Origin of the sequence: Cohnella silvisoli (assembly GCF_021190915.1) — a bacterium.
GTDB classification, from domain to species: domain Bacteria; phylum Bacillota; class Bacilli; order Paenibacillales; family Paenibacillaceae; genus Cohnella; species Cohnella silvisoli.
In genome coordinates this window covers 1-57,671 of the sequence record NZ_JAIOAP010000022.1, presented here as the reverse complement: position 1 = coordinate 57,671, position 57,671 = coordinate 1, and the positions used below count along the sequence as shown (strand labels likewise).

The 57,671-nt window shown below is 49.8% G+C and carries 49 protein-coding genes (1 of these 49 running past the window's edge); 42 read left to right on the top strand and 7 right to left on the bottom strand.

Going from position 1 to position 57,671, the window contains the following annotated elements; translation table 11 throughout:
• The 13 genes from K7P76_RS29580 to ppk1 all read left to right on the top strand — a co-directional run.
• A protein-coding gene (locus K7P76_RS29580) for an ABC transporter permease (protein WP_232189697.1) crosses the window boundary here: on the top strand, positions 1-119 show its 3' portion. 781 nt of this gene lie to the left of the window's left edge; the window shows 119 of its 900 coding nt (coding positions 782-900); its start codon lies beyond the left edge, outside the window; its stop codon occupies positions 117-119.
• A gap of 25 nt (positions 120-144) precedes the next feature.
• Entirely contained in the window at positions 145-1,032 is an 888-nt protein-coding gene (locus K7P76_RS29575) for a carbohydrate ABC transporter permease (RefSeq protein WP_373692544.1), read from the top strand.
• Between the two features lie 50 nt (positions 1,033-1,082).
• Positions 1,083-2,963, top strand: a complete 1,881-nt coding sequence (locus K7P76_RS29570) for a heparinase II/III domain-containing protein (RefSeq protein WP_232189696.1) — start codon at positions 1,083-1,085, stop codon at positions 2,961-2,963.
• Between the two features lie 57 nt (positions 2,964-3,020).
• Entirely contained in the window at positions 3,021-5,078 is a 2,058-nt protein-coding gene (locus K7P76_RS29565) for a glycoside hydrolase family protein (protein WP_232189695.1), read from the top strand.
• 32 nt (positions 5,079-5,110) lie between these two features.
• Complete coding sequence (locus K7P76_RS29560) at positions 5,111-6,256, top strand: glycoside hydrolase family 172 protein (protein WP_232189694.1); 1,146 nt, start codon at positions 5,111-5,113, stop codon at positions 6,254-6,256.
• Positions 6,257-6,353: 97 nt separating this feature from the next.
• Positions 6,354-7,094 carry an alpha/beta hydrolase gene (locus K7P76_RS29555; protein WP_232189693.1) on the top strand — a complete coding sequence of 247 codons (741 nt, stop codon included), beginning with the start codon at positions 6,354-6,356 and terminating at the stop codon, positions 7,092-7,094.
• Between the two features lie 142 nt (positions 7,095-7,236).
• A complete protein-coding gene (locus tag K7P76_RS29550; protein ID WP_232189692.1) occupies positions 7,237-7,425 on the top strand; it encodes a glutamate decarboxylase in 189 nt (62 codons plus the stop codon).
• A gap of 85 nt (positions 7,426-7,510) precedes the next feature.
• Positions 7,511-8,377 (top strand): acetyl-CoA carboxylase, carboxyltransferase subunit beta, encoded by an 867-nt coding sequence (gene accD, locus K7P76_RS29545; protein WP_232189691.1) that lies wholly within the window; start codon positions 7,511-7,513, stop codon positions 8,375-8,377.
• Complete coding sequence (locus tag K7P76_RS29540; RefSeq protein ID WP_232189690.1) at positions 8,367-9,332, top strand: acetyl-CoA carboxylase carboxyltransferase subunit alpha; 966 nt, start codon at positions 8,367-8,369, stop codon at positions 9,330-9,332. Before accD ends, K7P76_RS29540 begins: the two co-directional genes overlap by 11 nt.
• 48 nt (positions 9,333-9,380) lie before the next feature.
• Positions 9,381-11,135 carry a pyruvate kinase gene (gene pyk / locus K7P76_RS29535; RefSeq protein WP_232189689.1) on the top strand — a complete coding sequence of 585 codons (1,755 nt, stop codon included), beginning with the start codon at positions 9,381-9,383 and terminating at the stop codon, positions 11,133-11,135.
• Positions 11,136-11,233: 98 nt separating this feature from the next.
• The gene (locus K7P76_RS29530) at positions 11,234-11,710 is read left to right on the top strand and encodes an acyl-CoA thioesterase (RefSeq protein ID WP_232189688.1); all 477 of its coding nucleotides are present in this window, start codon (positions 11,234-11,236) and stop codon (positions 11,708-11,710) included.
• 23 nt (positions 11,711-11,733) lie between these two features.
• Entirely contained in the window at positions 11,734-12,135 is a 402-nt protein-coding gene (locus K7P76_RS29525) for an FxsA family protein (RefSeq protein WP_232189687.1), read from the top strand.
• Positions 12,136-12,277: 142 nt separating this feature from the next.
• Positions 12,278-14,365 carry a polyphosphate kinase 1 gene (gene ppk1 / locus K7P76_RS29520; RefSeq protein ID WP_232189686.1) on the top strand — a complete coding sequence of 696 codons (2,088 nt, stop codon included), beginning with the start codon at positions 12,278-12,280 and terminating at the stop codon, positions 14,363-14,365.
• A gap of 16 nt (positions 14,366-14,381) precedes the next feature.
• On the opposite strand, the gene K7P76_RS29515 is transcribed toward ppk1, so the two are convergent.
• Positions 14,382-15,917, bottom strand: a complete 1,536-nt coding sequence (locus tag K7P76_RS29515; RefSeq protein WP_232189685.1) for a Ppx/GppA phosphatase family protein — start codon at positions 15,915-15,917, stop codon at positions 14,382-14,384.
• Between the two features lie 367 nt (positions 15,918-16,284).
• On the opposite strand from K7P76_RS29515, the gene citZ reads away from it, so the two are divergent.
• From citZ to K7P76_RS29480, 7 genes are all read left to right on the top strand, one after another.
• Positions 16,285-17,400, top strand: a complete 1,116-nt coding sequence (citZ, locus tag K7P76_RS29510) for a citrate synthase (RefSeq protein ID WP_232189684.1) — start codon at positions 16,285-16,287, stop codon at positions 17,398-17,400.
• A gap of 107 nt (positions 17,401-17,507) precedes the next feature.
• Entirely contained in the window at positions 17,508-18,800 is a 1,293-nt protein-coding gene (gene icd, locus K7P76_RS29505) for an NADP-dependent isocitrate dehydrogenase (RefSeq protein WP_232189683.1), read from the top strand.
• 467 nt (positions 18,801-19,267) lie between these two features.
• On the top strand, positions 19,268-20,212 hold the full coding sequence (mdh, locus tag K7P76_RS29500; protein ID WP_232189682.1) for a malate dehydrogenase: 945 nt from the start codon (positions 19,268-19,270) through the stop codon (positions 20,210-20,212).
• A gap of 217 nt (positions 20,213-20,429) precedes the next feature.
• Positions 20,430-20,870 (top strand): hypothetical protein, encoded by a 441-nt coding sequence (locus K7P76_RS29495; protein WP_232189681.1) that lies wholly within the window; start codon positions 20,430-20,432, stop codon positions 20,868-20,870.
• Positions 20,871-21,009: 139 nt separating this feature from the next.
• On the top strand, positions 21,010-21,654 hold the full coding sequence (locus K7P76_RS29490) for a LysE family translocator (protein WP_232189680.1): 645 nt from the start codon (positions 21,010-21,012) through the stop codon (positions 21,652-21,654).
• Between the two features lie 53 nt (positions 21,655-21,707).
• Complete coding sequence (locus K7P76_RS29485) at positions 21,708-22,913, top strand: MDR family MFS transporter (protein ID WP_232189679.1); 1,206 nt, start codon at positions 21,708-21,710, stop codon at positions 22,911-22,913.
• A 126-nt stretch (positions 22,914-23,039) separates the two neighbouring features.
• The gene (locus K7P76_RS29480) at positions 23,040-23,993 is read left to right on the top strand and encodes a YobA family protein (protein WP_232189678.1); all 954 of its coding nucleotides are present in this window, start codon (positions 23,040-23,042) and stop codon (positions 23,991-23,993) included.
• A gap of 68 nt (positions 23,994-24,061) precedes the next feature.
• Here K7P76_RS29480 and K7P76_RS29475 read toward each other — a convergent pair whose 3' ends face one another.
• Together K7P76_RS29475 and yfbR are read right to left on the bottom strand one after the other, a co-directional pair.
• Positions 24,062-24,868 (bottom strand): sugar phosphate isomerase/epimerase family protein, encoded by an 807-nt coding sequence (locus tag K7P76_RS29475; protein ID WP_232189677.1) that lies wholly within the window; start codon positions 24,866-24,868, stop codon positions 24,062-24,064.
• Positions 24,865-25,473 carry a 5'-deoxynucleotidase gene (yfbR, locus tag K7P76_RS29470; protein ID WP_232189676.1) on the bottom strand — a complete coding sequence of 203 codons (609 nt, stop codon included), beginning with the start codon at positions 25,471-25,473 and terminating at the stop codon, positions 24,865-24,867. Before yfbR ends, K7P76_RS29475 begins: the two co-directional genes overlap by 4 nt.
• Positions 25,474-25,563: 90 nt before the next feature.
• On the opposite strand from yfbR, the gene K7P76_RS29465 reads away from it, so the two are divergent.
• The 3 genes from K7P76_RS29465 (at position 25,564) to K7P76_RS29455 (ending at position 29,826) form a co-directional block, all read left to right on the top strand.
• Entirely contained in the window at positions 25,564-27,117 is a 1,554-nt protein-coding gene (locus tag K7P76_RS29465; RefSeq protein WP_232189675.1) for a fumarate hydratase, read from the top strand.
• A gap of 18 nt (positions 27,118-27,135) precedes the next feature.
• Entirely contained in the window at positions 27,136-28,938 is a 1,803-nt protein-coding gene (gene pnpS, locus K7P76_RS29460) for a two-component system histidine kinase PnpS (RefSeq protein WP_232189674.1), read from the top strand.
• Positions 28,939-29,097: 159 nt separating this feature from the next.
• The gene (locus K7P76_RS29455; protein ID WP_232189673.1) at positions 29,098-29,826 is read left to right on the top strand and encodes a response regulator transcription factor; all 729 of its coding nucleotides are present in this window, start codon (positions 29,098-29,100) and stop codon (positions 29,824-29,826) included.
• 422 nt (positions 29,827-30,248) lie between these two features.
• On the opposite strand, the gene K7P76_RS29450 is transcribed toward K7P76_RS29455, so the two are convergent.
• Both K7P76_RS29450 and K7P76_RS29445 read right to left on the bottom strand, forming a co-directional pair.
• Entirely contained in the window at positions 30,249-30,947 is a 699-nt protein-coding gene (locus K7P76_RS29450) for a DNA-binding response regulator (protein ID WP_232189672.1), read from the bottom strand.
• 459 nt (positions 30,948-31,406) lie between these two features.
• The gene (locus K7P76_RS29445) at positions 31,407-32,276 is read right to left on the bottom strand and encodes a helix-turn-helix domain-containing protein (protein ID WP_232189671.1); all 870 of its coding nucleotides are present in this window, start codon (positions 32,274-32,276) and stop codon (positions 31,407-31,409) included.
• Between the two features lie 125 nt (positions 32,277-32,401).
• On the opposite strand from K7P76_RS29445, the gene K7P76_RS29440 reads away from it, so the two are divergent.
• The 9 genes from K7P76_RS29440 to pstA (K7P76_RS29400) all read left to right on the top strand — a co-directional run bounded on the left by K7P76_RS29440 (position 32,402) and on the right by pstA (K7P76_RS29400) (position 43,597).
• Positions 32,402-33,475 carry a Gfo/Idh/MocA family protein gene (locus tag K7P76_RS29440; RefSeq protein ID WP_232189670.1) on the top strand — a complete coding sequence of 358 codons (1,074 nt, stop codon included), beginning with the start codon at positions 32,402-32,404 and terminating at the stop codon, positions 33,473-33,475.
• 184 nt (positions 33,476-33,659) lie between these two features.
• Entirely contained in the window at positions 33,660-34,622 is a 963-nt protein-coding gene (locus tag K7P76_RS29435) for a sugar phosphate isomerase/epimerase family protein (protein WP_232189669.1), read from the top strand.
• Positions 34,623-34,642: 20 nt separating this feature from the next.
• Positions 34,643-35,779: a Gfo/Idh/MocA family protein gene (locus K7P76_RS29430; RefSeq protein WP_232189727.1), complete on the top strand. Its 1,137-nt coding sequence runs from the start codon at positions 34,643-34,645 to the stop codon at positions 35,777-35,779.
• 183 nt (positions 35,780-35,962) lie between these two features.
• Positions 35,963-37,879, top strand: coding sequence for a PhoX family protein (locus K7P76_RS29425; RefSeq protein WP_232189668.1), 1,917 nt, complete (start codon positions 35,963-35,965; stop codon positions 37,877-37,879).
• Positions 37,880-38,088: 209 nt separating this feature from the next.
• Positions 38,089-39,213, top strand: a complete 1,125-nt coding sequence (locus K7P76_RS29420; RefSeq protein WP_232189667.1) for a methyl-accepting chemotaxis protein — start codon at positions 38,089-38,091, stop codon at positions 39,211-39,213.
• 104 nt (positions 39,214-39,317) lie between these two features.
• Positions 39,318-40,754 (top strand): stalk domain-containing protein, encoded by a 1,437-nt coding sequence (locus K7P76_RS29415; RefSeq protein WP_232189666.1) that lies wholly within the window; start codon positions 39,318-39,320, stop codon positions 40,752-40,754.
• A gap of 24 nt (positions 40,755-40,778) precedes the next feature.
• Positions 40,779-41,630, top strand: coding sequence for a phosphate ABC transporter substrate-binding protein (locus K7P76_RS29410; RefSeq protein ID WP_232189665.1), 852 nt, complete (start codon positions 40,779-40,781; stop codon positions 41,628-41,630).
• Positions 41,631-41,729: 99 nt separating this feature from the next.
• Entirely contained in the window at positions 41,730-42,704 is a 975-nt protein-coding gene (gene pstC / locus K7P76_RS29405) for a phosphate ABC transporter permease subunit PstC (protein WP_232189664.1), read from the top strand.
• The gene (pstA, locus tag K7P76_RS29400; protein WP_232189663.1) at positions 42,701-43,597 is read left to right on the top strand and encodes a phosphate ABC transporter permease PstA; all 897 of its coding nucleotides are present in this window, start codon (positions 42,701-42,703) and stop codon (positions 43,595-43,597) included. The genes pstC (K7P76_RS29405) and pstA (K7P76_RS29400) overlap by 4 nt, the downstream gene beginning before the upstream one ends.
• Before the next feature lie 16 nt (positions 43,598-43,613).
• Here the strand turns inward: pstA (K7P76_RS29400) and K7P76_RS29395 are convergent, their stop codons facing one another.
• Positions 43,614-44,474, bottom strand: coding sequence for a LysR family transcriptional regulator (locus K7P76_RS29395; RefSeq protein ID WP_232189662.1), 861 nt, complete (start codon positions 44,472-44,474; stop codon positions 43,614-43,616).
• Positions 44,475-44,672: 198 nt separating this feature from the next.
• On the opposite strand from K7P76_RS29395, the gene K7P76_RS29390 reads away from it, so the two are divergent.
• The 6 genes from K7P76_RS29390 to phoU all read left to right on the top strand — a co-directional run bounded on the left by K7P76_RS29390 (position 44,673) and on the right by phoU (position 49,707).
• Entirely contained in the window at positions 44,673-45,596 is a 924-nt protein-coding gene (locus tag K7P76_RS29390; protein ID WP_232189661.1) for a phosphate ABC transporter substrate-binding protein, read from the top strand.
• Between the two features lie 77 nt (positions 45,597-45,673).
• On the top strand, positions 45,674-46,576 hold the full coding sequence (pstC, locus tag K7P76_RS29385) for a phosphate ABC transporter permease subunit PstC (RefSeq protein ID WP_232189660.1): 903 nt from the start codon (positions 45,674-45,676) through the stop codon (positions 46,574-46,576).
• Positions 46,573-47,460, top strand: a complete 888-nt coding sequence (gene pstA, locus K7P76_RS29380) for a phosphate ABC transporter permease PstA (protein WP_232189659.1) — start codon at positions 46,573-46,575, stop codon at positions 47,458-47,460. The genes pstC (K7P76_RS29385) and pstA (K7P76_RS29380) overlap by 4 nt, the downstream gene beginning before the upstream one ends.
• A 13-nt stretch (positions 47,461-47,473) precedes the next feature.
• Positions 47,474-48,232 (top strand): phosphate ABC transporter ATP-binding protein PstB, encoded by a 759-nt coding sequence (gene pstB / locus K7P76_RS29375; protein ID WP_232189658.1) that lies wholly within the window; start codon positions 47,474-47,476, stop codon positions 48,230-48,232.
• 34 nt (positions 48,233-48,266) lie between these two features.
• Positions 48,267-49,022, top strand: a complete 756-nt coding sequence (gene pstB, locus K7P76_RS29370) for a phosphate ABC transporter ATP-binding protein PstB (RefSeq protein WP_232189657.1) — start codon at positions 48,267-48,269, stop codon at positions 49,020-49,022.
• A gap of 25 nt (positions 49,023-49,047) precedes the next feature.
• Complete coding sequence (gene phoU, locus K7P76_RS29365) at positions 49,048-49,707, top strand: phosphate signaling complex protein PhoU (protein WP_232189656.1); 660 nt, start codon at positions 49,048-49,050, stop codon at positions 49,705-49,707.
• 337 nt (positions 49,708-50,044) lie between these two features.
• On the opposite strand, the gene K7P76_RS29360 is transcribed toward phoU, so the two are convergent.
• Positions 50,045-50,389: a putative endonuclease domain-containing protein gene (locus tag K7P76_RS29360; protein WP_232189655.1), complete on the bottom strand. Its 345-nt coding sequence runs from the start codon at positions 50,387-50,389 to the stop codon at positions 50,045-50,047.
• A 417-nt stretch (positions 50,390-50,806) separates the two neighbouring features.
• Between K7P76_RS29360 and K7P76_RS29355 the strand changes: the two genes are divergently transcribed.
• The 4 genes from K7P76_RS29355 to K7P76_RS29340 form a co-directional block, all read left to right on the top strand.
• Positions 50,807-51,412, top strand: a complete 606-nt coding sequence (locus K7P76_RS29355; RefSeq protein ID WP_232189654.1) for a manganese efflux pump — start codon at positions 50,807-50,809, stop codon at positions 51,410-51,412.
• Between the two features lie 129 nt (positions 51,413-51,541).
• Positions 51,542-53,839, top strand: coding sequence for a GGDEF domain-containing protein (locus tag K7P76_RS29350; protein ID WP_232189653.1), 2,298 nt, complete (start codon positions 51,542-51,544; stop codon positions 53,837-53,839).
• Positions 53,840-53,919: 80 nt separating this feature from the next.
• On the top strand, positions 53,920-55,143 hold the full coding sequence (locus tag K7P76_RS29345) for an EAL domain-containing protein (protein WP_232189652.1): 1,224 nt from the start codon (positions 53,920-53,922) through the stop codon (positions 55,141-55,143).
• 228 nt (positions 55,144-55,371) lie between these two features.
• Positions 55,372-57,671, top strand: a 2,300-nt coding sequence (locus K7P76_RS29340; RefSeq protein WP_232189651.1) for an S-layer homology domain-containing protein, incomplete at its 3' end; no start/stop codon positions are given.

Sequence of the window (57,671 nt, the reverse complement as noted above, 5' to 3'; positions counted from 1 at the left end):
GCAACGGGCAGTATGGGGTAGCTACGGCGGTAGGCTTATTCAAATCGGTCATCTCTTTCGCCCTTATCTCAATCTCGTATTTCCTTGCTTACCGATTGGCCAATTACCGCATCTTTTGAGGCGCCATGAGAGGAGAATATCATATTGGTACAACATAACGCATGGGGCCGGAAGCTTTTTATAGCGCTGAATTATTCGTTGCTAGCCGCAATGTCATTAGTATGCCTATTGCCGCTCATCAACGTGCTGGCCGTTTCGTTCAGCTCGGCGGCGGCGATCGAAGGCGGCAAAGTAACGCTATGGCCGGTCGAATTCACGACCCGCGCCTATACTTTCGTCGCGTCCAAGAAAGAGTTTCTCACCTCCATGGGCATTTCCGTTCAACGGGTGCTGCTCGGGGTTGTCGTGAATATGCTGCTGACGATTTTGACGGCTTACCCGCTTTCCAAAGAAATAACGCAGCTTCGGTTCCGCACCGGATATGCCTGGATATTCGTCTTTACGATGCTTTTTTCGGGGGGATTAATCCCTACTTACATGGTTGTAAGAGAATTCGGATTGATTGATTCGTTATGGTCGCTCGTGCTGCCGGGAGCGGTGCCGATATTTAACGTCATCCTAATGCTCAACTTTTTCCGCAATCTGCCGAAAGAGCTGTCGGAGTCGGCCTTCATCGATGGAGCCGGACATTGGCAAACCCTATGGCGCATCATAGTTCCGCTGTCAATGCCGTCGATTGCCACGGTTACGCTTTTTACAATCGTCGGACATTGGAACGAATGGTTTCAGGGTCTCATCTATATGAACGATCCGATTCATTACCCGCTCGCCAGTTACCTACAGACCATCGTCGTGAAGCTGGATATGACGCAGCTAAACGATCCGACGGCGCTGCGATTTCTATCCGAGCTGAACGACCGGGCTCTGCGGGCGGCGCAAATCTTTCTCGGCATGGTGCCGGTGTTATGCGTCTATCCGTTCCTGCAGCGCTATTTCATGAGCGGCATCGTGCTTGGCAGCGTTAAGGAATAAATAATAGAGTTGGCGCACCGGCAGGTGTGTGTTCTGTAAAGGAGGAGCGGATGATGCTTTACGAACGTTACGGAAAAGAACGTTTGGAGAACGTGATACTTGATTCGGAGCGATTTGTGCCGATTCCGAAAGCGGATAACCGCGAAGCATGGGGGGCTTTGCTGCCCGAATCAAAGCAAATGTGGGTAACGCTTGCGGAACAGTACGCCGACTACGAATGGCCGGCCATCCGCACGTCCGATTATATGGAATATTGGCGGACAGGTGAAATTGGACGGCACAGCAACGCTATTTTTGAACGGCGAAGCGTGCTCGGCATTATGGTTATCGCCGAATGTTTCAAGGATGAAGGCCGATTTCTCGATCAGATCATCAACGGTATTTTCGTCATTTGCGAGGAAACGTCATGGGTAACTCCCTCTCATAGGCTGCATTGGAAAGTGAACATGGATGAGTGTTTGCCGGACGCATCCGATCATAGGGTAGAACTATTCACGGCGGAAACGTCCAAGTTGCTCATCTGGGCCCGTTACTTATTGCAAAGCCGTTTTGACGGAATTAGCGTACGAATAGGGGAACGCATCGTTCGCGAAGTGCAAGACAGATTGTTGAAGCCGTATATGGAGCGCGACGATTACTGGTGGCTGGGTTTTATGGAGGGCGTGCGAGTAAACAATTGGAATCCTTGGTGCAACGGCGCCGTGTTGACCGGGTTCCTGCTGCTGGAAAACGATCCGGCGGCGCGAGCCGAAGGCATCGCCAAAGCGATGCGCAGCTTGGACGCTTTCATCCGCACGTATCCGCCCGATGGCTGCTGCGACGAAGGTCCGTCTTATTGGAGCCCCTCCGGCGGCGGGCTGTATGAATGCTTGGAACTTCTCCAACTCGCATCGCAAGGAAAAATAGATCTGTTTGGCGAGACAATCGTCCGGGACATCGGTTCCTATTTGTACAAGGTGCATATTCACGACTCTTATTTCGCCGCTTTCGCCGATTGCGACGCGAAGGCGGATCCCGGCGGAGATGTCGTATATCGATATGGACGGAGCACTAAAGACAACCCCATGATCCAACTGGGTGCAAGCCGACCGAAAAGCGGAAAACCTCGCATCCATATTTGGTTCGGGATGTACGGTCACTTGAGGGATTTATTTCTTGAGAAAGAACGTTTGGCCAGCCGGATGAAGGCACCTTATATCCAAGACGCTTGGCTTGCTCATACGCAGGTGATGACGGCCCGGGAGCGAGAGGGCAGCGAGCTCGGACTATACGTCGCGGCCAAAGGCGGCAACAATCAAGAATCGCACAATCATAACGATATCGGCAATTTCCTTGTTTTCGCGGACGGTTATCCGTTGCTCGTCGACCTCGGCACGGAAGAGTACAGCGCGAAAACGTTCGGCGATCGGCGTTACGAGCTGTGGTACCTGCAATCGCAATATCACAATTTGCCGACGGTACGGGGCGTGCTTCAACAGAACGGCAGTCATTTTCGAGCGGCTTCCGAACAGTATAGGCAAAGCGACGTTGTCTCCGAGCTCTCTCTCGATATCGCATCGGCTTATCCGCTGGAGGCTGGAATCGCCAGCTGGCGGCGAGCGATCAGGCTTACCCGGGGAAGGAATGCTTCGGTGGAGATAATCGATAACTTCTCCATGAAAGGGACACCAGCTGACATCTTCTACAGTCTGATGACGCCCTGCACGCCGGTAATCGCCGAGCCGGGTATCATTCGCCTGGAATATGCCTCGGGCAAGGAAGCCGTAATCCATTTCGATGCCGAGCATCTGGACGTTCGGTGCGAAACGATCGATTTTATGGAAAGCCGCCTGAAGAGGAATTGGGGAGAGCTTATGTACCGTATAGTTCTCTTTGAAAAAACGCCGGTATTACGAGGAATTCGGACATTATCAATCACGATTGCACAATAGCACGATAACCGATCTTAACTTAGGCTTCTCATCACGATACGAAGTGGAGGTACGAGCATGTCCAACCTGAAACCTGACAAGTCGCCTATTCAGCTATCTGCTCATTTCCAACCTTTTATCGCTTCGATCGATTGCGGTTCATTAGGCTCGGTGAACCCTCAAGTCGCGATAACTTACCTTCACGGTACGATGGCGAAGGTGAATCTGACTTTCCAGCTTGACTCGGATATCCCGCAGGACGATTGGCGGATCACGATTCGCCCAGCCTTCGCCCCAACCTTTCACTGGTCTCCTCATTTGACCCCGACGGACGAGCACGTAATCGATCAACATTCTTTCCGTTCACCGGCCATTATCGTCCACGACGGCGATCGAATGCTGACGATTATTCCGGATCCAGATGCCATGGCAGCGATGCCGCACCAATCGGTTTCGGGAGATGACGATGCACCGCGATGGTACATGGATCTCGATGCGCCGCGGAACGACCTGACGCTGGGCATGTCGGCTACGGCCGTTAAGGAGCATGTGCTGTACATTCGCAAACCCGGAGCCGTGTTTCCGCGCGGAACGTTGGAGTTCGGCTTCTATATCGCTATCACGACCGATCAGGAAGAGATCGCCAACCCTTGGCGGCACGTGCTCGAATTTCTGTGGGACGGCTGGGGTCGCACGTTGTTTGCCGCAGGCGAGCCGTTAAGAGGTTCGCTCGAATCCTATGTGCAACATGCCTACGAGTGGGCATTTCATCGCTGGGACAAAGCAGTTTGGCAGGAGTTCGAGCTGGACGGCCGCATAGTCGGAGCACCCGTATTTATCGTCAATGTGACGCAAAGCCCGAACTATCCCGGGGTCGCGAACGAACGGGAATTCCGCTCGATCTGGAACCAGGCGTGGTTCAGCTCGCTTCGTTCGGCGCAGGGCTTATATCGGTATGGTCAGCGGACAGGGAATAACGAGTACGTACGGCGCGCTTTACTCGCGAAGGAGCTTGCGCTTGCAGCGCCGCAACGCGAAGGATTTTTCCCAAGCGTTATCGCTGCCGAGATGGAGGAAGTAGAAATCGAAGGCAAGAAAGTTAATCGATCGAAGGGCTGGGAAACGAAATATTGGGGCAACTCCAACCGCAATCCGTTTACCGCTAATGTTAAAGAAGCGCCGCTGCATCTCTTGGACATGAGTTGGACTGCTTTGCTGATGCTTAGATGGTACGAAGAACTGGAGCCTGACGAGCGGCTTCTCCAATATGCGGTGTCTTATGCCGATGCTTTGCTCGGTTTGCAAGATGAGCGCGGCTTTTTCCCGGGCTGGATCGATGCCGATACTTTAGTCCCTTGCGGCGTTCTGGACGATGGCCCGGAATCGTCGATGTCGGTCACTTTTCTGCTCAAGCTGCATGAGCTTACGGAAAATGAGAGCTATCGGACAGCGGCATTAAGGGCAATGGAAGCAGTCTCCAAATACGTTGTATCGGAAGGCCGATGGGAAGATTTCGAAACGTATTATTCGTGCAGCCGATACGGTCATGATAGCTTGGTCGGACAAAAAGTGAAAAAAAACAACATGTATAAACAGTGCAACCTCTCGATGTTCTGGACAGCGGAAGCGCTGTTCGAGTGTTATATGGCGACGCAGGAGACGTCCTATTTGCAACTCGGCCGCCGCTGTTTGGACGAATTGCTGATGACCCAGGCATCGTGGCAACCGCCGTATATTTTCGTGCCGGCGCTTGGTGGTTTTGGGGTCATGAACGTCGACGGCGAATGGAATGACGCACGTCAAAGCTTGTTCGCCGAAATCATCATCCGCTACGGAATTGAGCTTGGCGTAGAAGAATACGTCCAACGCGGGATAGCGGCGCTATATGCCTCGTTCGTGCTGATGTATTGTCCCGAGAATCCCGAGGTGAAGTCGCGTTGGGAGCAGGCTTGGCCATTTCTAGGGGAAAGCGATTACGGCTTCATGATGGAAAATTACGGTCATGGGGGAAGAACGCACGACAAGGACGACGATATGGGCGAATTTACGATATTCGATTGGGGCAACGGCGCCGCGGCGGAAAGCTATATGCGAATTACGGATCACCTCGGCAAAACCTTTGTCGATAAACGATAAACTGGGGCCATGAAAGAAAGGAGTAGGTGCGCATGATGAGCCATCCGTATCCGATGTATGAAATGCCGGAAGGCGTGGAGACGCGTTGGGCAAGTCCCGAGAATAGAACCGCAGCCAAAGGAAACGCAGCCCGAACGAATGGCGGGAGGAAAGGGATGCCGTTTATTTCCGTCCGGGCCAAAGAACAAGTTATTCTCGCTTTGGAAGAGGGAACAAGCGGCGTCATTCTCCGAATATGGGTGACGTTGAACGATCGCAGTCCCAGCATGCTGCGGTCGTTGAAGCTAGACTTCTATTGGGATGGAGCGGACAAGGCGGCGGTCAGTGCCCCTCTGGGCGATTTTTTCGGAACGGGCCTGGGAAGAACGGCAGCCTTCCAATCCTCTTTGTTCAGCAGTCCCGAAGGCAGGAGCTTTAATTGCATCGTTCCGATGCCTTTCCGTACCGGCATGAAAGTGACTTTGACCAATGAAGGCGACACGGATTTACCCATGTTTTTCTACGATATCGATTATACGGCAGGGGATCGGCATCCGGAACGGCTTCTCTATTTCCATGCTCATTTTCGCCGGGAGCGACAGACTTCCTTGCGGCAGGACTACGAGATTGTACCAAAGCTGTCGGGCAAGGGCCGTTTTCTTGGAGCCAATGTCGGCGTGAAACCCGATACGGAAAAATACTGCTTGTCGTGGTGGGGAGAGGGTGAATGCAAAATTTATTTGGACGGCGACAACGCTTTTCCCAGCTTATGCAGTACCGGCACCGAGGACTATATCGGTACCGGTTGGGAGCAAGGGCAGTTTAGCCATTTGTATCAAGGCTGCCATGTCGCGGACAAGGAAACGATGGAATTTTGCTTCTACCGTTACCACGTGCCGGATCCGGTTTACTTCTATCAGGATATCCGCGTAACGATGCAGCAGATCGGCTATTGGGACCCGCAAACGAAATCCGTATTTCGCCAGGCCGGAATTGTGGTCGCGAAGGCGGGAGAAGAGCAGCGGGAGATTGATTTCGCAACGGAAGAGGATATCCCCGATTACGGCAATTTCGAACGGCAGGACGACTGGTCCAGTTGCGCTTACTTTTACTTGGATCATCCTTTCTCCATGCTTCCGGAATTGGATGCGGTGGAGGCTAGGGTACATGGATTAGGTGGACCCGGTTCAGGTTTATAGAAGAAGCAACGAAGCATGCTGGCACTTCCCAGTATGCTTCGTTTCCTTTACACTTATATATGTTCAACCCCTACATGAAGAAGAGGATGTGCGACTGATGGCGTTATTCCAATGCCAGTTTTTTTCCGAGACATTAGAGATTTCAGCTTCTATGAACGTAATCTTGCCTCAGCAAAAAGGAAAGTTATTCCCGACGCTGTATCTCCTGCACGGGTTATCCGACGATCATACGTCCTGGTGCCGGCAAACTTCCATCGAGCGATATGCCAGTGCCAAAGGTATCGCGGTCGTAATGCCTGCGGTCAATCGGAGCTTCTACACGGATATGAGCCATGGCGCGAAGTATTGGACTTTCGTAAGCGAAGAGCTGCCGGAGCTCGCACGTTCTTTCTTTCCGTTATCCGCTTCAAGAGAACATAATTTCGCAGCGGGTTTGTCCATGGGCGGTTATGGGGCAATGAAATTAGGATTGTCATTCCCGGATCGGTTCGCTGCCGTTGCCAGCTTGTCCGGTGCGCTTGACGTGAACCGCTTGGCGGTCGAAACTTTCAGCAATGATATCCAGCATATTTTTAGCGATCCTTCTACGATCCCGGGCTCATCCGCCGATTTATTCGCGCTTGCCGAGCGGGTCGCAGGCAGCAATTCATCTCCGCTGCTCTACCAATGCTGCGGAACGGAAGATTTCCTGTACGAGGATAATATCCGTTTTCGCGAGCACTGCCTTAAGTTAGAGTTGCCCTTGGTCTATGAAGAAGAGCCGGGGGATCATGAATGGGGCTATTGGGATCGTAAAATACAGCGAGTTCTGGATTGGCTCCCGATCGAAGGCATTTAGCCGTACGCGGCCTCGTATACCCAGCGCCATAAGGAATGTGACGTTGTTTGGTTGCTAGTCTTGCGGCATCTGTGCTATGATTTCTTTACTGCGTCAATCTATCTTTACCAAAGAATCGCTAAGATATTGGGGGTACCGCTTCATGTGGACGGTCATCTACATTGCACCGACCTCGAAGATTGCCGAACGAATTAACAAGCGTCTGACCGACGAAGGATTCCTCGTTCAGGTGCGCCCCATCAACCTTACTAAACCTCAATACGAAATATTAGTCCCGTCCGGTGAAGTGCGGGAAGTGCAAGAAGTGCTAGGCAGCATTTTGCACCTTTAATTCATTACGATACCCCGTCTTTTTACTTAAGTCGGCGAATCTGAAAGGCTTGACGTTCGCCATTTATCGCTTGTGAGGTGTCGCTGTGTTCAAGGATTTATTTCAGAAGAAAAAATACGCGGTCGTTCCTTCGGAACGTACGAAAAGAGATATACCCGAAGGTCTGATGAACCGTTGCCCGAAATGCGGCACGATTCAGTTCAGCAAAGAGCTGGAGAAAAACCTGAAGATTTGTTCCACTTGCGGACACCATTTCCGATTGAACGCCTGGGAGCGCATCGCGATGACGCTCGATGAGGGGCGTCTTTTTGAGATTGATGCAAATCTGATCTCGGAGGATCCTCTTACTTTCCCTGGTTATGAAGCGAAGCTGAAGCAGCAAATGGAAAGCTCCGGCCTCAAGGATGCCGTTATTACGGGTGAAGGCGAAATCGGCGGATTTCCTGTCGTGATCGGAGTCATGAGCTTCGATTTCTTCAGTGGCAGCATGGGCTCCGTCGTCGGCGAGAAAATAACCCGGGCCATCGAAAGGGCGATGGAGAAGCAGCTGCCGCTGCTTGTGTTCTCTACGTCTGGCGGCGCACGTATGCAAGAAAGCATATTAAGCTTGATGCAAATGGCCAAAACAAGTGCGGCGCTTGCCAAGTACCAGGATCAAGGCGGCTTGTTCATATCCGTTTTCACCGATCCGACGCTCGGCGGCGTTTCGGCGAGTTTCGCGAGCTTAGGCGATTACAATTTGGCGGAACCCGGGACAATCGTCGGGTTCGCGGGTCGGATCGTCATCGAACAGACGATACGCCAGAAGCTGCCGGATAATTTCCAGACGGCCGAATTCAACCTGAAGCACGGCCATCTTGATAAAGTCGTCCACCGCAAGGAAATGAAGGCGCTGCTGACGAAACTGCTCGACATGCATGTGGGGAAAGGAGAGCCGGCCGATGTCCAGTGAACTGCCCTTTGAGAGGCCGCTCGCCGAATTACGCAAGAAGATTGATGAGCTCATGCACTTCGGTGCCGAGAAGGATATTGATTTTACCGATGAAATCGGACGGTTAGAAGAACGTTATAAGCAGTTGGAAACCGAGATCTACGACAATATGAGCGCGGCGCAGATTATGCACATGGCTCGCCATCACCAGCGTCCGACATCTCTTGATTACATAAACTTGGTGTTTACGGACTTCATTGAACTGCATGGCGACCGTTTATTTGCGGACGACTTGGCGATTGTCGGCGGGCTTGCGAGGCTAAACGGCGTTCCGGTCACCGTCGTCGGTCATCAACGCGGCAAAGATACGAAAGACAACATCCAGCGTTTCTTCGGCAGTCCCCATCCGGAAGGTTTCCGGAAGGCTCTGCGTTTCATGCAGCAAGCGAACAAATTCGGACGTCCGATCATTACGTTTATCGATACTAAGGGAGCTTACCCTGGCGATACGGCGGAAGAACGCGGCCAGTCGGAAGCAATCGCGCGCAATTTGCGCGAGATGGCGATGTTCGGCGTGCCGATTATTTGCGTCGTCATCGGCGAGGGCGGCAGCGGCGGCGCATTGGCGCTTGGCGTAGGCAACCGCGTGCTCATGCTCGAAAATGCGATCTATTCCGTTATTTCGCCGAACGGTGCCGCATCAATCTTGTGGAAAGACGCGTCCAAAGCCGATCAAGCGGCGGAAGCGATGAAAATAACCGCTAAGGATTTACTCGAATTCGGGGTTATTGAAGATATTATACCCGAGCCCCAAGGCGGCGCTCATCGCGATAAGCCGATGCAGGCCGAAGCGATCAGAGAAGCTTTGTGGCGTCATTTGCAGCAATTGCAGCTGATGACACCCGATGAACTGAGGGAAGACCGGTATCAGAAGTTCCGCAAAGTCGGACGTTTCGGTACCGCAGAGCTGGAATAGCTCTTTATAAATGCAACCATGGATAGATAAACGGAGGAAAAAGAAATCATGCGTAAAACAAAAATCGTCTGTACGATCGGCCCTTCCAGCGAGTCGCTGGACAATATTAAAAAGCTGATCGTAGCCGGCATGAACGTCGCCCGTCTTAACTTCTCCCACGGGGACTTCGAAGAGCACGGCAATCGGATCAAAACCATTCGCCAAGCTTGCCAGGAACTGAACAAAACGGTAGCGATTCTCCTCGATACCAAAGGACCGGAAATTCGTCTGGGCAAGCTGAAGGAAGAGCCGATCGAGCTTGTTCAAGGGGAGTACCTCACCTTGACGACCGAGGAAATCTTGGGCGATATCAACCGCGTTCCGGTAACTTACAAGGAATTGCCTAGCGACGTGCACGTAGGTTCAACGATTCTCATTGACGACGGATTGATCGGCATGACCGTCGTTGACATTCAAGGTGCGGACATTAAGTGCCAGATCGTCAACAGCGGCCAAATCAAGAGCAAAAAAGGCGTAAACGTTCCAGGAGTTGCGATTTCGATGCCCGGGCTTACGGAGAAAGACATCGGCGACATCAAATTCGGAATCGAAATGGGCGTAGACTTTATCGCCGCTTCCTTTGTGCGCCGTGCCAGCGACGTCCTCGAAATCCGCGAATTGCTTGAGCGCCACGATGCTCGCCATATTCATATTATTTCTAAGATCGAGAACCAACAGGGCGTTGATAACCTCGATGAAATCCTTGAAGTTTCCGACGGGTTAATGGTTGCCCGCGGCGACTTGGGCGTTGAAATCCCGGCCGAAGAAGTTCCCCTCGTTCAGAAGAAAATGATCGAGAAATGCAACCGCGCGGGCAAACCGGTTATTACAGCAACGCAAATGCTCGATTCCATGCAGCGTAACCCGCGTCCTACCCGCGCGGAAGCTTCCGACGTCGCGAACGCGATCTTCGACGGCACCGACGCGATTATGCTGTCCGGCGAGACGGCTGCGGGCAAATACCCGGTCGACTCGGTTCTGACGATGTCCCGTATCGCCGAACGCGCCGAGTCCGCGCTGCACTACCGCGAAATTTTCACAAAACAGGCAAAAGCCCAACAAACGTCCGTTACGGAGGCGATCAGCCAAGCCGTTACGAATTCCGCTCTCGATCTGGATGCGAAAGCGATCGTTACTTCCACGGAAAGCGGATATACCGCGCGGATGATCTCCAAATACAAACCGAAGTCCCAAATCATCGCGGTTACGCCCGTAGAACAAGTTTTGCGCCGTTTGCAACTCGTCTGGGGTGTCATTCCCGTTAAAGGGGTATCGGCAACGACGACTGACGAAATGTTCGAGATCGCCGTTAAAGGCGCGTTAGATACCGGTCTTGTACGTCTAGGCGATACGATCATTATTACGGCCGGCGTGCCTGTAGGCCGTTCGGGCACGACGAACCTGATCAAGATCCACAACGTCGGCGAATTGATCGCCAAGGGTCAAGGTATCGGTTCGCAAAGCGCTACCGGTAAAGTCGTCATCGCGAATACGCCGGAAGAAGCCGTTCGGAAAATGACGAAGGGTGCTGTTCTGGTCGCGCCATCGACCGACAAAGAATATATGCCTGCTTTCGAGAAAGCGGCGGCAGTGATTACGGAATGCGGCGGCATCACCTGCCATGCGGCAGTTGTCGGCCTTAACCTGGGCATTCCGGTTATCGTCGGCGTCGACGATGCGCTCAAGCAGCTTAGCGACGGCATGGAAGTGACGATTTACGCCGAACATGGCGTCATCTACTCCGGACAAGCTAAAGTTATGTAATCGAATCATGCATAGTTAAACAACAAGTGTATTCCCCGCAGCATTGCTGTGGGGGATTTTTATATACTGAACTGTATGGATATGGAGGTCGGTTCGCGATGGCTGCGTGGTTTTTGCACCCTTTACGGGTAAGGTATCAGGAGACGGATCAGATGGGCGTCGTCTATCATGCCAATTATTTGAATTGGTTCGAGATCGGAAGAACGGAATGGGTGCGTCATGCCGGAATAACCTATAAGGAACTGGAAGCACGCGGATTAATGCTGCCGGTGACTGACGTTGAAGCTTCTTTTAAGCAGCCGGCGCAGTATGATGAATGGGTAACGATCTGTACGCAGGTGGCGGAAATGACGAGTGTTCGCGTCCGTTTCGAATCGAGAGTGCTCAGCGGTGACCTTACGGAATCGTTGGGGGACCGTTTTCAAGGGGACGAACCGCCGGGGTTGCTGCTCGTACGGGGAGGAACCCGTCACGTGTGGGTCAACAAGGAGTGGAAACCGGTTCGTTTCGCACGCGAGGCGCCGGAATGGTATGATCGAATGGTTCGGCTAGCGGGCCGTACCTCAACGAGCTGACCTAAGCGGAGGAGAGAATGAGGATGCAAAGAGGGTTACTAGCGATATTGCTCATTGTTCTTGCCATGGAAATATGGGGCATTATAATGATGGCTCATTGGATAGGAGGCTGGGCAACCTTCGTTCTGCTCATAGCGACAGGATTTTTGGGGGTATGGGTTATTCGCGTAGAAGGCGGAAAAGTGTGGCAGCAAGCTCAGCGCCAAATGCAAGCCGGCCAAGTGCCGGGGCATACTTTGCTCGAAGGTCTTTGCGTGCTCGCCGGCGGAATTATGCTCATGGCTCCAGGGTTCTTTTCCGATATCATCGGTATTAGCTTGCTTCTTCCCGTTACGCGTCCGTTGTACCGATTATGGTTATACCGCTGGCTCGAACGCAAAATTCGCAGCGGTAATTTCTCGATTTATCGGGGTCCGCGCCGCTGACAGATTTTAGCTAGGATTGCCAGTCATTTAACCTGCCGATAACGAAACGTTAACGTAGGCTTTACATTCGACCAACATAATGAAAGAGACAAGTCGGGTTATTAGGGTTCAGTCGCTTGCATAATGAACAGGGGGAAGTAAAGTGTCTAGCGCCAAAAAATACATTAACCGGGATTTGAGTTGGCTCGAGTTCAATCGACGCGTTCTAGAGGAAGCAGAAGATGCGGGAACGCCGTTGCTTGAGCGTTTTCAATTTCTGTCCATCGTACAAAGCAATCTCGATGAATTCATGAGCGTTCGGGTCGCGGGGCTGCAAGCGCAAAGTAAAGCGGGGTACACGAAAACCGATTTTACGGGATATACGCCTCAAGGTTTAATCAAGCGGCTTATGAAACGAACGACCAGAATGGTCCGCGAGCAATATCGGACGTATCGTGAGCTTATGCGTTTGCTTGCGAAAGAAGGGGTTGCCCTGACGACGTTCCGCGAGTTGAGCGAGGATCAGAGAGCGCTGATGACCGCTTACTTCAAACAAATCATCTATCCCGTGCTTACGCCTATGGCAGTAGACCAAAGCCGGCCTTTTCCGCTTTTACATAGCAAAGAGCTGTATTTAGCCGTTGTTCTGCAGCAAGAAGACCAAGGGAGCAAAGCGGATGAGGAAAGCAAATCGTTCTGTGCCCTTGTTCAGGTGCCATCGATTTTGACCCGCACGGTGCTGGTGCCCGGTCGCAAAGGCAGCCGGAAGGTATCCTACCTATTGCTCGAGGATTTGATTAAGGAGCATATCGGTCTGTTGTTCAGCGGATACACGACGGAAGCGGTTCACGCTTTCCGCGTCACCCGCAATTCGGATTTAACCCTTAACGAGGAAGGCGCGGAAGATCTGCTGCAGGAAATCGAGAAGGAGCTCCGTCGCAGGAGACGAGGCTTGCCCGTAAGGCTCGAAGTGGAAAAAGGGATGCATCCCCATGCGGTAGAGCTGCTGAGGGACGAACTTGAGATGGAAGACGACGTATTCGATGAGATCGACGGTCCGCTGGATCTCGGATTTCTCTCGAAGTTCGTCGGAATGCTGCCCAATTACGATCACCTTAGATATCCGAAGCTCGAGCCCGTATATCCTGAAGAATTCGAAGAAGCCGACGATATGTTATCTGTCCTGCGCGAGAAGGATGTCATGGTGTATCATCCCTACGAATCGTTCGAAGTCGTTAACGATTTCATTCTCGAAGCTGCCGTAGATCCTGACGTACTTGCCATTAAGATGACTTTGTATCGCGTAAGCGTAAACTCCGTGCTAGTCCAGGCGTTAGCGAGTGCAGCGGAATCGGGTAAGCAAGTAACCGTTGTCGTGGAAATCAAAGCTAGGTTCGACGAGGCAAGAAACATCGCATGGGCGCGTCAGCTGGAGAAGGCCGGATGCCACGTCGTGTATGGCTTGGTCGGATTAAAGACGCATGCCAAGATCACTTTGGTCGTCCGGAGAGAAGCGAATACTTTGCGGAGATACGTTCATGTGGGTACAGGAAATTACAATGAAAATACCGCTCGCCTGTACACGGACGCTGGACTTTTCACCAGTCATCCGGATATCGGTGCGGACGCTACCGCATTGTTTAACGAAATGACGGGATATTCGACGCCCCATCAATGGTCTTCCTTTGCCGTTGCTCCGATCGGCTTGAAGCCTAAGCTGTTCGAGTTGATCGATAGTGAGATCGAGCATGCGGCAGCAGGACGTCCGGCTCGTATCGTGGCCAAGATGAATTCCTTATCGAATCAATCGATGATCGATAAGCTTTACGAAGCTTCGCAAGCGGGAGTGAAGATCGAATTGATCGTACGGGGAGTATGCTGCTTGCGCCCGGGAGTGCCAGGTCTTAGCGACAACATCCGGGTCATCAGCATTGTGGATAGGTACTTGGAGCACGCGAGAATGCTCGCGGTCGCCGGCGGGGGAGAAGAGCAATTATTTATTTCCAGCGCGGACTGGATGACCCGGAATTTAAGTCGCAGGGTCGAGCTGATGTGCCCGGTTTACGATCCGGGGCTTCGTCAAATGCTGATGAATTTGCTGCAAATGAACTTGCGCGATAACGTCAAAGCGCGCGAACTGCAATCGACGGGGAGCTATGACCGGGTGGTGAGCCCGGATCTCCCGCTGCGAAGCCAATTCGAAGCGGAGGATATTCCGCTCTGGAAGTCCATTGCTGCGGCTTTTCAGTAAGGCAATGGCAGGGGGATTATCTGATCCGGACTTTAAGTTCGGGGGTAATTCCCCAATTTTTTTTGATTTCTTTGGCGGTGGATTCGACTTCCATATGTTCAACGGGTAAAGGATGATTGGCGTGGGCCGTTAGCTGCAGCTTATTTCCCTTAACGGAAAGCTCAAGCGACGTAATGGCTTGGGATTCGCTGCGATCGAGCGCGGCGGCAAGCTGAAGCAAGGAGCCGAGCTTGGCGATCGCTTCGATATCCCCTTCCTCGAGCATCGAACGGTAGGGCGCCAGCTTTCGCCTGAGCGGGTTTGCGCCGCGGTAAGAGGCGATGGCAGCCGTCAATATCATTTCCCGATGGGAGAGGCCATTCCAATGAGTGTGCAACAGCATATAGAAAGTATGGTCCGCGCTGTCGTTGAAGTCGATAACGGCTCCGATTCGAAATAATCGCGCTGCCGTTTCCAGCAATCGACGGGAATAAGCCGGCATTACCGTTCCGGAGGACAATTGATCATACAGGGACAACGCTAATTTGCGAACTTGATTGAGATGTCCTTCCGGGGCAACCGGATACAATGCGTTCAGATTGCGAATGCTCTCCTCTAGCACAAAGTCCGCCGCGTTTGACTCGTAATGGGGAAGGCAAGTTTCGATGAACAGACCGTCCCTTAAGCCGGCTCCGCATATGACAAGTCGGGAGGTTTGCGCTTGCTGTATGACTCCCAGAAGGATCGCTAAGCCGGGTACGATGACATCTCCGCGGTCTTTGGACAAACCGGGAAGCTTGCGTCTTTGCTCGATGGAAATCATGGCTAGACTGTCCAATGTCATGGACACTTCGGCGTTGCGCATTTCATAACCGTGCAGATGGTGGAAAGGGTAACTGATTTCCCGCTGATGCAGCTTGGCAAGAGCGCGAACGGTACCTCCTAATCCGATGAGAGGGAGATCGGGATGCCGCGAAATCCATTTTTCCTTGCCGAGCAAACGTCGAACCTCCTCTTGGACATCCGATAGAAGAGTCGTCGAAACGGGGCCATCTCCAATGGCGTATCGTGTGGAAATATTCACGCAACCGATGGGGAAGGACACCGCCGAGACGACTTTGCGATTATGTATGAGGGTGATTTCGGTGCTTCCGCCTCCGATGTCTACGACAAAGCAATCGGCTAGGTTTAAGCTGTTCAGCATAGCTTGGCTGCCGATCCTGGCTTCATCCTCGCCGGACAAGATTTCAATGGAAATGCCGGTAGAGGAGCGGAGCCGCTGTATGATTGAATCCCGGTTAACGGCTTGACGGATCGCGGCAGTCGCGACAGCCCTAATGCTTTCCGCTCCGTGTTTATGGCAAATAAGGCAGAAATGGCGAAGCACCTCGGCAAGCTCGTCCACAGCTTCGTCCGACAAAGCGCCTGCCGCGTCCATTCGTTGACTCAGGCGTGCCGGCCATCGACCTTGATCCAATACCCGATAAGCGCCATTGTCCGTCAATTGATAGACCGCAAGGCGCACGGTATTAGAGCCGATATCTATAATTCCTGTTACTTTGTTTGTCTGCATGTCATTAACCTCCACCGTACGATTGCTCCGTCTCATTGTAACATAATTTCAAAGTTCATTTTTCTACGGAGCGTTTCGATAAGTCGAATATTTAAAGGGTTTAAGCAAATGACTAATGTTGCCATGAATCCAAGAACGAATGCTTATGGTCCCGATAAAACATTTTGATGCCTCAATCGGTTCCATTCCCTGTAAAAATCGATTATCATTAAAAAAGGTCAAAAAATGTTAGGTTATTCGCGGTTTGCGTTAATTATTGAGACGGGAGAGCTTCTTGCTCTTGCGCAGGCTAATCTTAGCGTCATTCGGTCGGGCATTTAGACAAGCCGATTGACCTGAATTTTCCGGATAAAGGAGAGAGAAAAATATGACAGCGACTAAAGGTCTTGAAGGCATCGTAGCGGCTAAATCGTCTATCAGCTCCATCATTGACGGCATCTTGACATACCAAGGGATTAACATCGACGAATTAGCGGAACAAGCGACGTTCGAAGAAGTTGCTTATTTGCTCTGGCATGGCAAGCTGCCAACTCAAGCAGAGCTGGACGGGCTTGTCGCCCAGCTAGGCGAATACGCTGCAGTTCCAGCCGATGTCATTGCAGGATTGCGGTTGTATCCTAAAGCCAGCAACTCTATGGCTGCTTTGCGCACCGCCATATCCAGCCTGGCATTGTACGATGGCGAAGCTAACGATATGAGCCGCGAGGCGAATTACCGTAAAGCGGTTAAACTGCAGGCGCAGCTGCCGACGGTTGTCGCTGCTTACGCTCGTATTCGCGAGGGCAAAGAACCGATCGCGCCGAAGCAAGGCGTGGGAATCGCTCACAATTTCCTGTATATGTTAACCGGAGAAGAGCCGGCACAGGTCGCGATCGAAGCAATGGACAAGGCTCTTGTTCTGCACGCGGATCATGAGCTGAACGCTTCGACGTTCGCGGCTCGCGTAACCGTTGCGACTTTGTCGGATATTTATTCCGGCGTAACGTCCGCGATCGGTGCGTTAAAGGGTCCGTTGCACGGCGGCGCTAACGAAGCGGTTATGGTTATGCTGGATGAGATCGGCTCCGTTGCCAACGTAGAGCCTTACATTCAGAACAAGCTGAACAACAAGGAAAAAGTGATGGGCTTCGGTCATCGCGTTTATAAGAACGGCGATCCGCGCGCCAAGCATTTGATGCAAATGTCGCGACAGCTTGGCGAGTTGAACGGCGACATGAAGCTGTATGACATGTCCATTAAGATCGAAGATCTTGTGACAAGGCAGAAAGGGCTTAAGCCAAACGTAGATTTCTATTCGGCTTCCTGTTATACGATGCTCGGAATCCCGCGCGACTTGTTCACGCCGATCTTCGCGGTCAGCCGCGTTTCCGGTTGGACGGCTCATATTCTTGAGCAATACGAAGATAACCGTCTAATTCGTCCGCGTGCCGAGTACGTCGGTCCGGTGAACCAGCATTACGTAGCTATTGCGAAGCGCGGCTAAAATTAAAATGATGTTGCCGGCGAGTTGCCTCCATCGGAATGATGCGGGAAAGCGATCGCCGGTTCTTTGCGAAAATTATCGTGATAATCCAGGAGGAGAACAAACACATGCAACTCGAAAAATTCCCAGCGCCGACTTCCGGCGAGAAAATTACAGTAGATAACGGCGTACTTAAAGTTCCTAACAATCCGATCATTCCTTTTATCGAAGGCGACGGCACAGGCCGCGACATCTGGAAAGCATCCAAGCGCGTATTGGATGCAGCCATTGAGAAAGCCTACAACGGCGAGAAAAAAATCGCTTGGTACGAAGTATTCGCCGGCGAGAAAGCATTTAATACTTACGGCGAGTGGTTGCCGGCAGATACTTTGACTGTTATTCGTGAAATGATCATTGCCATCAAGGGACCTTTGACGACGCCAATCGGCGGCGGTATCCGTTCTCTGAACGTGGCTCTTCGCCAAGAGCTTGACCTTTACGCCTGCTTGCGTCCAGTTCGCTACTTCGACGGCGTACCTTCCCCGGTTAAACGTCCGGAGCTTGTCGACATGGTCATTTTCCGCGAAAACACGGAAGACATCTATGCGGGCATCGAGTATCAATCCGGTACGGAGCAAGTGAAGAAAGTTTTGGAGTTCCTGCAGAAGGAAATGGGTGTTAACAAAATCCGTTTCCCTGAAACGTCCGGTATCGGCATCAAGCCGGTTTCCGAGGACGGCTCTAAACGCCTCGTTCGCGCGGCAATCGAATATGCAATCAAACACGGCCGCAAATCCGTGACTCTTGTTCATAAAGGCAATATCATGAAGTACACCGAAGGCGCGTTCAAAAACTGGGGTTACGAAGTGGCTGAAGCTGAATTCGGCAGCAAAGTATTCACTTGGTCCGAATACGATCGCGTGAAGGCCGACAAAGGCGAAGAAGCGGCTAACGCGGCTCAGAAAGCGGCGCTTGATTCCGGCAAAATCCTGATCAAGGATGCGATCGCCGACATCGCGCTGCAGCAAGTTCTGACTCGTCCAACCGACTTCGACGTTATTGCTACGCTCAACCTGAACGGTGACTATTTGTCCGATGCATTGGCAGCTCAAGTTGGCGGTATCGGTATCGCGCCGGGCGCTAACATCAACTACTTAACTGGGCATGCTATCTTCGAGGCGACTCATGGTACTGCGCCGAAATATGCGGACAAAGACGTCGTGAACCCGGGTTCGGTTATTTTGTCCGGCGTTATGATGCTTGAGCACTTGGGCTGGCTGGAAGCGGCTGAATTGATCTACAAAGGCTTGGAAACTTCGATCAACAGCAAAGTCGTAACTTACGATTTCGCTCGTTTGATGGAGGGTGCTACTGAGGTTAAGTGTTCGGCGTTTGCGGACGAGATAATAAAGAACTTCTAAATTGATCAATCCCCCTAAGTCCCCCTTTCCAAGGGGGATTCCAAGGGCTTGCAGCCCTCTGGACACCCGCCTTTGCGATGGGAGCTGCCGACGAGCGGTCTGAGCGGGGCTTGTGCTGGGAGGCGCCATATTTTCGGAGGGAATGGATCGACTCGCTTTGCTTGTCGCTGCCTTTCCCTCCGGGATATGAGCTTACTGTGTGCTCTTCTTTGAAATAACTGCAAATGTACAGTTATTTCATTATGGGAAGGCGGATTAAAGGGAATAAGTGCAAAAGTGCAGTTAATTAGTCTGGATTCGTGCTGTATGGCTGGATTGGGCGGAATTAGATGAGTTTTTGCAGGTAATTAGGTTCGTTTGTGTGATTCGCAATTGATTAAATGCATAAATGCAGTTAACTCCAATCCGTCTCTTCATTATCGACCCCTGTGCAGAAGCACGGGGTAAATAAAAGGAGGAAATATTAAGTGGCGATCAAACGTGCGAAGATTACGGTTGTTGGCGCGGGTTTCACTGGGGCGACTACGGCGCTTATGCTGGCGCAGAAGGAACTGGGAGACGTCGTTCTTCTGGACATTCCCCAATTGGAAAATCCGACTAAAGGCAAAGCGCTCGACATGATGGAATCTACGCCTGTACAAGGCATCGACTCCAACATCGTGGGTACTTCAAACTACGAAGATTCCGCTAATTCGGATGTTGTTATCATTACTGCAGGTATTGCCCGTAAGCCGGGAATGAGCCGCGATGACCTCGTGAATACGAATGCGGGTATCGTTAAGTCGGTTTGCGAGAACGTCAAAGCGACTAGCCCGAATGCTTATGTGATTATTCTATCCAACCCGGTTGACGCGATGACTTACGTGGCTAACAAAGCACTTGGTTTCCCGAAAAACCGCGTGATCGGCCAATCCGGAGTTCTTGACACGGCGCGCTACAATACGTTCCTTGCTCAAGAATTGAATGTTTCCGTAGAAGACGTTCGCGGCGTTGTAATGGGCGGCCATGGCGATGATATGGTGCCGCTCGTTCGTTATACTTCGATCGGCGGCATTCCGGTTGAGAAGCTGCTTCCTAAAGATCGCATCGATGCAATCGTTCAACGTACGCGCGTTGGAGGCGGCGAAATCGTTAACTTGCTTGGTAACGGCAGCGCGTACTATGCGCCTGCTGCATCCCTCGTGCAAATGACGGAAGCGATTCTTAAAGACAAAAAACGCATTCTCCCGGTCATCGCGCTTCTGCAAGGCGAATACGGCTACGACAACCTGTTCATGGGCGTGCTTGCGATCTTGGGCGGCGACGGTATCGAGAAGGTTATCGAAATCGACCTGACGGACGAAGAGAAAGCGGCGCTTGAGAAATCCGCGCAATCCGTTCGCAACGTCATTCAAATCGTCGAGAATGCGTAATCGTACATGCGCAATGAACAGATTAATAAGCCTTGCCCGTTATTAATACGAGGCAAGGCTTTATTTATATGGCTTTGTATCGACGAATGTTGATGGGAGCTCAAGGTCAATCCTAACGCACAGTAGGGAGAAGTCACAAGGTTTTCGTTTTAAATCGTATACTTTTTTGTGTATACTAAGGTTGTCTTAGTATGTTAACTATTGGAGGGAACGGTAAATGTACTCAGTCTTTTTGTTCTTGCACGTAGTCGGTGCGGTTGGAATGGGAATTTATGCGATTATGCCGTTCGTGGTAGGAAAATTTAAGCAGCTGTCGGGACCGGCGCAAGAAGGCTTGGCTAGCGGTCTTCTGTCGGCAGGACGAATGGGTCAATACTCGCTGGTGCTGCAACTGCTCACGGGAGGATACCTGATCTCCAACGCGGAAGGCGGTGCCAAATACACCGTTGCATGGATGATAACGGTTATCGTCTTGTTCGTGGCAATCGGTGCTTTGACGGGAATCGTGCAAGCTCCGCTTAAACGAATTGCGGCGGCTTCGGCCAATAGCCAAAATGCCAGCGGATCCATTTCCAAAGTTCAAACGCTCAGCGCTATTACCTTTATTTTATTTCTAGTCGTCATTTGGATCATGAAACATCCTATGTACGCTGCGTAAGTCGATTGCATTCATGTTTAACGATTTGCAGACAAGAACCTCGTCCATTCTCATGGGCGGGGATTTTTTTGCTTAATATCGTCCAAAACCGCTGTGATATAATACGTGAATAGTTTCAGGGATTGTGGAGGTTAACCGTGTGGAGTCGTTGATATATGCGTTCATCAAAGGGTTTCTTTTCTCGCTGGCGCTATGCTTGGATTTAGGCGTCGTGAACATAGCGATTATGAAAACGGGAATGGATCGCGGGTTCACGGCTTCGTTCCGGATCGGTTTCGGATCGTGCTTCGGCGATGCTTTCTACTTGTCGCTCGCGCTGTTCGGTTGGACGGCCGTCTTTCATTATTTAACGGTTCAGTGGGTGCTCTGGATTGGAGGAACGCTGGTACTGCTATGGTTTACGGTCAATATGATCCGGGATACGATAAAGCCCAAGAAGCTAAGCACGGATGGGGAAACGATAAAAAGCCGAAGCGGGTGGGGGGACATTCTGGTGGGAGCGGGTCTCGCTATTTCTTCTCCGACGCTTATCCTGTCCTTCGCGGCGATCGCGGGTTCGGTCGTTGCGGACCTCGACATTCAAGACGGTAACGTGCTCGCCGCTTTCGTTATCGGGTTCGTAATGGCAGGTATTGTTTGGTCGCTTACGATAGCATGGCTTGGAAGTCAGGCGAAGAAAGTGGGGACTTCGGCGCTAAGAGTGCTGTCATTGTTATCCGCGATCTTATTTCTTGGTTTTGCCGTCAACTTATTCTGGAACGGGCTTCACTCGCTTATTTTATAAACGTGGACAACCTCGGTTAAACCTATTTTGCACAAAGAATGGAAACAGAGCTTATGATAAAAACAAACTTTATTACGAACGTGTTTGGCCGGTACGACAGCGGAATATGGATACGGGTGCTTGGAGCCGCGTTGACTACGATTACGGGTTTCATGATCCGGCCATTCCTAGTTCTCTATTTGTACGACCGAATGGAAGGTTCAATTATGCTGCCGATGATCATCGTTGGCTTGCAGCCGATATGTGGCATGTTTATCAGCTGGTATGGCGGAAGTTGGAGCGATCGGTTCGGCAGGAAACCGCTCATCATGGTTGCGTTATTTCTTCAAATGCTGTGCATGCTCGGTTATATTTTCGCCGACGAAGTTTGGCAATATGCTTTGATTTCTATCGTGAACGGTATCGGATTTGCCTTGTACATGCCTGCGGCGAACGCGCAAATTACCGATATGGTAGCGGAGGAGCGTCGTGCCGAAGTATTTGCTTTAATGCATACGGCATTTAACGTTGGTGCAGCGGTTGGCCCGGTTCTTGGGCTGCTCATGTTCAGTTGGAATCCATCGGCCGTATTCCTTTTGTCCGCCATTTCCTTTGTTGTATATGCTTTGTTGGTATGGTTCAGATTACCGGAAACCGCTCCAATGACTAAGGTAAACCCGGAATCTTCTGTGACGCCAGGCCATCTGAAACCAAGGATTTCGTTGAGGAAACACAAATCTTTGCTGCTGATGACTTTATTGAGCCTGCCGGTTGGATTGTTATACGCTCAAGTCGAGACGACTTTTCCGCTCCATCTCCAAACGAATTTCGATAACTTCAAGATGATATTGGCAGCGGTACTCACCTTTAACGGTTTCATGGTGATTGCTCTGCAAATTTGGATTGCCAGACGAACGGAAGCGGTGTCGTCGCATTTCATCATCGGAGTATCCTATGCTTTGTTTGCGGCTGTTTCTTTGGGATATGGTTATTCTTCGGTTATCATATGGCTTTTCGTTGCGGAATTCGTCTTCACGATCGGTGAAATGCTCTTCGGTCCGCATATGCAGAAGGCGATTTCGATCATGGCTCCGAAGGAGCAGCGGGGCTTTTATTTTTCCGTGTACGGAGCGAGCAATTTGTTGTCCCGCGGGATAGGTCCGATCTTAGGGGGATTGTTGTTTAGCTGGAGCAACGGGGAAGTATTGTTCACGGCGTTGGCGGCGTTATTGGCGGTTGCCGGGTTTGCACAGTATCGGGTAGTACGAAATCAAGCTTGATGTTAAAAGGGATATTTGGAGAAGGGAAGCGGCCTCTAGGGCTGCTTTTCTTTGTTATATGGAACATTAAACCATGAATTTACGTCTATGAGTTTAATAAGATTTAGTGAAAGAGGGGGTATTAGAATGCGAAAATATAAGATGTCTATAATGATGATTTCGTTATTCATGATCCTTGCTGCCTGCGGGAATAAACCCGAGAGGGAACCGCAGGCTGTCAAAACCGCGGAGGCTCATAATTCGGGCTTTAACGGCTATGTGGTGAAAAAAGAAAAAAACAGAATTCTAGTCGTGAATTCGACGGAAAGAGATTTCGGCGCGAATGGCGGCGCAAGCCATTATTATGAGGCGATTTGGTTCTCGAATTCACCTTTTAACATTGAAGTAGGGCAGCACGTAGAAGTACGGGCCGACGGGGCAATCGCGGAAAGCTATCCCGCGCAAGGCAAAGCGAATACCGTCGCAGTTATTACTGGTTTAGAACCGGAGGGTGCATCGCTGTCCGAGGCGGAAGCAGTCAGGAAAGCACTGTCTTCCCCGGAGGTGTCAGGTTACGACATACCGGCCATTAAAGAAGTCAAGTTTGATGAAAAGTTGGCAGAATGGATCGTAGAGGTGACGCAAAACGGCGATGAGAAAACGGTTGAGATCAGAGTAAAGGATAATCAAGTTGCTAGTCAGGAGGGAAGAGAGTTGGGAGCAACTCCCCCGCAGCCGTTGATCAAGGCCGGAGAGAAGAAATTAGCCGTGTATCAAAGCTCCTATTGCTGGGGTACGGGATGCGCCGATTATGTGGGTCCGGAAGAAATGCTCAAGGAGAAGCCGAAGGAACAAGTTGAACCTGGCGCTACAATCACATTTGCGTTTGAGAACGTAAAGCAGCCTACGGAGATTTACGTATCAAGAAGCGCTAGCAGAGCTGTTACACAAGAAAAATTGGACGGAAGCTCTTTTGCGGCTCCGAAGGAAAAAGGGATTTACTATTACAGTCTATCCGCCTGGTGGATGAAGGATAAGGAAAAGAGGATTTCCGAAGGAGATTCCAGCTACGTATTTGCCATTGAGGTTGTCGGGGAATAGAAGGAAAAGAGCCATCAGATTTATTCTGAAGGCTCTTTTCATTAATTACCCCTAGTAATCCCGTTCGCTCAGGCCAACCATTCGTCCCATTGGCTTTCGATGTACCCTTTCATCCATAGGCAGACTTCCCATAAATCGGAAACAGGCTGGTTGGTGAACGGCAAAGTTTGAAGATAGCCGGGAGGGCCGAATTCCGGCACGACGGTCAGGAACTCCGCGCCCTGATCGCGGCGGTTGCGGATGATATCGCGCCACCATACCGAGTGCGCGACTAGCGCGGAGGCGTGCTCAGGCGCGGCCGGATGATTGACCTGCGGTCCTTCCGCATGGCCGACGCGCGAATGAATATGTATCGAGCGTTCTGAAGCCAACTTCATGCGCTCGCCTTGATTTTCAAGCAGCGATTCGCAGACGTTGCACCAATGGCTGAAATCCGCGCATAAGCTTAGCCCTGGCACATCCTTTAGCAGCTGTTCTGTCGCCCAAGGCGTGAACATCGCGCGACCGCGGTGCGTTTCATGAGCGACGGGGATACCGACGGAGCGTTCCACGTCTACGGCATAGCGATAAAATTCCAACTGCTCCTCATAAGGCGCATCGTCCTTCGAACTATGAGCGTTAATGAGGACTGGAGAGAAGGTTGCGGCCCGTTCAACCTGTTGCTTAAACGATTCCTTGTGGTCGCCGTCCGTGAATACCATAGCGTTATACTCTAATCCGTATTCTTTAAGCAACTTGCGGAAAAGAGCTTCGTTCGCATGTTCAGGCATTGGCGATTCGATCCCCGCGTAACCCGCCTCAGAAATAAGCTTGAATTGTTGATCCAGCGGCAGATGTTCCATTCCCCATAAGGCTTTGAATATTTTCAGCTTCATCGTTCACCATCTCCTTGTTCATCTTCGGATAATTCGTCGATCGTTCTTTCAAAACCGGGCGCCAAATGGGTTAGAAACCATTCGACCTCGGGCATATCCAACTTACGCAGCTTTTCTTCGCTTTGGCGTTTTGCGGTTGCGAATTCCCGATTTCCCGCGGACATTTCGCTTATGCATTTGAGATAAGCATCCAGCAGATCGGCGGCTTTCAACAATTTGTTCAACTCAGGATTGTCCGGCTTGCCGATAAGCAGGGGACGATAATTTTCCTGAAGCGCCGCCGGCACGGTCGCAAGGAGCCTATCCGCGGCCAAAGCCTCGATCTCGCGGAAATTAGCCAAAATGTGCGGATTATGATGCTTGACTGGAGTCGGGATATCTCCGGTAAACACTTCCGTGGCATCATGGAACAAAGCGTAAGTGACAGCCTCGTCGGGATTGACGTCGCGTTTGAATATTTCCCGCGCAATAGTACCAAGAGTATGGGCGATCAGCGCGACATGATAAGAGTGCTCCGCAACGTTTTCGGACGTGGTGTTGCGCATAAGGCTCCATCGTTCGATATATTGCAGACGATACAAATAAGCCAAAAAATGATTTGCCATGAACTTGACTCCTTTTCTCCCACCGCTTATCTGTATGCTATTATATAATGGATTAGGATCAACGAACAGAGAGGGGAATCAGCAATCAATATGTCATCATCATTCGAACAGAGCATGTACAAGCTTATCGTGGAAACGTCCACTAACCTTCCGGCGGACGTGCGCCGTGCCATATCCGCAGCCCGCGTGGCGGAAGATCGCGCAACCCGTGCGGGATTGTCGTTAACGACCATTGCCCAGAACATCGAGATGGCGGAATGTAGCGTTTCTCCTATCTGCCAGGATACCGGAATGCCGACATTCATCGTCCACACTCCGGTTGGAGCAAATCAGATCATCATGAAACAGGAAATCAAGAATGCGATCGCTCAAGCGACCAAGGATGGCAAGCTGCGTACCAACTCCGTAGATTCCCTGACCGGAGCGAATACGGGAGACAATCTCGGGCCAGGCACGCCTGTCATCCACTTCGAACAGTGGGAGCGCGATGAGGTTGACGTACGGCTCATTCTCAAGGGCGGCGGCTGTGAAAATAAAAATATCCAATATAGCTTGCCTTGCGAGATTGACGGTTTAGGCAAAGCGGGGCGCGATTTGGACGGAATCCGTAAGTGCGTGCTGCACGCGGTATATCAGGCGCAAGGACAAGGCTGCAGCGCGGGATTCATCGGCGTTGGCATCGGGGGAGACCGGACAACGGGTTATGAGCTGGCTAAGCAGCAATTGTTCCGTGAAGTTGGGGATACGAATCCTATTCCTGAGCTTCAGCAGCTTGAGGAATATATATTAGACAAAGCGAATCAGCTTGGCATCGGAACGATGGGTTTCGGCGGCAACGTAACGCTTCTCGGGTGCAAGGTTGGGGTCAACAACCGGTTGCCGGCGAGTTTTTTCGTATCCGTAGCGTATAATTGCTGGGCATATCGTCGCCAAGGCGTCGTGCTTGACGGTTCTACGCATGAGATCAAGAGTTGGGTTTACGAGGGCGGCACAGGTATTCAGATGGTTGAACCTGCCGCGGATTCTTCCGGAGAAGCAGGTGCTTCGGCCCAGTCTAATCCGAAAGAAATCGTACTTCAGATGCCGTTATCCGAGGAAGACGTGCGCGCGTTGAAAGTAGGCGATGTTGTAATCCTGAACGGCGAGATGCATACCGGAAGGGATGCCTTGCACAAGCATTTGATGGACCACGAAACGCCGATCGATCTGAACGGCGGCGTTATTTACCATTGCGGGCCGGTTATGCTGAAGGATGACGCAGGCTGGCATGTCAAGGGTGCAGGTCCGACGACAAGCATTCGCGAAGAGCCTTACCAAGGCGATATTATGAAAAAGTTCGGCCTGCGCGCGGTCATTGGAAAAGGCGGAATGGGACCGAAAACATTGGCGGCATTGCAAGAGCACGGCGGCGTTTATTTGAACGCTGTAGGCGGAGCGGCCCAATATTACGCGGAATGCATCAAGAAGGTTAACGGCGTAGACTTCATGGAGTTTGGCATTCCCGAAGCGATGTGGCATTTGCAAGTCGAGGGTTTCGCGGCGATCGTTACAATGGATTCTCACGGCAACAGCCTTCACGCCGACGTGGACAAAGATTCCAAAGCCAAGCTTGCCCAGTTCAAAGATCCCGTATTTGCCAGCTAAAGGAGCCGTCACCCGTCCATGTCTAAATTCCGCTTGAAGTTGACCGGCTTATTTGTGTTACTGATCGGCTTCTCCGTTCTGGCTGCCGGATTATTGATGGGCAATTCTTACCAGAAAAACCATCAAGCGGCCTTGCGCGATCATATGATCCGTGAGCTGCATGTATTGAACGCCGCGGCACCTTGGCCGGTAATGGACAATGAAGCCAATCAGAGCGAATATTTGCAGACGCAGGCTAAACGTTTTAAGGAAATCGCCGGGATGCGCGTGACGTATATTCGGCTCGACGGGAAAGTCATGGGGGACTCCGATCATGATCCCGCGACAATGGACAACCATCTGGGGCGCACTGAGGTGCAGGAAGCGCTGGATTCGGGGACCGGCAGCAGCATCCGTCACAGCGATACTTTGCAGCAGAACATGCTGTACGTGGCGATAACGGTAAACGGGGATAAAGGGTCCGACAAGCAAGGTATTATTCGCTTGGCAATGAGTCTAGGCGACGTGGAGCGCAGCCTCAATAACATGTGGCTTGCTTTAATATTCGGATTATTCTTATTGTTTGCGATAGCTGCGATTATTAGCTATCGAGTGGCGCTTAGCGTTACGCGGCCTCTTGAGCGTATGACATCCGCGGCCAAAAGAATGGCCAATATGGATTACGCCATTCGCGTGCCCGAAGGCGGCAGGGACGAGGTTGGAGAGCTGGCAAGGGCGCTTAATGCGATGGCGGGAAGCTTGCAGGAACAACTCTCCGAGATTCGCCAGAACGGTACGCGGCTGCAAAGCGTATTGGACAACATGACAAGCGGCGTCGTCATGATTGCCCATGATGGTCGGATCACGTTGTACAATCGCCAAGCGGAGCTGCTGCTTGGAAGTACTTTACGAGAGCGCGTCGGCCGGAGCTATACGGAAATTCGTCAGCATTTCGAGTTGGTCGGGCTCATTCGGGAAGGTCTGGAGAACCCGGTTCCACTGCACGAGGAATTAACGGTTTATTATCCGGAGGAACGATTGCTGGAAATCAACATTGTCCCTATGAGATTAAGCGGAGACGAAGAACCCGGCCTGTTGCTAGTCGTTCAGGACGTGACGGCCATACGGCGATTGGAGCGGATGCGCAGCGAATTCGTTGCCAACGTGTCCCATGAATTAAAGACGCCTGTTGCGGCTGTCAAAGGATTTGCGGAAACGCTGTTGTCAGGAGCAATGAACGATCCGGAAACCGCAAGGTCTTTCCTAACGATCATCCAGGACGAAAGCGAGCGGTTAAATCGACTGATCGGCGACATTCTGGAGCTGTCCAAGATTGAGTCTCGACGTTCGCCGCTGCAATTTTCGCCGATTGATTTGCCGATGTTCCTTGCCCGAATGACGGAATTATTGTCCGCCGAGGCTGCCAAAAAAGAAATCGTGCTCGACGTGCAAACGGAAGAGGGACTGTTCTTGGAGGCGGACGAAGACCGGTTAGGACAAATTCTAATGAATTTGATGCAGAACGGGATCAACTACACGCCTGAAGGCGGAAAAGTCAAAGTTCGGGCGGAAATCTTCACCACGAACGATGGGGAAGAGGAAGAAATGGTGCGGATTACCGTATCCGATACAGGGATTGGGATTCCGAAGAAGGATATCCCACGGATTTTCGAGCGGTTTTACAGAGTGGATAAAGCTCGTTCGCGCAGCTCCGGCGGTACGGGACTAGGCTTATCTATCGTTAAACATTTGGCCGAGCTGCATCATGGGACGATCAGAGTTGAAAGCACGGTCGGCGTAGGGTCGCAGTTTATTCTGGAGCTGCCGCTATTGCAGCCTTAATAAAACGCGTACAACCGTCCCATGATAGTCGAGCCGATTTACGTATTTCACCTATTTTACGTTGCGTTAACATTTGCATGATGTAGCCTTTACAGTGGTATGATAAAACTAACATGTAGAGCCAATTAGGCAGGTTTGCCTGCTGGACCGGAGGAACGCATGTCGGACAAAGTGCTGATTATCGAAGATGAACCGACACTTGCACGTCTAGTCACGTATAATCTTTCGCAAGAAGGTTATGAGACGGAAGTCGTCGGGAACGGTGCAGAAGGACTCCATAAGGCGATCCATGAGCAATACGCGATTATTTTTTTGGATTTGATGCTGCCTGGCATGAATGGATTTGAAGTGCTGCAAAAGCTGCGTCAGAACGGAGTCAAAACTCCCGTTATCATTCTGACTGCGCGGAATGCGGAGGAAGAAGTGGTACAGGGGCTTAAGCTCGGTGCCGACGATTATATTACAAAACCGTTCGGGGTGGCGGAATTGTTAGCTCGAACGTCTGCGGTACTGAGACGCTCGCGTAACGAAGATAACAAGCCTTCGAAAGCGACGAACGGCGATAAAGTCATCGCGATAGGCGATTTGCAAATTTTCCCGGACAAATACGAAGTGTTCTCGAATGGCCAATGGATCACGCTGCGACCGAAGGAATTCGAGGTGTTGCTCTACTTGGCGGAACGGCCGGGCATCGTCATCACGCGCGATGATCTCATGAACGTCGTATGGGGATTCGATTATATTGGCGGTCAACGCACGGTCGACGTGCATGTCAGCTCGCTTCGCAAGAAGCTGGAGTTGAACCAACAAACCGTTCAAATCGACTCCATCCGCGGCGTAGGCTACAAACTATTCATTAACCGCAAAGCATCCTCGTCAAGCCGCTAAGGCTTCGGCGAGGTTTTTTGTTGGTTGTTTCGATGGCTGGTGGCGTCGTGGGATGATGGTTAGGATTCCGATACAAAATGAGAATGTTGGTGCAGGGAAGGGAAGGCCAAAAAAGTGCCCACGTGCATTGAACTTAATTGGATACGAGCGCGTGAAGGCCAAAAATGTGCCCACGTGCATTGAACTTAATTGGATACGAGCGCGTGAAGGCCAAGAAAGTGCCCTCGCGCATTGAACTTAATCGGATACGAGCGCGTGAAGGCCAAAAAAGTGCCCACGTGCATTGAACTTAAATGGATACGAGCGCGTGAAGGCCAAGAAAGTGCCCTCGGGCATTGAACTTAATCGGATACGAGCGCGTGAAGGCCAAAAAAGTGCCCTCGCATAAGGAATCCCTGTAAGCTCGGGCGTATGAAGGTCATTTACTCTTTAGAGAACCGATTTGGCTTTACTTTATACCTAACTACTCTAGAGGAACTAGTCTCAATTGGCTGCATCAATCCTTTTTCAACGAGTATTCGAAGGTGTTTTGCAGCTGTTTTTCTATGCATACCTAGAGTTGATGCTGTAATTGTTGGAGTAAGCGGCTCCGTTCGTGCGCACCCGAGGTCATAAATTGTCTTCTCAGTTGGTGTTAAAGCAAGCCGACTTAAATTGCTCGTGCCCCTCCATCTACCCAATAATTGTTGTAAGATTTGTTGGCATTGGCGGGGTTTATCCACAATATTATCGTATGAAAATCTAAGCACCAGCCACCCATCAATGACCAAATGGTTTTGTCGCATTAAATGATCGGAAAATTGGTCCCTGTTTACATCTCGCCAATGTGTGCCATAACTATCAATCTCAATACAAATCCTCAATCCCTCTGAAATATAAGCAAAATCCAAATATCTCCATCCATCTTTGAAGTCTCTAATTTCGAATTCCGGATGCAGTCCTGTAAAATTCCCAAAAGAAGGCCACCAAACTTGTAGAGCAAACATTTTTTCTGCGTGATTAGATAGCTCGACTAATCTTCGTTTACGTTCCCCCTTGCTTATTTTTATTTGGTTGGCCATCCAAGTCTCATAGGCTTTTTCAAATTCTACACTAATCATTACTTTTTCTTTGGATTTCACTTTGCTATACACCCTCTCATATGTGATAAAAATACAAAAGCCACTCAAACCGGAGATAATCCGGAAAGAGTGGCGTGTGCTTCACGACCGTTTTTATGTAACAGGCATATCTGTAAAGTAGCATACTCCAGCATAATTTACAATATATGTTTGTAAAAAAAATGTGTAGTCGATGAAGGCCAAAAAAGTGCCCTGGTGGAGCAAGTTAGTGATCAGACGTCTGAATGAAGGCCAAGAAAGTGCCCTGGTGGAGCAAGTTAGTGGTCAGACGTCTGAATGAAGGCCAAGAAAGTGCCCTGGTGGAGCAAGTTAGTGGTCAGACGTCTGGATGAAGGCCAAAAAAGTGCCCTGGTGGAGCGAGTTAGCGGTCAGGCGTCTGGATGAAGGCCAAAAAAGTGCCTTCGCTGAGCGCTCGAGCGGTGTTAACGTGGGGTGCAGAGCTCGATAAGCAACATATAATCAACCCCGCCCCCAGGCGAGCATTTTGCGTTGGAATTCTTTGGGGGAGCAGCCGTTGAAGCGCTTGAACATCTTGTAGAAGTGGGCCATGTTGGCCATGCCGATCTGGTCGCCGACCTCGGTGACGCTCATGTCGCGGGTGAGCAGCAGCTGCTCGGCTCGCTTGATTTTGCGGAAATTGACGTATTCGGTGAAGGAGAGGCCCATGATTTTCTTGAAAAATTTCACGAAGTAATAGTAGCTCATGTTGGCAAGACGGCTGGCATCCTCCACGGCGATCCGGTTGTCCAGCTTTTCTTCGACATAGTCGAGCACCGGCTTAAGCCGAATTCGTTCGACCCGGTCTTGATCGGCTAACAGGCCGCGGCTGTCGTTGCGTATAAGGATGAGCAGCAGCTTCTTAATCAACATATTCACCGCCAGCTCGTACCCGCTTTCTTTACGCGAAGCTTCTTGGTGAATGTGACGGATGCAATCCGCCGCTTCGTTGCGAGCTTGCTCGTTCTCCCTGAACACATAATTCATGGCGCTTAACGGCACTTTCGTTTCATTAAAATATTGCAAATAGGGAATCGTACTTTGGTCGAAAAAAGTATGAAGATCGAACTGAAGCACGATATATTCGAGCACCCCGCTGGAGCTGCGATCCCGATGAAGCTGGGAGTTGCCGAGAATAACGACGTCCCCATCTTCAATAGAGTACGTTTCTTCGCTAAGATCGATATCCAACCGCCCGCGCTGAACGAGCAGCAGTTCGCACTCGGGGTGATAATGCCAATCGACGGAACCCGAGTCGTTGCGGGTTACCTGCCATATTTTCAAAGAAAGCAACGGATTCTCGTATTCGATCTTTTCCCTGACAGCCTGCACGGGTTCATCCCCTTATATGACACAATCGCATAAAATACTCGCATCTGAGCGGATGGGATTTATAATAAGTTATGGTACACTAATTGTAGATTGAATATTGAAAAGTCGCAAGGAGGACAAGCATTTTGTCAAAAGTTAACGTAGGGATGATTGGATGCGGCGGGATTGCGATGGGAAAACATTTACCTTCGCTCGCCAAAATCCCGGAAGCGCAGGTTGTGGCATTTTTCGACGTGGCACCGGATCGGGCGCATGATGCCAAAAATAAATTCGGTACCCAAGATGCCAGAGTTTACAACGATGTGTACGAGTTGCTGCGCGACTCGGATGTACATGTCGTTCACGTATGTACGCCAAACGATACGCATGCGGAAATTTCGATAGCCGCATTGGAAGCGGGGAAACACGTTCTCTGCGAGAAACCGATGGCTAAGACCGCTGAGGACGCCAGGCGCATGCTGGAAACGGCGGAAAGAACCGGCCGCAAGCTGAGCATTGCGTATCAAAACCGTTACCGCGCGGATAGCCGCTGGTTGCATCAAGCTTGCCGTGCCGGCGATTTAGGCGAAATTTACATAGCGAAAGCCCATGCTGTTCGTCGCCGCGCAGTGCCTACTTGGGGTGTGTTCCTGGATTTGGAGAAACAAGGCGGAGGTCCGCTGATCGATATCGGAACCCATGCGCTTGACCTGGCTTTGTGGATGATGGATAACTACGAGCCGAAGACTGTGCTGGGATCTTCTTACCGCAAGCTGGCGGAGCAGGGCAGTGAAGCGAATATGTGGGGCAACTGGGATCCGTCCAAGTTCACGGTAGAGGATTCCGCTTTTGCCATGATTACGATGAAGAGCGGAGCTACGGTATGGTTGGAGTCGAGTTGGGCGCTTAATACGCTGGATGTTGATGAAGCGAAAGTAACTCTATGCGGTACGAAAGCCGGAGCGGATATGAAGAAAGGCTTGCGTATCAATGGCGAAGAGCATGGCCGTCTGTACACGCAAGAAATTCAGATGTCCGGAGATTTCGGCGGCGGAGCAGCTCCCGACGATGCGGCGGAGCAAGAGGCGCGGGCTTGGATCAATGCGATTCTGCATGACAGAGAGCCGGTTGTTACTGCTAAGCAAGCATTGGTCGTGCAAGAAATTCTTGAAGCGGTATATGAATCGGCGAACAAAGGACAAGCCGTTAGTTTCGTGTAACGGTTTCGAGTCGTCCTTCAGGGCGACTCGTCCTCTCGGCTTATTCCTCTCTTAACAAATTAGGGGTGGAAAATGCCATGCGTTCTCATGTAAACTGTAATTGGGCTAAATGAACGCGCGTACATCATTAGCGTGCAGCACCTCCAATATCACGATATGGACAAGAAAGGTTTGGTGGGGACTAGTGAAATCAGGAGTTTTTCTCGTATTGTTCAGCCAACAGTCATTTGAACAAGCTTTGGATACCGCCAAGGCTGAAGGCCTTCAATCCGTTGAAATCGGAACCGGGGCTTATCCTGGAACCGCACATGTGAACGCTAAGGAAATTTTGAACGACTCGGCAGCGATTAGCCGCATCCGCGATGCTGTTGACTCTCGTGGTCTAACAATTAGCGCGCTAAGCTGCCATGGCAATCCGCTGCACCCGGACGCCGCAATTGCCAAATCGCATCATGATGATTTCGTTGCTACCGTACAATTAGCGGAGAAACTTGGCGTAGATACGGTTATCACGTTTTCCGGTTGCCCGGGAGAATCCCCGAATTCCAAATATCCTTCATGGGTGACATGCCCTTGGCCGCCTGATTTCCTGACGGTGCTCGAATGGCAATGGAATGAAATCGCGATTCCTTACTGGAAGGAACAGTCCGCATTCCTTCGCAAGCATAACGTAAAAGTCGCCATCGAAGCTCATCCGGGCTTTCTCGTATACAACACGGAAACGGCGCTGCGCCTTCGCGAGGAAGCGGGAGACAATATCGGCGTAAACTTCGATCCTTCCCACCTTTTCTGGCAAGGCATGGATCCGATCGAGTGCATTAAAGCTCTTGGTAAGTCCATCTACCACGTACATGCCAAAGATACGAAGATCGACAAGCGCAATACGGCGATCAACGGCGTTCTGGATAACAAAAACTATGGCGATATTTTGCAGCGTTCATGGGTATTCCGCACGGTTGGATATGGTCACGACGACGAGTTCTGGAAAGATCTTGTCAGCACGCTGCGCCTTGTCGGCTATGACGGAACGATCAGCATCGAGCATGAAGATGGCTTGATGAGCGTGAACGAAGGCTTCACTAAAGCGGCTAACTTCCTCAACGGACTTATCCTCACCGAAAGCGCAGGTGAAATGTGGTGGGCGTAAAAAAGAATATTAACGTGGGCATGGTTGGCTACAAGTTCATGGGTAAAGCCCATAGCCATGCGTATAAAGACGTAGGTATGTTCTTCGATACGGAAGCGAACGTGGTCATGAAGGCGATTTGCGGACGCGATGAAAATGGTGTCAAAGAAGCGGCGGAAAAATTCGGCTGGGATTCGTATGAGACCGACTGGCGCAAGATGGTAACTCGTGAAGATATCGACTTCGTCGATATCAACGCGCCAAGCGATGCCCACAAGGAAATCGCGCTTGCGGCAATCGCAGCCGGCAAACATGTTTTCTGCGAAAAACCGCTTGCGCTTAACTTGGCGGATGGACGAGAAATGCTCGCTGCGGCGGAGAAAGCGGGCGTGAAACACGCGATCTGCTTTAACTACCGCTTCTTGCCCGCCGTTCAGTTAGCTAAGCAAATTATCGATGAAGGCCGTCTTGGTGAAATTCACCACTATCGCGCAACTTATTTGCAGGATTGGCTCGTTGATCCGAACACGCCTCTCGCTTGGCGCCTTAAGAAGGAAGTCGCAGGCTCCGGCGCACACGGCGACATTAACGCGCACAGCATCGACCTTGCCCGTTTCTTGATCGGGGAGTTCGATCGCGTCGTCGGTCACAACCGGACATTCGTAAAGGAGCGTCCATTGCTGACATCGTCATCGGGACTTTCCGGGAACGCATCCGCTACCGAGAAAGGCGAAGTGACCGTTGACGATGCTACCGGATTCCTTGCCGACTTCAAGAACGGAGCAATGGGCATGTTCGTTGCTTCCCGTTTTGCGGCAGGCCGCAAAAACCACAACACTTTCGAAATCCACGGAAGCAAAGGCACTATTCGCTGGGATTTGGAGAGACTGAACGAACTCGAAGTGTATTTCCGCGAGGATGAGCCGAGTTTGGCGGGATTCCGCACCATACTGGCGACTGATTCATCGCATAAGTATGCGGGCAATTGGTGGCCGGCGGGACACATTATCGGATACGAGCACGCATTTGTCCATATCGTATACGAATTCGTTCAACATATGACTACCGGATCGCCATTCACTCCAACCTTCTATGACGGAGTTAAATGCCAAGAAGTATTGGAAGCGGTCGATTTGTCCATCGAGCGCGGCGCTTGGGTCAACGTGGACGAGGTTTAATTTACCAAAAAAGTAAAGAGGTTGCCCATTGTCTCTTGAGACAGTGAAGCAGCCTCTTTTTTTGCATGTTTTTCAAACCTTTTTTCAAAGATTAATCAAACAATGCAATTTCAATTTACTTACAGTTAACAAATGCTGTTTATAGTTATTATAGTATTGATCATAAGGAGAGGTAGTGTATAAATGAAAAGGAAAAAGAGCAAAGCAGCGAGGATTATAGCCCCTGTACTGGGTTTGGCTTTATTATTCCCTTCTATCTCGCCGGAAGGCGCATACGCAAACGCGGGAAAAAAAGTCAAGGCATTAGAGTTTATTGGCATGGACGCGCCGATAACGGCTGATGACATGGCAAAAGCCTATTCGGCGGCATTTTTGAAAGTGACTTATACGAATGGCTATATCAAATCGTATCCTCTGACTTATAACACTTTGTTCAAATCCACGGATGTCATTAGTGGCATACCTGCCGGTGTGGTAGTCGATGTCAATGGCAAACCTATCATGGACACTAGCGTAGCAGATAAGCCTGTACCTTACGTTTCCGACGCGCCTGACGCCAACACTCTGTTTAGCGTTAAAGGAGCGGCTGCTACTGGACTAGGCGGAAATCCTCTTTCTCTGCTTACTCATTACGAGTACATCACAAGCAATAATGCAGGAAAATCGGCTTACGGAATCATTCCTGCTTCCATGGGCTTAAGCACGATCGACCAAAACAAACAAACCGGCGAACTAAAAGTGACGGATGTGAAGAAGGTTGATTTCTCCGCAGTCGGCGGGTTGTGGATTCCTTGTAACGGATCGCTGACTCCTTGGAACACGCTTCTCAGCAGCGAAGAGTACGAACCGGATGCTAGAGCTTACGAGAAGGATCCGACTCAAACGTTCGTCTCTTCTTTTACGAAAAACTTCTATCAGGATGACAAGAAAGTCGGCAACCCGTATGCTTACGGATATATTCCGGAAGTAACGGTGAACGCCAACAATTCAACAACTGTCGTTAAACACTATAGCTTGGGCAGATTTTCTCATGAACTCGGACAAGTAGCTCCGGATCGCAAAACGGTTATTTTCGGAGATGACGGCGGAAATACGATGCTGTTCATGTATGTTGCCGATAAAGCGGAAGACCTCTCTGCCGGTACTCTGTATGCGGCTAAGTGGAACCAAACGAGCGATAAAAACGGAGGAGCGGCCACATTGAGCTGGATCCAGCTTGGACACGCTTCGGACAGTGAAATTAAAACTTATATCGACAAAGGCTTGAAATTCAGCGACCTGTTCGAAACCACAGACAAGGATACTGCAGGGTTTACGAAAATTAAAACCTACCCGACAGGCAAAATCGAATGGCTTAAAGTGAAACCGGGCATGGAAAAGGCTGCTGCATTCATGGAATCGCGTCGTTATGGCGCCATTCAGGGCGCAACCGCTGAATTCAACAAAATGGAAGGCGTTGCCATCAATACAAAAGACAACAAAGTATATGTTGCGATGTCTTATGTGGAAAAGGCAATGGAAAAGGATGCCAAAAACGAAGATCCTGCAGACCATATTCAAGTAGCGAAACTTAAAGCCGGCGCAACCTATGAACTCAACCTTCTAGGCAAACAAGTCGACTCCAGCCAGAAAGCAATCGACAGCAAATACGTTCCGGCTGACATGAAAAGCATCGTTTTCGGCGAAGATTTGGCTAAGGCGGATGAAAAGGGCAATACGGCGGTCGTTGACAAAGTAGCCAACCCGGACAACCTTTCATACTCCGAAAGCTTGAGAACGTTGTTTATCGGAGAAGACAGCGGCATGCATACAAATAACTTCCTATGGGCTTACAATGTGGACACTCAGAAGCTGTCCCGGATCATGTCGGTCCCGGCTGGCGGTGAAGCGACAGGGTTGCAGGCGGTTGACAACTTGAACGGGTTCACTTATATCATGAGCAATCTTCAGCATCCAGGCGACGAGATGCTTGCTCCTGAACCATTGAAAGCACAAATAAATGAGTTCATTAATAAGTATTGGGATAACAAACGCGCCGGTTCGGTCGGTTATATTAGCGGTATCCCTGCGATCTCTAAATTATCAGAGGGTAAAGAATAGAAAAAAGCAATCAGTTCTATAACGTTTAATCGGATCCAATAAATAGCAGCCCCTCTCCTAAGTCGGCGGGGGCTGCTATTTATTTTCAAATCAAATTCAACAAACTTTACGTTCCGTTGACAAACTTCGAACAAATGGATGACATGAATTTGATATTTTCTAGATAAGGGAAAATTTTCTCTTATTCTATGTAGAACCGAGGTGTTTCCTTGATAAGCGCTTCTGAATTACTTATAGAACATACGATCACTGAAATCTTTCAGCCAGTTGTTGTTAAGGATTGGATGAAAAGCTGTCCGGTCATTCCTCCAACTCAGCAAAGCGATGAACTGGTGACATTGTTTCGGCGCAAGAAACAGTTGGAGTGCGTCGTAGTGTGCGATGATCAGCATCGTCCGATCGGGTTGATCATGAAAGACCGGTTTTTCCGATTGCTCGGCTCCCTGTTCGGGATGTCGCTGTTCGGGAATAGGCCGGTTTCCGCTTTGATGGATCCGCTGCCGCTAACCGCAGAGCTTTCAATCGAGCCGCAGGAAATCATCGACCGTGCGCTGTCCCGCGCCGAGGAGACCTTCTACGATGCGGTCCTGCTTACCGACAATGGCAGGTTTGTAGGGATGCTGACGGTTAACGATTTGCTCAATGTGTCGCGCTTGCTGCAACGAGAAGCGGTAAGTCGGCAGATTCGCACGATTCGGGATACGGAATCTATGATCGCCAACATTCACGAGTCCGTAGCTAAGGTGACGGAGACAACGAACGACACGCAAGCTTGCAGCGAACGGATCGCGGAAATTACCGATCAAGGCAGGAATGAACTCAACGATATGCTGCAGCTGTTTAAGCTGTGGTCCGCCAATGCCGAACGGCAAGAGAAAGCGGTCATCCAGCTGACGGAAAGAACGGCCGCAGCGGACAAGATCATTCAACTAATCGCGGAATTAGCGGATCAATGCAATTTGTTGGCCGTGAATGCGACGATCGAAGCTGCCCGCGCTGGCGTGCAAGGTAAAGGCTTCGGCGTCGTTGCCGATGAAATCCGAACTTTGGCGGACCGAACCAAGCATTCAGCAAGCCAAATTACGGGGCTTATCAAATCGATGACGGAAGCCGTACAAAGCGCCGCAAGCTTGGTAGGGGAGGGAAAGAAAGGGGCGGACAAAGGGTTCTCCCAAGTGAAGAAGACGGAGGATACTTTCGCGCAGCTCTGGAGTTCCTCGGAGCTCAATCATGAAGCGGCTTCCAGACTTATGATCGCTTCGACGGAAGCGAAGGACATATCCAACGAAATTCGCAATGAATTTCAGAAGCTTGTCACTCAATTAAATTCATAAATTTAACAATTCGAAAACGAAACTTGAACAGACGCTTTACAATTGAAAACTATACTTACACTAGTAAGTTAAATCTACCACAATTAGAAGGGTGATCAGAGTCGATGTTGCTAAAAAAAGCGTCTATTGTTTCTGTATTGGCGTTAGCTGTAGGAGTATCCGCCGTGAGCGCGGTTTCCGCAGCAACCGTAACGAAAGCGAGCGCAACGAAAGTCGGCGCAACGAAAGCTAGCCCGGTACAGGTTACAAATTCGACTTACATCGTAAACGGAGTTTCGGCGAATATCAGTACCTTTATCGAGAAAGGCAGGACACTTGTTTCCGTTAGGGGAATAAGCACCTATTTAGGCGCTGCGCTGCAGGCCGTTAAAGGCGGAGTTCAAGCGACGCTGAACGGGCACACGGTGGAGTTAAAAACGAACAGCAACCTGATTAAGGTTGACGGCGTCGAGCAACAATTGACAGTGCCTGTAAAGTCGGTTAATGGGACTACATACGTGGAGCTTAAAGCGTACATTCAAGCTTTGGGCGCTCAATTCGCGAAGGATGCTTCCGGCGCGACTTGGATCGACGCGAACTTGTTAGCTGACATTGACCATATCCAGTGGATAGATTCCACAAGTTTCATCGGTTCAGTAGAGAATGAAACGGGCCGTTTCGACTACTTGGTCAATGCGCAAACAGGTAAATACAAGGAATTGCTGAATGCGGCAGACGCTTCGGAATTAGTCGTTTCTCCTAACGCTATGAAAGCTGCTTATTCGAACGCAATCGGCGAAGTTTTCATCATCGATCTGAGCACTGGCGCTTCCACGAAAGCTAGCGCGGACAGTTCGATTAAACCGGAATTGGTCTGGTCGCCTGACGGTACAGCGCTGTATTTCCTGCAAGGGGATAAAGGCAGCGTCATCGCCAAGCTGGAACTGGCTTCAGGCACGATCTCCAAGATTCTTGAAGACAAAGTGGATTACAAAGCGAATCTGGAAGTTTCCGCAGACGGCAAAACATTCACTTATACGGTTACAAAGCCAGGCGCGGTTGTTGCAGATAGCTCGAAGCCGGTAGAAAATGACGATGTCACCATTGATACGAAAGGTACCGAGCCGCAAATTTACATGTACACGGTCGATCCTTCGAACAATAAAGCGGTGCAGCTTACAACTTCTTCGGATGATAAAGTGTTCATTCATGCTTCAGCGGACGCTTCCGCTGTATCCTATGTGAGCGTGAGCGACGAAGAGGGCGTTAAATCTACTTTGATCACAGTAAGCAAAAACAAAGCCGTTAATTCGCTTTTCATCGAAAAGGACGTGTACCAAGCTACGCTTTCCGGCGGTAAATGGTATTTGCTAACCGAAGGAAATGGAACGAACCAATTCATTTACGAAGTCGATCCAGCAACGGGCGCTGCGAAACAATTGTACACCGTTTCCGAGAACGTAAGCGAAATCGTAGTGAAAGCAGGCGCTCCGATCGCAGTAATTAATAACGGTCATGTGTATGTGAATATTAATGGACATTGGAAACCAACAACTAAGTAAGAGAATTGAGAGGAGAAATCATCAATGAAATTGTTCAAATCTTTATCCGTCGCCGCAATGGCGATTGCGCTAGTCACGACATCGGTATCCGTAGCGGGTGCTGCTAGCTCCCTAAGCGGTAAAATCGTAATCAATGGATCTTCCGCGCTTCTTCCGCTCACGCTTCAAGCGGCTAACGAATTCAAAAAGCTGAACCCGAAGGTTAAAATTTCGGCTTCGGCAGCCGGTTCCGTAACTGGACCGCAATCGGTACGCAAAGGCATTGCCGATATCGGCGCAGTAGACTGGGATGCTTCCACGGACGTACCCGGCTTCAAGAAATTCGATGGCCAAGTAGCGAACAAAGTAGCGGTTATCCCGTTCGCAGCTGTTGTTAACAAGAACGTGAAATCCGACAGCTTAACGACAAAACAATTGCAAGACATTTTCTCCGGTAAAGTAACGAACTGGAAAGACGTAGGCGGCGCAGATGCCGACATCATCGTCGTTAACCGCGCATTCGGTTCCGGTACTCGCGTTAACTTCCAAATGAAAGCTTTGCAAGGCTCCGACTTCCTGAGCAAAGGCAGCAACTACAAAGAAGTCAAATCGAGCGGCGATATGAAAACAGCCATCGAAACGACGCCTAACGCTATCGGTTATATCGATCTCGTATACGTAACAAGCAGCATGAAAGCTCTTCAAATCAATGGCGTGGCTCCTTCGGAAGCGAATGTCATTAACGGAACTTATAAAGTATGGGGCTACGGCTATTACATGACTAAAGGCAAGCCTGAGGGTGCTGTTAAAGCATTCATCGAGTACATCCAAAGCAAGAAGTTCCAAAACGGTTCCCTGAAAAAGCTGAAATTCATTCCGATTTCCGCAATCAAGTAATCGAATAACGCTCCAATACAATAACCCAACATATGGGAAGAGGCCAGCATAGCGGACATCACGCGACGCTGGTTTCTTCATGGGAGGATAAAGACCCTTATGCAACTGGAAAATACGGCCCAAAGCACGTTAGTCGGGACGAAATCTTCCTCGACCGAGCTCGGAGGCAGCATTAAAGCGGGTTCGGGGAAAAAGTTCGACCGGAAAAACAGGCTCCTTTTCTACAACCGTTTTTTCAAAATCGCCTGTATCGCAAGCGCCGCGTTCGTTTGCTTGATATTGTTCAGCATCCTGTTCTTCATGTTTCGGACCGGCATACTTACTTTCCGCGATGTTTCTCCAATGACATTCTTTTTTTCGTCGGATTGGTCACCCGAGAATGAGAGTTACGGGGCATTCATATTCATTTTCGGTACGTTCGCTCTCACGCTTCTGACGCTGTTGATCTCAGTTCCTTTGTCGGTCATCATTGCCGTATTTCTAGCAGAGATCGCTCCGAAATGGATGCGGAATTTGTTGCGTCCCGTTCTGGATCTGCTCGTCGGGATTCCTTCGGTCGTCTATGGATTTCTCGGTATGACGATACTGATTCCGCTCCTAAGGGATTTGACGGGAACGAACATGGGAGATGGAATTCTCGCCGCGGCTATCGTTCTTACCATAATGGTTCTTCCGACGATTAGCCGTATTAGCGACGATGCGATCAGCGTTGTCCCGCGGAAGTACAGGGATGCATCCTATGCGCTTGGAGCAACGAGATTCCAAACGATTTTCAAAGTCATCATTCCGGCTGCCCGCAGCGGCATTATGTATGCGGTTATTCTGGGTATGGCTCGCGCGATCGGCGAGACGATGGCGGTCGTCATGGTCATAGGTAACACGCCGCAATTGGCGGACGCCCTGTTTAAACCGACTTCGGTATTGACAAGCAACATCGTCATGCAAATCGCTAACGTTCCATTCGATTCGACTTGGAATAACGCGCTCTATATGATGGGTTTCCTATTGCTTGTAATTTCTTTGCTCATGATCGTGATCGTTCGTTTGTTCCAACGTAAGGGGGCACAGCAATGAGGGCGGCTGCTAGCGGGTCTGGAGGAGCTTTTAGTTCCGGCAAAGGGTTAAACAAAGTTAAAAATCGCACGTTTACCGTGTTCGTATGGGGCATTTCCTCTTGTATCGTTTTGTTCATTTGCGCTTTGCTCTTTCTAATCTTGCAAAAAGGGCTGCCGCATTTAACTTGGGATTTTATCATGGGTCTGCCTAGCGAGATGGAAGAAGGGGGAGGCATCGGTCCAGCGCTGTTCAATTCCTTCTACATGTTGGTCATCTCCCTTGCCATTTCTATTCCGCTTGGGATGGCTGCCGGCATTTACTTGGCCGAGTTCGCACCGAGCAATAAATTGATCGGGTTCGTGCGCATTTGCGTAGAGGGATTGGCATCCGTTCCTTCGATTATTTTCGGATTGTTCGGAATCGCCTTGTTCGTCGAGATGTTCCAAATCGGACTTACGATTATCGGCGGGGCAGTCAGCCTGGCTTTCCTGAACTTGCCCGTGATGACGAGGGTAACGGAAGAAGCGATAAGAGCCGTTCCGAAAGAAGTGAAGCAGGCTTCCTTTGCCTTGGGAGCGACCCATCTTCAGACCATTCGGCGCGTGCTCGTTCCGTCTGCGATCAGCGGTATCGTTACAGGCATTTGCTTAGTGGCGGGTCGAGCTTTCGGGGAAAGCGCGGTTATTATTCTGACAGCGGGCGTTACGACTTCTGGCGAGATGTGGGACTTTAACCTGTTGTCGCCGGGCGAAACATTAGCCGTTCATCTGTGGTATGTCCAGTCGGAAGCGATCGTGCCGGATGCGGTTTCGATTTCCGACAAAGCCGCTGCCGTACTCGTATTCGTTATTCTGATGTTTAACGTTGTTTTCCGCATACCGCTATGGATTAAAGATCGTAAAAATAAGTAAATTTCTTTATGCAAATTCACCTTCTCGAGAGGTCGAACTCTACGATTTGTTTGATGAGGGGGATGTTCCAGTAGTTGGATCTCCAGCTTGCATAGAGGTTCCACTCGGAGGATATCCCCGGAAGGTCCAAAGCGACTACTCGATGGGCTGGATCGGGAAGCACACATTCCGGCAAAATAGCTACACCCATTTGAGCGTGGACGGCACTTATAATCATCTCGACGGATTCGAATTTCGCGACTGTGTTAATCGTCCAATGGAGATGCGCCTTCCATAACGCAATGAGCTCGCTAATTGAGGTCTCCGTATGATCGATAAAAGCGTATTTAAAGAGATTGTGCGGAGCAAGCTCGCTTTCTTGGGTTAAGGAATGACCGACGGGTAAGATCAGCTTAAGCGAAGAGGCAGCCAACTTATCATAGTGGAAGTCGTAAGAAGCTTGGGGTGGAAGTCCGCAAATCGCTAGGTCAAGCATGCCCGCATTTAGCAATTGATATAGCGATTGTTCGTCTCCGGATTGCATGGATACTTGAATATTGGCTTTGTCCCTAACGGCTGTTAACCAGTTCGAACGAGCAATCGTGGTCATGGCGCAGTCCGTGCATCCGACTCGGAGAAGAGTTCTCTCGTTATCGCGCAGTTCTGTTATTTTGGATTCCGCTTCGGTATAGAGCGCGCTGATTTGGCTAGCGTAAGGCAGCATTATTTTCCCGGCATTCGTAAGAAAGATTCGCCCTGACTTTGCTTGGAAGAGCTTTACTCCCCAATCGGTCTCCATCTTCTTCATATGGAAGCTGATTGTCGGTTGCTTCATATTAAGAGCATTTGCAACTGCGGTAACCTGTTTATAACGATCGATTAATACCAGTAATTTCATTTTTAATAGACTGATGATGAAAACCCCGCTTTTACACCGATTTATTAACTTTGTCTATAATTTTATCATTTACATAGAATTAATGTATTTATTTTTTTCACTCAGTTAACAAAACGAAAACATTAGATTAACGACAACCTTCTACAATATTAACTGTAAGCAAAAATAACTGAGAGCTGGAAGGGGAACTATCACGAAATGAAAAAGACGGTAATCTTGTTGATGACGCTAATCCTGACGGTAACACTGGCCGCATGCGGTAAAAATAATAACGAAAGCAGCAATAGCCCAAGCGAGAATGCTAGCAATAGCCCAAGCGAGAGCGCAAGTGACTTATCCGGTTCTTTTCTAGCATCAGGTTCTTCCGCAATGCAGAAGCTAGTTGAACAAGCTTCAGGGAAATTCATGGATAAGAACAAAGGAGTCTCTATTCAAGTTCAAGCTGGAGGCAGCGGTACGGGCCTCACTCAAGTGTCTGAAGGACAATCAGAAATCGGTAACTCCGATGTGTTCGCAGAAGAAAAGCTGGATGCGGACAAAGCAGCCGCTTTAGTCGATCACCAAGTTGCGGTAGTTAGTATCGCTGCGGTTATTAATCCAGCAGTAACGGTGGATAATTTAACTAAACAACAACTAATAGACATTTTCACCGGTAAAGTAACGAACTGGAAAGACGTTGGCGGAAACGATCAGAAGATCCAAATCGTTAACCGTCCATCCAGCTCCGGTACTCGCGCCACTTTCGAGAAATTCGCTTTAGGGCAAAAAACGGAAGACTTGCAAGGCTCGATTCAAGAAGATTCCTCTGGCACGGTTAAGAAGCTAGTCGGCGAAACGCCGGGAGCGATCGGTTACTTGGCACTGTCTTACTTGGATGATTCCATTAAGAAGGTTAAGTACGAAGGTATTGAGGCAACTGAAGACACCGTAGCGGACGGCACTTATCCTGTCTGGGCATACGAGCACATGTACACGAAAGGCGAGCCAAAAGCAGAAGTTAAAGCTTTCCTGGATTTCATGCTGAGCGATGAAGTTCAGAATGGGGACGTCGTTGAACTCGGCTACATCCCGATGAGCAAGATGAAAGTTAAACGCGATGTTGCAGGCAACGTCACGAAATAATAAGCGTTCCATATCATGAGCCAATCAAGAGGCAGATCGTCAGTGCCTCTTGATTGGCTATGTAAAGGGAGAGATTTATGTCTCAGTCGTTAGACCGACAAAAAGCGAAGCCGCATCTAGCGGAGGAATGGGTAGGCAAGATTTATACGTTCTTGTGTATCCTTTTTCTCATCACCACCATATTTTCGATTGTTTATTTTGTCGCTTCCAAGGGGCTCAGCACCTTTATCGTAAATCATGTTAACGTCATCGATTTGTTAACAGGGCTGAAGTGGCTTCCCGATGGCGAACCCGCACTTTTTGGAGCATTGCCTTTCATATTCGGTTCATTCAGTACATCCATATTAGCAGCTTGCTTAGCTGCCCCGCTTGGTTTCTGCGCGGCAGTATTCATGGTTGAGATTTCGCCCAAATTCGGGCGCAAGTATTTGCAGCCGGTTATCGAATTGCTGGCCGGCATCCCATCGGTCGTGTACGGATTCGTGGGTTTAAGCGTTATCGTTCCCTTCTTCCGCGACGTATTTCCCGGTCAAGGTATCGGTATCGCGGCAGGCGCCCTCGTACTGTCGATCATGATTCTTCCTACGATTACGACAATAGCTACCGACGCGTTAGCCGCGCTGCCCAAAGGCCTGAAAGAAGGCTCTTACGCGTTAGGCTCAACCCGTTGGCAAACCATATATCGAATTGTTCTACCGACTACGCTTCCGGCTTTAATGACGGGCATCGTGCTCGGGATCGCGCGTGCTTTCGGCGAAGCGCTCGCCGTTCAGATGGTTATCGGAAACGCTCCGCATATTCCGCGGTCGCTGTTCGAATCGGCTTCGACGCTGACAAGCGCCATTACGCTCAGCATGGGGAATACGGCTATGGGCTCGTTAGCTAATAACGCGTTGTGGTCCTTGGCTCTTATTCTGATGCTGATGACGTTCGTCTTCGTCTTCATCGTACGTTTCCTGGAAGGGAGATCGAAATTATGAAAGCAAAGACAGCGGATAAAATCGCTACATCGATCATTATGGCCGTCGCGGCTTTGATTGTCTTAGTATTAGCCGGTTTGCTTGGATACATTCTATTTCGGGGCGTCGGGCATATCAGCTTCCACTTTCTGACTTCCGCGCCCGAATCGATTCGCAAAGGCGGCGGGATCGGACCTCAGCTATTCAACTCGATATTTTTACTCGTCTTAACGATGATCATAACGATTCCGATCGGCTTGGGTGCGGGAATTTATATGAGCGAGTACGCTCCGATGAACCGGATAACCAACTTCATTCGTTTAATCGTAGAAGTTCTCTCGTCGGTTCCTTCCATCATCGTCGGTCTATTCGGACTTCTAGTGCTCGTTAATTTATTTGGATTCGGATTCTCGCTATTCTCGGGAGCATTGGCGCTAACCGTATTCAACCTTCCGCTAATGGTGCGAATTACGGAGCAAGGCTTGAAGGGCGTACCGCGCGAACAGAAAGAAGCGAGCTTAGCTCTTGGGCTTTCCAAGTGGAAAACGATCACGTCGGTTATGCTGCCGATTGCGCTCCCGGTCGTTCTTACGGGTACGATCCTAGCGGCGGGCAGAGTGTTCGGCGAAGCGGCGGCGTTATTGTTTACGGCCGGAATGAGCTCTCCTAGGCTGGACTTTACGAACTGGAACCCGCTTAGCCCCTTCTCGCCGTTGAACCCTTTCCGCCCGGCCGAGACATTGGCGGTTCATATCTGGAAAATCAATTCCGAAGGGCTCGCTCCCGATGCCGGCCAGATCGCGGCGGGCGCATCCGCAGTTCTCGTAATAACGGTGCTGGTATTCAACTTCGGCGCCAGATGGTTAGGACGTTATATGCACCGCAAATTTACCGCAATCAAATAAGGGGGTTTACCGCGTGCAAGGTATCGGATTGTCTGCCAAAGACCTGAGCGTTTCGTACGGCGATAGACCTGCCGTCAAGAAGGTATCGCTCGATTTCGCGCCTAAGCAGGTAACGGCGCTGATCGGTCCATCCGGCTGCGGGAAGTCGACCTTCCTGAGAAGTTTGAACCGGATGAACGATCTTATCCCGAACTGCACGGTAACCGGGGAAATATGGATTAGGGACCAGAATATCAACAGCCCGGCAACCGACGTCGTATCGCTTCGTCAGAAGATCGGCATGGTATGGCAGCGTCCCAATCCTTTCCATAAATCGATCTACGAGAACATTGCTTTCGGACCGCGTTATCACGGCGTGAAGAAGAAAAAAGAGCTGGACGAGATCGTCGAGGAGTCGTTAACGAAGGCTGCCCTTTGGGAAGAGACCAAGGATAGGCTGCACAATTCGGCTTTAGCGCTTTCCGGCGGCCAGCAGCAGCGACTATGCATTGCGCGGTCGATTGCCGTCAAACCGGATATCATCCTCATGGATGAGCCGGCTTCTGCACTCGATCCTGTCTCTACCGCGAAAATCGAAGAGTTGATCTCGGAGCTGAAGCGGGAATATTGCATTATTATCGTGACGCACAACATGCATCAGGCAGCACGCGTGTCGGAGAAGACGGCGTTTTTCCTGATGGGCGAAGTGATGGAGTATGACTCCACGAATAACATTTTTACCAATCCGCAAAGGGCAGAGACGAGCGATTACATCACGGGGCGGTTCGGATAAAGGCTTGAATTAAATCAGACGAGGAGAATTGGCCATGAACTCCATTATCGAGATCAATGATTTGGATTTATTTTATGGAGAATTTCACGCATTGAAGCACGTAAACATGGAAATTCCGGAAAAGGCCATCACCGCGTTTATCGGTCCTTCCGGGTGCGGCAAGTCTACTCTTCTTAGGACGTTTAACCGGATGAACGATATGATCGCCGGCACGCGTATCGAAGGCAAAGTCGAGATCGCGGGAACGGATATCTACTCCAATGAGGTCGATGTGGAAACGTTGCGTAAACGCGTGGGAATGGTGTTCCAACAGCCGAATCCTTTTCCGAAATCGATCTATGACAACATCGCTTACGGCCCTCGCCTTCACGGCATTACCGATCGCAAGAAATTGGACGAAATCGTGGAAACGAGCCTTCGTTCCGCAGCACTTTGGGGAGAGGTTAAAGATCACTTGAAGCGTTCCGCTTTCAGTATCTCCGGCGGACAGCAGCAGCGTCTGTGCATTGCGCGCGCCCTGGCAGTCGAGCCGGACATCCTGCTCATGGACGAAGCCACTTCGGCTCTCGATCCAATCTCCACGCTAAAGATTGAAGAGCTGGCGCAAGAGCTTAAAGATCGTTACACGATCGTTATGGTTACCCATAACATGCACCAAGCGGCTCGCGTATCTCAACAAACCGTCTTTTTCCTTAATGGAGAAGTCGTGGAATATTCGGAGACGGAGCAATTGTTCTCCAATCCGACTGATCAACGTACGGAAGACTACATTAGCGGGCGGTTCGGTTGATTCCGAGAGAGGACGGTTAGGGATAATGGTTAAACGCAGAGAGTTTGATTTGGGTTTAGAGGAAATGACGCAGCTGCTTACCGAGATGGGAAGCCGTGTGGAGATCGCGCTTAAAGAATCGATGGAGGCTTTGAAAAATAGCGACGTCGAGACCGGAAAGCGGATCGTTAAATCCGACACCGAGCTGAATCATATGGAAGAGAAAATAAGCGAAATCGGCGCGAAGTTAATTGCTACGCAACAACCGGTCGCCAAAGATTTACGCCGTATTCTTATCGCTTTCAAGATTTCTTCCGACTTGGAGCGCATGGGGGATTTATCCGTAGACATCGCCAAGGTGGTCATTCGATTGGACGGGCAGCCCCTGATCAAGCCATTGTTGGATTTGCCGAGAATGGCCGAGCTTGTCACCGTAATGATTCAAGAGTCTCTGCAATCCTATGTGGACGAGAACGTTGACCTGGCTTACAAAAGCGCCAAGGATGACGATCAAGTGGATGCGCTCTATTCGCAAATTCTTCGCGAGCTATTCGCGCTTATGGTTGAAAATCCGAAGACGGTCAGCCAGGCGATGCTTCTTAGCTTCGTCGGTCGTTACATCGAGCGGATCGCGGACCATGCAACCAATATCGCGGAAAGCGTCGTATACTTGATGACGGGCAAACGTCCGGAGCTGAACCAATAAGATAAGATGAGATAAGGTGACAATGATCCGCCTTACACTCGGGACGCACTTTAATTCCACATGAGATAATTATTTAAAACCCACGAGCTTCGTGGGTTTTTTGGGCTTAACAGAAAGTATAAAGTTCGGAGTAAGGGCAGTCCTATTTCGTCTGTGTGCTTACGATGATTTTCATCGTATTGCACGAGTTGCCAGGTCATTTTTTGTTGCTAACGATGATTTTCATCGTATGGGGGAGTAAATTCAGTATTTTAAGCTCAAAACGACGACAATACGATGTTTTATATTTTATCGTCTAGCCGAATGCACGAAACTCGGACTGATACGATGATAATCATCATAATGGTAGTCTCCGCCTCGCTCTTATGGAGCCAGATCGTCCCAGTAAACGGAAAGCAAGCCGCAGGATTTCCCTTTCTTCGGGAGAGAGTCGAATGCCTGAAAATCCGCCTGCACTCTGCTTGCCATAAATCGTTCCCACGAACTGCAAAAGCATTTGCTGGCATAATCGCGGGCGTTCTTTGATCCTATTGTGCGTGAACCGTAAAACTTTCCATCCGTCCAGGATCAGATGGTTTTGTCTGATCCGGTCGTCGTCTAAGCCGGATAGACTGATTTTTCGCGCATGAGTTTCCAATCCGTCTCCTTCGATATTCAAGCGCACGACGCTATTGAAATCCATTCGCATCATCCTCCGGAAGCGAATAAAGCCGCCTTCCGATTCAGCTAACGCTGAAAGAAAGAGCGGCTGCGTGCTGCGCATGCCTTGTTTTGGAATTTTATAATGAGAGTATAATGGCCAACCGCAAAGCATGTCAATTACTGGAATCCAAGATCCAAACGTGTTACGTCGCCAAAGGACGGTGAAACCGTATATATTGTACGATCAAGTATAAGTTTTCATTGCCTTATACCCATCTGAAGGCAATTAAGTAGTATGCGTGAGGAATCTTTCCTAGATAAGGAGAGGTTCTTTTTTATTTTCGCTACTAGATTAACAAGGATTTGTGTAGAAGACCTATCAACCAAAGTAATGGACATGCATATTCTGAGTAAGTAAATAAGTATTCGCGAGAACAAAAAGGGGGGGGGGACATATATGCACTTGATTTCGGTTTTATTAATAGCTTTGGTTTCCAATCTGGATAATTTGGCGATTGGAATATCGCTTGGCATTCGTTCAACAAAAATTCCGGTTTTGTCTAATGGAATAATTGCCGGTATAACAATGGCAGGAACTTATTTATCTATGAATGCAGGTGTGTTTATTACCGGATACATTTCAAGCCGGACCACCAATTTGTTAGGTTCGGCGATTATCGTACTCATCGGCGTTTGGTCTATAGTAAATAGCCTGCGTCTAAGAACTGCACGATCTGCGGATTCCGACGATTATGAACATGGTTACGGCAATCGTAGTTCTGCCAATGCAGATGTCTTTCATAAGCATGTGATTTCAATAAAAGAATCGGCGGGTCTAAGCATCGCTCTTGCATTGAATAATCTAGCAACAGGGATAGGAGCGGGAGCAACGGGTATATCCCCGATTTGGACGACGATTTCGGTTGGAGTGTTCTCACTTCTCTTCATTGGGTTTGGATCCAGATTTGGTTTTACGTTGGCAAGATCGTGGTTGGGAAGCTATTCAAAGATTGCGGCTGGTATTCTATTGATTCTTATTGGTATTTATGAAATGTTCATCTAACGCCCCATTTTTACACGCAGCTAACAAAAGAAAGGGTTTAAGAATACACCTCCGTGTTACGGTGAAGGAAACGAACAATTCTTATCTAAGTTAATAAATTCCAGAATCGTCGGTCGGGGGCTAACAACGATGAACAAGGCCAACGTTTGGTTGAATCAGAATAGGGTAAACGAATGGTTGAGCGAGGAGGGTATCCCGCAATGCTGCGGGTTATTCCTTGTTCGATGGGAGGGCGGACAAGCCCAGTCCAATACGGCAGTTCCAAGCGCGCCTCTCCGTATTCGAAGATTGTTGCAGGTCCTTGCGCTTAGATTCTCAAAATTATCCGATTCGGTACGCAGTTGGACGTTATCCGGCTCCAGTCTTATTATAACCGTATCCTTCGGAACAGAAGAAAACGACAGCGTAGATACAGCAGAGATATCGGCGGGACGAATGGCGTTCCTTATCCGAGATTTGGCAACTCGGGTTTTTACCGAGTTTCGCGAATCGCGGGGGTTGGAGACGGGGAGCAGCATTCGCTGCGGGTTTGGCTGGATTTACGATAAGGCGGACACAGCTTATAAAATAGATTCACCGCACACTTGGGAAAGCGCGCTATTAAACGCTTACGAGAATGCGTGGCAACGTATGTTTTTTGCCAGCAGCCCGATTATCCGATTTCCGCTGCCTGAATATGCAGCAATTCCGACGGAATATGATTTCAAAGTGCGATATTTGCCGATCGTATCGTTATTGGATGGTTCTCTATATGGCTACGAAGCGGTTCCGATCGATATAAATAACGGGGCTCGAATAAATCTCAATGTTTTCTATGAGAAGGCGGACCAAGCGGGGAGATTATTCGAATCCGACCGCCATTTCCGTGAAGCGGCTATTCGCGGTTTTCCTTCTCGCAATGGGGATATTAAGCTATTCCTTCCCGTGCCGGCGAAAATTATTTTCGACCCGAGGTTATATCCCGGAAGCACGCTGCGGAGAATAGAAGCCGCGAACTTACGGCCTGAGCATGTCGTGCTTGTGATGGTCGGGGGCGAGGAAGAGCAAGGGACAACGATCAAAGCCGCACTTAGCCATTATCGGAATCAAGGGTTCAGGATTGCCCTATCGGGCATAACGCCTAATCTATCGTCGATGCGCCGAATGGTAGATTTGCATCCGGATTACGCGCAGATGAACGTAGACTGGGTAAACGTGGAGGGAACGGATTCCGTCGAGGAAAGCTTGTTGCAAGCTTTTATTTCCATAACCCGCAAAGAACAGATCGTACTCATCGCCAATGGTCTGAATCGTGAAGAGTTGCTTCCCGCGCTTGTCGCCAGCGGAATGAATTACGCGCAAGGAGAATGGCTCGGCAATGCGAACAAGGATTCTTTCGAACTGGCTCCTCATGTTCAAGGCCGAATCCGCTCGGAAGTTAACAAACGTTATCAAGGTGCCACAGGCACACTCTCGGAATTGGTCGTTCCGGTAAAGCAATTTAGCCGAGATACGCCTGTGTCGGAAATTTCCCGGCACTTTGAAATTTACCGGGAGTCCCAAGAGTTTGTTATATCCGACAATGGCAGACCGGTAGGCCTTCTAATGAAAGAAAAGCTGCATCAAATGCTATCGGGCCAATTCGGATTGCCGCTGTATTGGAACAGACCGGTTGGTAAAATCATGGATACGCACCCTATGGTCATTGAGGAGTCAATCAGCGTAGATCAAGCATCGCAGATGGCCATGGCCCGAGAGCCGGACAAGCTCTATGACGCGGTAATCATTACCCGTGAAGGGCATGTAACCGGTATTACTTCTATTCGGGCGATGCTGGAATGGGTGACGCAGTCCCGCATGGCCGATGCCCAGTGGGCGAATCCTTTGTCCGGTTTACCGGGTAATGAGCCCATTCGCCGGGAATTGATCCGGAGGTTAGCTGACGGACGTCCTTTCTCGGTGCTATATGCAGATTTGGATCATTTCAAATGGTATAACGACCAATACGGCTTTCACAGAGGCGACGACGTGATCCGTTATACGGGCGAAACCTTGCTTGAAACCGTTCGGGCACAATTAAAATGCGATTGTTTCGTAGGCCACATCGGGGGAGACGACTTCATCGTTCTCTCATCCGGTTCGGATCCGGTAGAGATGGCAAGGGACGTGATTAAACGTTTCGAGCGTGGGATTGGAGCTTATACAGGAAAGCATACGGGACCGGTACTGGATCGGTCGGGTCATCCGTTGGATGCCTCGGGATTGTCTTTATCCTTATCGCTGCTGCTTTGCCAAACGACATTGGGCTGGACACCGGAAACGTTGTCTGAAAGGGCGGCATTGCTGAAGAAAAAGGCCAAGCAGCTCAGCGGAAACTCGCTGGTGTGGGAAACGATTTCCGAGAATGAAGAAATAAAGGACTCGATTGGCGATTTAACCTTATCTTAACAAAAATCGGGAATTGTCTTTACGTAAGATTGGTAAATTTATACTCACCGAAGACTCTGTGGAAGATGGTGTTGCGCGGAATGATGACTTCCTGGTTTGGGTTGGAGAAAGTGGTCGAGCGGATCGAGTTGCATAAATATATAGGCGTCATTGGAATAGACCTGTCGGAATGGAGTAACGGGTTATCGTCGGAATTCCGAGATGAAGGGTTTAGTTGGTCCAATTGGCTTTCTTTGGCTATGGGACGCAATGATCTATGGTTCGGGGATGAGGTCGCAAGCCATTTATGGCTATATGCGGAAATTCCTGGTTCGCTTGGCGAAGAAGAGAGTGAGTCCTATTTGAGAGGATTGGCTAAGCGAGTCCGGGAGGCGATTGTCGCTCAAACCGGGGGAGCCATCAAGGCGACATCCCAATTGCCGCGGCATCGCGAAAGGGGAATCGGATACGCGCAATTGAAGGGTTGGCAGACGAAGCCGATTAAAGACGTTATCTACGAAGGAATGTTGAAAGCTTCTGTACAGATGCACGCTTCATTAGTCGAACAAAGCGACTGGGAGTTGCGCTACGAGTTGGACAGGCTGCTAACGGAAAGCAGCATCAAAAGCGTGTACCAGCCGATCATGCGGCTCGGCGATGGAAGAGTATTTGGCTATGAGGCGTTGACGAGATGTCCGGAGGGAAGCTTATTCGATGGCCCGCTTTCGTTGTTCCAATTCGCCGAAAGGCACAAACAAGCTTTCGCTTTGGATCGTCTGGCCAGGGAAAAGGCCATTCGTCATTGTCCGGATTTAGGCACGATGCAGAAAATATTCATTAACGTCACGATGAGTATTATTAATGATCCTCACTTCGTATCGGGTCAAACGGTCCGTTGGTTGACCGAGCGGGGGCTGTATCCCGGGCAAGTCGTATTCGAGCTTACAGAGCGGAGTTCGATTGACGACTTCGAGGCTGCCAAGAAAATATTGGCCCACTACCGCAGCCAAGGATATGAAATCGCGATAGACGACGCAGGTGCAGGGTACTCCTCGCTGCAATCGATTGTCGAATTAAGCCCCGATTATATTAAAGTGGATCGCTCGTTGGTTCGCCTAGCGGACAAGGACGAGATGAAGAAGCACATGCTTCGCACTTTTGTCAGATTCGCCAAGAAGATGAACATTCGCACGGTGGCGGAAGGCATTGAACGGCCGGAGGAATTGCGCCTTCTTCGTTCGATGGGTTTTGACTTCGGACAAGGTTACTTGCTTGGCAGGCCGAGCGAGCGTGTAGTTACCGATGTTATGTTCGGAATGAAATAAATATATTGGAATAAAAAGTAGATTGAGAGGGCCGCCGTAAGCGGCTTCTTTTTTTCGTCAAAATATTCGGTAAAACGATAGTAAAATACTTAAATTGACAATCTATTTAATAGTCAATTATACTCATATCATGTATAAATTTGCCAATGATGTTAGGCAATAAGGTGAGCATTACTAGATTAACCGAATGGAAAAAGGGTCTAAGGGCTCAATTAACGGAGGGTTCAAATGTCGATCGAGAAGAGAATGCGTAAGGTTATGGTAGTCCTATTGTCACTCTGTCTTATTTTCTCATCATTTGGAATGGCAGCTGCGAAGGAACAAAGCTCGGATATCAAAGGGCATTGGGCGGAACAGCAAATTACAAGTTGGATCGACAAAGGACTTATCAAAGGTTTTAGCGACGGTTCTTTCAAGCCGGATAAGACAATTACGCGTGGGGAATTCATGTCTCTCGTCAATCGTTCCTTCGGGTTTACCGAGACTGCTGACGTTAAGTTTAAAGATCTTAAACCGGCGGCTTGGGTTTACCAGGACGTTCGGAAAGCGGTTAAAGCCGGTTACATACACGGTTACTCAGACTCTACCATTCGATATAACCAAGTGATTAATCGCCAAGAGTCTGCTTTGATCATTGCCGGTTTGTTAAACTTGGCGAATGATACTGCATCGACTAGCGGTTTCTCTGATGCGGCGAAGATTGCATCTTGGGCTAAAGGCTCGGTCGGGGCAATCGCTGCCAAGAAACTATTGGAAGGAATTGCTGACAAGTCCTTCAATCCAACCAAAGAACTCTCCCGGGCGGAAGCGGTTGTCTTGTTGGACCGCGCTTTGCAAGCGAGAGTAGTATCCTATAATGCAGCAGGTACTTATGGTCCTGCAACAGGCACTCAAACCCTTCAAGGTAATGTTGCTATCACTGTTGGCGGCGTTACGCTGAAGAACGTAGTTATCAACGGAAACTTGCTCCTTGCAGACAGCATCGGCGAAGGCGATGTTTTCCTCGATAACGTAACTGTAAAAGGTACTACTACCGTCAAAGGCGGCGGACCGAACTCAATCCACTTCAAAGATTCCGTTCTCTTTACGATTGTCGTTAATAAGCAAACAGGGGAAGTTCGCATTGTTGCGGAAGGACAGACTACTGTCCAACAAGTCAATTTGAACAGTCCAACGACACTACAATCGGACACCAATACGGGCAGTGGGTTTAGCAATGTCACTCTGACCAATGATCTTCCTGCAGGTTCGAAAGTTACATTAAAAGGTTCTTTTAACAACGTTGAAGTCAATTCTTCAAATGGTAATATTGACATACCACAAGGATCTATCAATAAATTAACTACTACCGACGATTCTAAGGGCGTTTCTCTGAATCTCGGTAAAGATTCGAAAATTAAAGATCTTGTTCTAGATTCTGGATTGAAAGTCTCAGGTCAAGGCACGATTGATAAAGCTACGGTCTCAGAAAAAGCCAAAGGTTCTACTTTTGAGAAGCAGCCGACAAAAACGGAAGGTTCAGGAGCCCCGGCTAGTTCGCAACCTCCTACTTCTTCTGGTAACGGTGGTGGTGGTGATACGACAGCGCCAACGATAAGTGCAGTCACTGGAAGTGCAATAACCGACACCTCGGCAACCTTGAACTTTACATCGAATGAAGCGGGAACTTATTATTACGTGGTCTATGCAGATACAGACCCAGCACCGAATGCGGCAACCATTGCCTTGCAAGGATCAGCCGTAGCCAAAGGAACAGCTGCAGCGAGCTCATCGGCGAACTCAGTTAACGTGACGGGCTTAACCGCATCCACAGCATATAAGGCGTATGTTATCGTTAAAGATGTGGCTGGCAATGCTTCGAATGTAGCGACAATAGTAGTAACGACAAAAGCAGTATTAACAGGAACAGCGACAATAACAGGTACAGCACAAGAAGGCCAAACGCTAACCGCAGCATTGGCTGGTGGCAATAACACAGGAACACTTAGCTACCAATGGAAGTCAAATGCTGCAATCGTCGGAACCAATTCAACAACTTATGTACCAGTGGCTGGAGATATTGGTAAGACAATCACAGTCGTTATCACTTCAAGTGTGCAAGCAGGTTCAGTAACGAGTTCAGCAACATCTGCTGTTATTGCAGCGGCATTAACAGGAACAGCGGTAATAACAGGTACAGCACAAGAAGGCCAAACGCTAACCGCAGCATTGAATGGCAGCAATAACACAGGAACACTTAGCTACCAATGGAAGTCAAATGCTGCAATCGTCGGAACCAATTCAACAACTTATGTACCAGTGGCTGGAGATATTGGAAATACAATCACAGTCGTTATCACTTCAAATGTGCAATCAGGTTCCGTAACGAGTTCGGCAACATCCGCTGTTAATGCAGCGGCAGTAGCGGCATTAACAGGAACAGCGGTAATAACAGGTACAGCACAAGAAGGCCAAACGCTAACCGCAGCATTGAATGGCAGCAATAACACAGGAACACTTAGCTACCAATGGAAGTCAAATGCTGCAAT

What these genes read in the sequence shown, in the direction of transcription:
- K7P76_RS29430 (WP_232189727.1), top strand. Translation starts at nt 34,643, where the DNA reads ATGGTTGGCTACAAGTTCATGGGTAAAGCCCATAGCCATGCGTATAAA.
- pstC (WP_232189664.1), top strand. Translation starts at nt 41,730, where the DNA reads ATGCAACTGGAAAATACGGCCCAAAGCACGTTAGTCGGGACGAAATCT.
- K7P76_RS29565 (WP_232189695.1), top strand. Translation starts at nt 3,021, where the DNA reads ATGTCCAACCTGAAACCTGACAAGTCGCCTATTCAGCTATCTGCTCAT.
- K7P76_RS29395 (WP_232189662.1), bottom strand. Translation starts at nt 44,474, where the DNA reads ATGAAATTACTGGTATTAATCGATCGTTATAAACAGGTTACCGCAGTT.
- K7P76_RS29540 (WP_232189690.1), top strand. Translation starts at nt 8,367, where the DNA reads ATGTCCAGTGAACTGCCCTTTGAGAGGCCGCTCGCCGAATTACGCAAG.
- pstA (WP_232189659.1), top strand. Translation starts at nt 46,573, where the DNA reads ATGAAAGCAAAGACAGCGGATAAAATCGCTACATCGATCATTATGGCC.
- K7P76_RS29455 (WP_232189673.1), top strand. Translation starts at nt 29,098, where the DNA reads ATGTCGGACAAAGTGCTGATTATCGAAGATGAACCGACACTTGCACGT.
- pstA (WP_232189663.1), top strand. Translation starts at nt 42,701, where the DNA reads ATGAGGGCGGCTGCTAGCGGGTCTGGAGGAGCTTTTAGTTCCGGCAAA.
- K7P76_RS29355 (WP_232189654.1), top strand. Translation starts at nt 50,807, where the DNA reads ATGCACTTGATTTCGGTTTTATTAATAGCTTTGGTTTCCAATCTGGAT.
- K7P76_RS29410 (WP_232189665.1), top strand. Translation starts at nt 40,779, where the DNA reads ATGAAATTGTTCAAATCTTTATCCGTCGCCGCAATGGCGATTGCGCTA.
- pstB (WP_232189657.1), top strand. Translation starts at nt 48,267, where the DNA reads ATGAACTCCATTATCGAGATCAATGATTTGGATTTATTTTATGGAGAA.
- pstC (WP_232189660.1), top strand. Translation starts at nt 45,674, where the DNA reads ATGTCTCAGTCGTTAGACCGACAAAAAGCGAAGCCGCATCTAGCGGAG.
- pyk (WP_232189689.1), top strand. Translation starts at nt 9,381, where the DNA reads ATGCGTAAAACAAAAATCGTCTGTACGATCGGCCCTTCCAGCGAGTCG.
- K7P76_RS29425 (WP_232189668.1), top strand. Translation starts at nt 35,963, where the DNA reads ATGAAAAGGAAAAAGAGCAAAGCAGCGAGGATTATAGCCCCTGTACTG.
- K7P76_RS29475 (WP_232189677.1), bottom strand. Translation starts at nt 24,868, where the DNA reads ATGAAGCTGAAAATATTCAAAGCCTTATGGGGAATGGAACATCTGCCG.
- K7P76_RS29480 (WP_232189678.1), top strand. Translation starts at nt 23,040, where the DNA reads ATGCGAAAATATAAGATGTCTATAATGATGATTTCGTTATTCATGATC.
- K7P76_RS29360 (WP_232189655.1), bottom strand. Translation starts at nt 50,389, where the DNA reads ATGGATTTCAATAGCGTCGTGCGCTTGAATATCGAAGGAGACGGATTG.
- K7P76_RS29515 (WP_232189685.1), bottom strand. Translation starts at nt 15,917, where the DNA reads ATGCAGACAAACAAAGTAACAGGAATTATAGATATCGGCTCTAATACC.
- K7P76_RS29465 (WP_232189675.1), top strand. Translation starts at nt 25,564, where the DNA reads ATGTCATCATCATTCGAACAGAGCATGTACAAGCTTATCGTGGAAACG.
- K7P76_RS29495 (WP_232189681.1), top strand. Translation starts at nt 20,430, where the DNA reads ATGTACTCAGTCTTTTTGTTCTTGCACGTAGTCGGTGCGGTTGGAATG.
- K7P76_RS29550 (WP_232189692.1), top strand. Translation starts at nt 7,237, where the DNA reads ATGTGGACGGTCATCTACATTGCACCGACCTCGAAGATTGCCGAACGA.
- pnpS (WP_232189674.1), top strand. Translation starts at nt 27,136, where the DNA reads ATGTCTAAATTCCGCTTGAAGTTGACCGGCTTATTTGTGTTACTGATC.
- phoU (WP_232189656.1), top strand. Translation starts at nt 49,048, where the DNA reads ATGGTTAAACGCAGAGAGTTTGATTTGGGTTTAGAGGAAATGACGCAG.
- K7P76_RS29345 (WP_232189652.1), top strand. Translation starts at nt 53,920, where the DNA reads ATGATGACTTCCTGGTTTGGGTTGGAGAAAGTGGTCGAGCGGATCGAG.
- K7P76_RS29560 (WP_232189694.1), top strand. Translation starts at nt 5,111, where the DNA reads ATGATGAGCCATCCGTATCCGATGTATGAAATGCCGGAAGGCGTGGAG.
- K7P76_RS29570 (WP_232189696.1), top strand. Translation starts at nt 1,083, where the DNA reads ATGATGCTTTACGAACGTTACGGAAAAGAACGTTTGGAGAACGTGATA.
- K7P76_RS29530 (WP_232189688.1), top strand. Translation starts at nt 11,234, where the DNA reads ATGGCTGCGTGGTTTTTGCACCCTTTACGGGTAAGGTATCAGGAGACG.
- yfbR (WP_232189676.1), bottom strand. Translation starts at nt 25,473, where the DNA reads ATGGCAAATCATTTTTTGGCTTATTTGTATCGTCTGCAATATATCGAA.
- icd (WP_232189683.1), top strand. Translation starts at nt 17,508, where the DNA reads ATGCAACTCGAAAAATTCCCAGCGCCGACTTCCGGCGAGAAAATTACA.
- K7P76_RS29390 (WP_232189661.1), top strand. Translation starts at nt 44,673, where the DNA reads ATGAAAAAGACGGTAATCTTGTTGATGACGCTAATCCTGACGGTAACA.
- K7P76_RS29485 (WP_232189679.1), top strand. Translation starts at nt 21,708, where the DNA reads ATGATAAAAACAAACTTTATTACGAACGTGTTTGGCCGGTACGACAGC.
- K7P76_RS29415 (WP_232189666.1), top strand. Translation starts at nt 39,318, where the DNA reads ATGTTGCTAAAAAAAGCGTCTATTGTTTCTGTATTGGCGTTAGCTGTA.
- K7P76_RS29525 (WP_232189687.1), top strand. Translation starts at nt 11,734, where the DNA reads ATGCAAAGAGGGTTACTAGCGATATTGCTCATTGTTCTTGCCATGGAA.
- citZ (WP_232189684.1), top strand. Translation starts at nt 16,285, where the DNA reads ATGACAGCGACTAAAGGTCTTGAAGGCATCGTAGCGGCTAAATCGTCT.
- K7P76_RS29350 (WP_232189653.1), top strand. Translation starts at nt 51,542, where the DNA reads ATGAACAAGGCCAACGTTTGGTTGAATCAGAATAGGGTAAACGAATGG.
- K7P76_RS29555 (WP_232189693.1), top strand. Translation starts at nt 6,354, where the DNA reads ATGGCGTTATTCCAATGCCAGTTTTTTTCCGAGACATTAGAGATTTCA.